The organism is Amycolatopsis sp. cmx-4-54 (assembly GCF_046548895.1).
Taxonomy (GTDB): Bacteria; Actinomycetota; Actinomycetes; order Mycobacteriales; family Pseudonocardiaceae; genus Amycolatopsis.
The window spans coordinates 506,531-562,651 of sequence record NZ_JAEBEJ010000001.1; the positions used below are offsets into that span (position 1 = coordinate 506,531).

The 56,121-nt window shown below is 66.3% G+C and carries 60 protein-coding genes and 1 pseudogene (2 of these 61 only partly in view); 37 read left to right on the forward strand and 24 right to left on the reverse strand.

The window, feature by feature from the left end:
- The 4 genes in view from ACLJQ7_RS02510 to ACLJQ7_RS02525 are tightly spaced (at most 57 nt apart) and all read left to right on the forward strand, a layout consistent with a single transcriptional unit that may run on beyond the window.
- On the forward strand, window positions 1-694 hold the 3' portion of the coding sequence (locus ACLJQ7_RS02510) for a hypothetical protein (protein WP_410646476.1). Its footprint begins 125 nt before the window's first position; only the last 694 of its 819 coding nucleotides appear in the window; its start codon lies beyond the left edge, outside the window; the stop codon is at window positions 692-694.
- Window positions 691-1,695, forward strand: coding sequence for a hypothetical protein (locus tag ACLJQ7_RS02515; RefSeq protein ID WP_410646477.1), 1,005 nt, complete (start codon window positions 691-693; stop codon window positions 1,693-1,695). Before ACLJQ7_RS02510 ends, ACLJQ7_RS02515 begins: the two co-directional genes overlap by 4 nt.
- Window positions 1,692-2,759, forward strand: coding sequence for a class I SAM-dependent methyltransferase (locus tag ACLJQ7_RS02520; RefSeq protein ID WP_410646478.1), 1,068 nt, complete (start codon window positions 1,692-1,694; stop codon window positions 2,757-2,759). Before ACLJQ7_RS02515 ends, ACLJQ7_RS02520 begins: the two co-directional genes overlap by 4 nt.
- Before the next feature lie 57 nt (window positions 2,760-2,816).
- On the forward strand, window positions 2,817-3,776 hold the full coding sequence (locus tag ACLJQ7_RS02525; protein WP_410646479.1) for a methyltransferase domain-containing protein: 960 nt from the start codon (window positions 2,817-2,819) through the stop codon (window positions 3,774-3,776).
- Window positions 3,777-4,038: 262 nt separating this feature from the next.
- On the opposite strand, the gene ACLJQ7_RS02530 is transcribed toward ACLJQ7_RS02525, so the two are convergent.
- On the reverse strand, window positions 4,039-5,136 hold the full coding sequence (locus ACLJQ7_RS02530) for a hypothetical protein (RefSeq protein WP_410646480.1): 1,098 nt from the start codon (window positions 5,134-5,136) through the stop codon (window positions 4,039-4,041).
- A 250-nt stretch (window positions 5,137-5,386) separates the two neighbouring features.
- Between ACLJQ7_RS02530 and ACLJQ7_RS02535 the strand changes: the two genes are divergently transcribed.
- The 7 genes from ACLJQ7_RS02535 (at window position 5,387) to ACLJQ7_RS02565 (ending at window position 9,929) form a co-directional block, all read left to right on the forward strand.
- Window positions 5,387-5,821, forward strand: coding sequence for a hypothetical protein (locus ACLJQ7_RS02535; protein WP_410646482.1), 435 nt, complete (start codon window positions 5,387-5,389; stop codon window positions 5,819-5,821).
- Window positions 5,822-5,924: 103 nt separating this feature from the next.
- Window positions 5,925-6,881, forward strand: coding sequence for a hypothetical protein (locus ACLJQ7_RS02540; protein ID WP_410646483.1), 957 nt, complete (start codon window positions 5,925-5,927; stop codon window positions 6,879-6,881).
- A gap of 120 nt (window positions 6,882-7,001) precedes the next feature.
- Complete coding sequence (locus tag ACLJQ7_RS02545; protein WP_410646484.1) at window positions 7,002-7,289, forward strand: hypothetical protein; 288 nt, start codon at window positions 7,002-7,004, stop codon at window positions 7,287-7,289.
- On the forward strand, window positions 7,286-7,699 hold the full coding sequence (locus ACLJQ7_RS02550; RefSeq protein ID WP_410646485.1) for a hypothetical protein: 414 nt from the start codon (window positions 7,286-7,288) through the stop codon (window positions 7,697-7,699). The genes ACLJQ7_RS02545 and ACLJQ7_RS02550 overlap by 4 nt, the downstream gene beginning before the upstream one ends.
- Window positions 7,700-7,849: 150 nt before the next feature.
- The gene (locus tag ACLJQ7_RS02555; RefSeq protein ID WP_410646486.1) at window positions 7,850-8,335 is read left to right on the forward strand and encodes a DUF6998 domain-containing protein; all 486 of its coding nucleotides are present in this window, start codon (window positions 7,850-7,852) and stop codon (window positions 8,333-8,335) included.
- Window positions 8,336-8,625: 290 nt separating this feature from the next.
- Window positions 8,626-9,411: a peptidase inhibitor family I36 protein gene (locus ACLJQ7_RS02560; RefSeq protein ID WP_410646487.1), complete on the forward strand. Its 786-nt coding sequence runs from the start codon at window positions 8,626-8,628 to the stop codon at window positions 9,409-9,411.
- 221 nt (window positions 9,412-9,632) lie between these two features.
- Window positions 9,633-9,929: a DUF6355 family natural product biosynthesis protein gene (locus ACLJQ7_RS02565; RefSeq protein WP_410646488.1), complete on the forward strand. Its 297-nt coding sequence runs from the start codon at window positions 9,633-9,635 to the stop codon at window positions 9,927-9,929.
- 83 nt (window positions 9,930-10,012) lie between these two features.
- On the opposite strand, the gene ACLJQ7_RS02570 is transcribed toward ACLJQ7_RS02565, so the two are convergent.
- The 3 genes from ACLJQ7_RS02570 to ACLJQ7_RS02580 form a co-directional block, all read right to left on the reverse strand.
- A complete protein-coding gene (locus ACLJQ7_RS02570; RefSeq protein ID WP_410646489.1) occupies window positions 10,013-10,486 on the reverse strand; it encodes a hypothetical protein in 474 nt (157 codons plus the stop codon).
- 258 nt (window positions 10,487-10,744) lie between these two features.
- Window positions 10,745-11,212, reverse strand: a complete 468-nt coding sequence (locus ACLJQ7_RS02575) for a hypothetical protein (RefSeq protein WP_410646490.1) — start codon at window positions 11,210-11,212, stop codon at window positions 10,745-10,747.
- A 1,368-nt stretch (window positions 11,213-12,580) separates the two neighbouring features.
- Window positions 12,581-12,931 carry a hypothetical protein gene (locus tag ACLJQ7_RS02580; RefSeq protein WP_410646491.1) on the reverse strand — a complete coding sequence of 117 codons (351 nt, stop codon included), beginning with the start codon at window positions 12,929-12,931 and terminating at the stop codon, window positions 12,581-12,583.
- 302 nt (window positions 12,932-13,233) lie between these two features.
- Here ACLJQ7_RS02580 and ACLJQ7_RS02585 point away from each other — a divergent pair, with 302 nt between their 5' ends.
- A complete protein-coding gene (locus tag ACLJQ7_RS02585; protein ID WP_410646492.1) occupies window positions 13,234-13,674 on the forward strand; it encodes a hypothetical protein in 441 nt (146 codons plus the stop codon).
- Window positions 13,675-13,702: 28 nt separating this feature from the next.
- Here ACLJQ7_RS02585 and ACLJQ7_RS02590 read toward each other — a convergent pair whose 3' ends face one another.
- A complete protein-coding gene (locus tag ACLJQ7_RS02590; protein WP_410646493.1) occupies window positions 13,703-14,281 on the reverse strand; it encodes a hypothetical protein in 579 nt (192 codons plus the stop codon).
- A gap of 56 nt (window positions 14,282-14,337) precedes the next feature.
- On the opposite strand from ACLJQ7_RS02590, the pseudogene ACLJQ7_RS02595 reads away from it, so the two are divergent.
- From ACLJQ7_RS02595 to ACLJQ7_RS02610, 4 genes and pseudogenes are all read left to right on the forward strand, one after another.
- Window positions 14,338-15,216: pseudogene (locus ACLJQ7_RS02595) on the forward strand (IS5 family transposase).
- 687 nt (window positions 15,217-15,903) lie between these two features.
- Window positions 15,904-16,389, forward strand: a complete 486-nt coding sequence (locus ACLJQ7_RS02600; RefSeq protein WP_410646494.1) for a hypothetical protein — start codon at window positions 15,904-15,906, stop codon at window positions 16,387-16,389.
- On the forward strand, window positions 16,386-18,485 hold the full coding sequence (locus tag ACLJQ7_RS02605; RefSeq protein ID WP_410646495.1) for a polymorphic toxin-type HINT domain-containing protein: 2,100 nt from the start codon (window positions 16,386-16,388) through the stop codon (window positions 18,483-18,485). Before ACLJQ7_RS02600 ends, ACLJQ7_RS02605 begins: the two co-directional genes overlap by 4 nt.
- Before the next feature lie 15 nt (window positions 18,486-18,500).
- Window positions 18,501-18,818 (forward strand): hypothetical protein, encoded by a 318-nt coding sequence (locus ACLJQ7_RS02610; protein WP_410646496.1) that lies wholly within the window; start codon window positions 18,501-18,503, stop codon window positions 18,816-18,818.
- A gap of 1,287 nt (window positions 18,819-20,105) precedes the next feature.
- Here ACLJQ7_RS02610 and ACLJQ7_RS02615 read toward each other — a convergent pair.
- Window positions 20,106-20,519: a hypothetical protein gene (locus ACLJQ7_RS02615; RefSeq protein WP_410646497.1), complete on the reverse strand. Its 414-nt coding sequence runs from the start codon at window positions 20,517-20,519 to the stop codon at window positions 20,106-20,108.
- A 427-nt stretch (window positions 20,520-20,946) separates the two neighbouring features.
- On the opposite strand from ACLJQ7_RS02615, the gene ACLJQ7_RS02620 reads away from it, so the two are divergent.
- A complete protein-coding gene (locus ACLJQ7_RS02620; RefSeq protein WP_410646498.1) occupies window positions 20,947-21,633 on the forward strand; it encodes a hypothetical protein in 687 nt (228 codons plus the stop codon).
- A 294-nt stretch (window positions 21,634-21,927) separates the two neighbouring features.
- A complete protein-coding gene (locus tag ACLJQ7_RS02625; RefSeq protein WP_410646499.1) occupies window positions 21,928-22,890 on the forward strand; it encodes an alpha/beta hydrolase family protein in 963 nt (320 codons plus the stop codon).
- A gap of 389 nt (window positions 22,891-23,279) precedes the next feature.
- Here ACLJQ7_RS02625 and ACLJQ7_RS02630 read toward each other — a convergent pair whose 3' ends face one another.
- The gene (locus ACLJQ7_RS02630) at window positions 23,280-23,852 is read right to left on the reverse strand and encodes a hypothetical protein (protein ID WP_410646500.1); all 573 of its coding nucleotides are present in this window, start codon (window positions 23,850-23,852) and stop codon (window positions 23,280-23,282) included.
- A 106-nt stretch (window positions 23,853-23,958) separates the two neighbouring features.
- Complete coding sequence (locus ACLJQ7_RS02635; protein WP_410646501.1) at window positions 23,959-24,321, reverse strand: hypothetical protein; 363 nt, start codon at window positions 24,319-24,321, stop codon at window positions 23,959-23,961.
- 551 nt (window positions 24,322-24,872) lie between these two features.
- Between ACLJQ7_RS02635 and ACLJQ7_RS02640 the strand changes: the two genes are divergently transcribed.
- Window positions 24,873-25,154: a hypothetical protein gene (locus ACLJQ7_RS02640; RefSeq protein WP_410646993.1), complete on the forward strand. Its 282-nt coding sequence runs from the start codon at window positions 24,873-24,875 to the stop codon at window positions 25,152-25,154.
- A 120-nt stretch (window positions 25,155-25,274) separates the two neighbouring features.
- The gene (locus ACLJQ7_RS02645) at window positions 25,275-26,330 is read left to right on the forward strand and encodes an IS630 family transposase (protein WP_410646502.1); all 1,056 of its coding nucleotides are present in this window, start codon (window positions 25,275-25,277) and stop codon (window positions 26,328-26,330) included.
- 188 nt (window positions 26,331-26,518) lie between these two features.
- Here the strand turns inward: ACLJQ7_RS02645 and ACLJQ7_RS02650 are convergent, their stop codons facing one another.
- Complete coding sequence (locus tag ACLJQ7_RS02650) at window positions 26,519-26,821, reverse strand: hypothetical protein (protein ID WP_410646503.1); 303 nt, start codon at window positions 26,819-26,821, stop codon at window positions 26,519-26,521.
- Window positions 26,822-26,921: 100 nt separating this feature from the next.
- On the opposite strand from ACLJQ7_RS02650, the gene ACLJQ7_RS02655 reads away from it, so the two are divergent.
- Window positions 26,922-27,653 (forward strand): helix-turn-helix domain-containing protein, encoded by a 732-nt coding sequence (locus tag ACLJQ7_RS02655; protein WP_410646504.1) that lies wholly within the window; start codon window positions 26,922-26,924, stop codon window positions 27,651-27,653.
- Window positions 27,654-27,696: 43 nt separating this feature from the next.
- On the forward strand, window positions 27,697-28,122 hold the full coding sequence (locus ACLJQ7_RS02660) for a hypothetical protein (RefSeq protein WP_410646505.1): 426 nt from the start codon (window positions 27,697-27,699) through the stop codon (window positions 28,120-28,122).
- 225 nt (window positions 28,123-28,347) lie between these two features.
- On the opposite strand, the gene ACLJQ7_RS02665 is transcribed toward ACLJQ7_RS02660, so the two are convergent.
- The gene (locus ACLJQ7_RS02665) at window positions 28,348-30,486 is read right to left on the reverse strand and encodes an NACHT domain-containing protein (RefSeq protein WP_410646506.1); all 2,139 of its coding nucleotides are present in this window, start codon (window positions 30,484-30,486) and stop codon (window positions 28,348-28,350) included.
- A gap of 341 nt (window positions 30,487-30,827) precedes the next feature.
- On the opposite strand from ACLJQ7_RS02665, the gene ACLJQ7_RS02670 reads away from it, so the two are divergent.
- The 11 genes from ACLJQ7_RS02670 to ACLJQ7_RS02720 all read left to right on the forward strand — a co-directional run bounded on the left by ACLJQ7_RS02670 (window position 30,828) and on the right by ACLJQ7_RS02720 (window position 38,199).
- Window positions 30,828-31,409, forward strand: a complete 582-nt coding sequence (locus tag ACLJQ7_RS02670; RefSeq protein WP_410646507.1) for a hypothetical protein — start codon at window positions 30,828-30,830, stop codon at window positions 31,407-31,409.
- A 414-nt stretch (window positions 31,410-31,823) separates the two neighbouring features.
- Complete coding sequence (locus ACLJQ7_RS02675) at window positions 31,824-32,024, forward strand: hypothetical protein (RefSeq protein WP_410646508.1); 201 nt, start codon at window positions 31,824-31,826, stop codon at window positions 32,022-32,024.
- A gap of 403 nt (window positions 32,025-32,427) precedes the next feature.
- Entirely contained in the window at window positions 32,428-33,546 is a 1,119-nt protein-coding gene (locus ACLJQ7_RS02680; RefSeq protein ID WP_410646509.1) for an NYN domain-containing protein, read from the forward strand.
- Complete coding sequence (locus ACLJQ7_RS02685; protein ID WP_410646510.1) at window positions 33,547-34,710, forward strand: methyltransferase domain-containing protein; 1,164 nt, start codon at window positions 33,547-33,549, stop codon at window positions 34,708-34,710.
- Window positions 34,707-34,967 (forward strand): hypothetical protein, encoded by a 261-nt coding sequence (locus tag ACLJQ7_RS02690; RefSeq protein WP_410646511.1) that lies wholly within the window; start codon window positions 34,707-34,709, stop codon window positions 34,965-34,967. Before ACLJQ7_RS02685 ends, ACLJQ7_RS02690 begins: the two co-directional genes overlap by 4 nt.
- A gap of 22 nt (window positions 34,968-34,989) precedes the next feature.
- Window positions 34,990-35,145 carry a hypothetical protein gene (locus tag ACLJQ7_RS02695; RefSeq protein WP_410646512.1) on the forward strand — a complete coding sequence of 52 codons (156 nt, stop codon included), beginning with the start codon at window positions 34,990-34,992 and terminating at the stop codon, window positions 35,143-35,145.
- A 43-nt stretch (window positions 35,146-35,188) separates the two neighbouring features.
- Window positions 35,189-35,602 (forward strand): hypothetical protein, encoded by a 414-nt coding sequence (locus ACLJQ7_RS02700; protein ID WP_410646513.1) that lies wholly within the window; start codon window positions 35,189-35,191, stop codon window positions 35,600-35,602.
- Window positions 35,599-35,871: a hypothetical protein gene (locus ACLJQ7_RS02705; RefSeq protein WP_410646514.1), complete on the forward strand. Its 273-nt coding sequence runs from the start codon at window positions 35,599-35,601 to the stop codon at window positions 35,869-35,871. The genes ACLJQ7_RS02700 and ACLJQ7_RS02705 overlap by 4 nt, the downstream gene beginning before the upstream one ends.
- Window positions 35,872-36,013: 142 nt before the next feature.
- Window positions 36,014-36,667: a hypothetical protein gene (locus ACLJQ7_RS02710; protein WP_410646515.1), complete on the forward strand. Its 654-nt coding sequence runs from the start codon at window positions 36,014-36,016 to the stop codon at window positions 36,665-36,667.
- 101 nt (window positions 36,668-36,768) lie between these two features.
- Window positions 36,769-37,227, forward strand: coding sequence for a hypothetical protein (locus ACLJQ7_RS02715; RefSeq protein ID WP_410646516.1), 459 nt, complete (start codon window positions 36,769-36,771; stop codon window positions 37,225-37,227).
- 246 nt (window positions 37,228-37,473) lie between these two features.
- Window positions 37,474-38,199: a hypothetical protein gene (locus tag ACLJQ7_RS02720; RefSeq protein ID WP_410646517.1), complete on the forward strand. Its 726-nt coding sequence runs from the start codon at window positions 37,474-37,476 to the stop codon at window positions 38,197-38,199.
- 343 nt (window positions 38,200-38,542) lie between these two features.
- Here the strand turns inward: ACLJQ7_RS02720 and ACLJQ7_RS02725 are convergent, their stop codons facing one another.
- The 9 genes from ACLJQ7_RS02725 to ACLJQ7_RS02765 form a co-directional block, all read right to left on the reverse strand.
- Window positions 38,543-39,031: a hypothetical protein gene (locus ACLJQ7_RS02725; protein ID WP_410646518.1), complete on the reverse strand. Its 489-nt coding sequence runs from the start codon at window positions 39,029-39,031 to the stop codon at window positions 38,543-38,545.
- Between the two features lie 222 nt (window positions 39,032-39,253).
- Complete coding sequence (locus tag ACLJQ7_RS02730) at window positions 39,254-40,003, reverse strand: hypothetical protein (RefSeq protein WP_410646520.1); 750 nt, start codon at window positions 40,001-40,003, stop codon at window positions 39,254-39,256.
- Window positions 40,004-40,038: 35 nt separating this feature from the next.
- On the reverse strand, window positions 40,039-40,725 hold the full coding sequence (locus ACLJQ7_RS02735) for a hypothetical protein (RefSeq protein ID WP_410646521.1): 687 nt from the start codon (window positions 40,723-40,725) through the stop codon (window positions 40,039-40,041).
- Window positions 40,726-40,764: 39 nt separating this feature from the next.
- On the reverse strand, window positions 40,765-41,169 hold the full coding sequence (locus ACLJQ7_RS02740) for a hypothetical protein (RefSeq protein ID WP_410646522.1): 405 nt from the start codon (window positions 41,167-41,169) through the stop codon (window positions 40,765-40,767).
- Window positions 41,166-41,534 (reverse strand): tyrosine-type recombinase/integrase, encoded by a 369-nt coding sequence (locus tag ACLJQ7_RS02745; protein ID WP_410646523.1) that lies wholly within the window; start codon window positions 41,532-41,534, stop codon window positions 41,166-41,168. Before ACLJQ7_RS02745 ends, ACLJQ7_RS02740 begins: the two co-directional genes overlap by 4 nt.
- Window positions 41,535-41,760: 226 nt before the next feature.
- A complete protein-coding gene (locus ACLJQ7_RS02750; RefSeq protein WP_410646524.1) occupies window positions 41,761-42,969 on the reverse strand; it encodes a PIN domain-containing protein in 1,209 nt (402 codons plus the stop codon).
- A 62-nt stretch (window positions 42,970-43,031) separates the two neighbouring features.
- Window positions 43,032-43,298 (reverse strand): hypothetical protein, encoded by a 267-nt coding sequence (locus tag ACLJQ7_RS02755; protein ID WP_410646526.1) that lies wholly within the window; start codon window positions 43,296-43,298, stop codon window positions 43,032-43,034.
- 181 nt (window positions 43,299-43,479) lie between these two features.
- Window positions 43,480-43,911, reverse strand: coding sequence for a hypothetical protein (locus ACLJQ7_RS02760; protein ID WP_410646527.1), 432 nt, complete (start codon window positions 43,909-43,911; stop codon window positions 43,480-43,482).
- A 107-nt stretch (window positions 43,912-44,018) separates the two neighbouring features.
- Window positions 44,019-44,225, reverse strand: a complete 207-nt coding sequence (locus tag ACLJQ7_RS02765) for a hypothetical protein (RefSeq protein ID WP_410646528.1) — start codon at window positions 44,223-44,225, stop codon at window positions 44,019-44,021.
- Window positions 44,226-46,832: 2,607 nt separating this feature from the next.
- On the opposite strand from ACLJQ7_RS02765, the gene ACLJQ7_RS02770 reads away from it, so the two are divergent.
- On the forward strand, window positions 46,833-48,038 hold the full coding sequence (locus tag ACLJQ7_RS02770) for an RES domain-containing protein (RefSeq protein ID WP_410646529.1): 1,206 nt from the start codon (window positions 46,833-46,835) through the stop codon (window positions 48,036-48,038).
- Window positions 48,039-48,340: 302 nt separating this feature from the next.
- Here the strand turns inward: ACLJQ7_RS02770 and ACLJQ7_RS02775 are convergent, their stop codons facing one another.
- The 5 genes from ACLJQ7_RS02775 to ACLJQ7_RS02795 all read right to left on the reverse strand — a co-directional run bounded on the left by ACLJQ7_RS02775 (window position 48,341) and on the right by ACLJQ7_RS02795 (window position 53,035).
- Entirely contained in the window at window positions 48,341-48,820 is a 480-nt protein-coding gene (locus tag ACLJQ7_RS02775; RefSeq protein ID WP_410646530.1) for a hypothetical protein, read from the reverse strand.
- Window positions 48,817-49,578 carry a hypothetical protein gene (locus tag ACLJQ7_RS02780; RefSeq protein WP_410646531.1) on the reverse strand — a complete coding sequence of 254 codons (762 nt, stop codon included), beginning with the start codon at window positions 49,576-49,578 and terminating at the stop codon, window positions 48,817-48,819. Before ACLJQ7_RS02780 ends, ACLJQ7_RS02775 begins: the two co-directional genes overlap by 4 nt.
- A gap of 213 nt (window positions 49,579-49,791) precedes the next feature.
- On the reverse strand, window positions 49,792-51,324 hold the full coding sequence (locus ACLJQ7_RS02785) for a hypothetical protein (RefSeq protein ID WP_410646532.1): 1,533 nt from the start codon (window positions 51,322-51,324) through the stop codon (window positions 49,792-49,794).
- A gap of 178 nt (window positions 51,325-51,502) precedes the next feature.
- Complete coding sequence (locus ACLJQ7_RS02790; protein WP_410646533.1) at window positions 51,503-52,552, reverse strand: cutinase family protein; 1,050 nt, start codon at window positions 52,550-52,552, stop codon at window positions 51,503-51,505.
- 78 nt (window positions 52,553-52,630) lie between these two features.
- A complete protein-coding gene (locus tag ACLJQ7_RS02795) occupies window positions 52,631-53,035 on the reverse strand; it encodes a hypothetical protein (RefSeq protein WP_410646534.1) in 405 nt (134 codons plus the stop codon).
- A gap of 164 nt (window positions 53,036-53,199) precedes the next feature.
- On the opposite strand from ACLJQ7_RS02795, the gene ACLJQ7_RS02800 reads away from it, so the two are divergent.
- The 3 genes from ACLJQ7_RS02800 to ACLJQ7_RS02810 form a co-directional block, all read left to right on the forward strand.
- On the forward strand, window positions 53,200-54,402 hold the full coding sequence (locus tag ACLJQ7_RS02800; RefSeq protein ID WP_410646535.1) for a helix-turn-helix domain-containing protein: 1,203 nt from the start codon (window positions 53,200-53,202) through the stop codon (window positions 54,400-54,402).
- A 108-nt stretch (window positions 54,403-54,510) separates the two neighbouring features.
- On the forward strand, window positions 54,511-54,957 hold the full coding sequence (locus ACLJQ7_RS02805; protein WP_410646536.1) for a GNAT family N-acetyltransferase: 447 nt from the start codon (window positions 54,511-54,513) through the stop codon (window positions 54,955-54,957).
- A gap of 280 nt (window positions 54,958-55,237) precedes the next feature.
- A protein-coding gene (locus tag ACLJQ7_RS02810; RefSeq protein WP_410646537.1) for a hypothetical protein crosses the window boundary here: on the forward strand, window positions 55,238-56,121 show its 5' portion. It continues 343 nt past the right edge of the window; only the first 884 of its 1,227 coding nucleotides appear in the window; it begins with the start codon at window positions 55,238-55,240; the stop codon falls past the right edge of the window.

The window sequence follows — 56,121 nt, forward strand, 5'->3', positions numbered from 1 at the left end:
CGAGAAACAGGCACGTCAGCTCGCTCAAGAGTTCTTTCCCGAACACGATGCCTCAAGCGAGGAACGTTTCCTGGGACTCCGGCACCTGCGGGAAGCGCAACGACGTATCCCCGAGGTAGACCAACTGATGACCGACTCGCGGCGTCTGGAGGCCCTGAGCGAACTGGCGGAAACCGAGCTGGCGCCCTACCCGGTCGCCAGGGCCTCCGCGCACATCAACTTCTATCGTCCCGGTGAAGTCCCGATCGAGTACCACACGGACGGCGCCGCCATGGTCGAGCTGATACCGCTGGCAGCCACAGGAACGACCAACGGCGGCGGCACCATGGTGTACCGCGGAGCACCCGAGGATGGCGAGTACCGGCTCGCCCGAGGGCAGGCTTTCCGCTGCGACGAACTCGAACGCATCCCGCAGGACACCACGCACAGTGTCCTGATGCAGGGACGCAGGCTCCTTCACCGCGCCGAGAGTTTCCCTGACGGGGAACGTCTCACCCTGGTCTTCGCGCTCGAAGCGGTGACCGAACCCTGGAAAGACGACAACACGCTGATGCGGCTTCTCCTCGACGACCCGCTCGAGACCGTTCTCGACGATTGGGTGTCCCAGGCTCGACGCCGCGCCGACCTATACATGCAGACCCGCCGACCCAACGCCATGGCGGGAACCGACGATGGGGGAGTGGCAACCCGATGACCACCACCGAGCACCGGAGAGTCAACGCGATCACGACCGGCTTCGACCGCGTCCGGCGATCGCTCGGACCACACCAGCGTATGGCATCGGACTACGACTGGAAGGAGCCGGCATGGAGTAGCTCCTACGTCGCGCCGATCCCCGAAGACCTGAACCGTTCCCTCATGGATGAGTTCGGCTATCGTCGTCACGAGCTGTCCCGGCTGGCTACCGGCTACGACGACATCGCTATGGCTGGACCGTTTCGACTTCTCACCGACAAAGGCACGGCGATCCTCGCTGACATCTGCACACGGCTCGACGACGCCGCGGTGAACAACGACTACGTGGTCACCCGCAGGTTGCGCAACGTCGAATCCATCTCCCCGTTCGTGCATGACATGCTCCGAGACCCCAGCTTTCTCCGCCTCACCGGCGTCATCGCCGGAGTGCCGCTTCTGCCCCATCCGATCCGCGACGCGGGTGTTCAGATCAACTACTACAACTCGACGTCCGCCGGACGCGAACCCGAAGTCGCCAAATGGCACGTGGACGGGATGAACTACGTCTTCACGATGACCCTGACCGACCACGACCAGCACGACGGCGGAGACTACGTCTACTTCCAAGGGCACCGCGCCGACTTCGAGCTAGCCAAGGACGAGATCACCACCCAAGGGCAACATCATCCGCTGGTGAAGACAGCGCCGTTCCGACATGCCGGGGACACCATGTTCACCCGCGGAAGCTTCGTCTACCACGCCGTCACGCCGGTCACTAAAGGACACCGCACCACCTTTGCCGTGTCCCTGTTCTGCCCCGAGCTCGGACACGACGATCAGAACCGGTTCTGGCACAGCGCTCCCGACGATGGACTACTGCGCACAGTCCGCAACTGGGTCGAGCTGTACCGGGCCGTCCGCGACCCCGGCCGCTACCGACGGCGCCACAGTTCCTCCCGAGGCTGGTCGGCAGAGGACAAGCGGGTGGGAAGTACCGGGCCGGGGCGGGGCAGCGCATGAACCAGATGGCCGCGCGTGCATCAGCCTCCTATTCCGATGCCCAGGCGCACTACACTTCGCCACGCCGACGCGACCCCGTGAAAGTCATGATGGAAGAAGTCGTCACCCATCGGGTTCTCCGGCACGCCCTTGCCCAGAGCGATCCGAGACCCGGTGAGCCGATCCGTGTACTGGATGTCGGGTGCGGCACCGGCGACGGACTGGCGCTGCTGACCGAGTCCCATGAGGGCCTGGCCCCCGTCGTGGCCGAGAACGAACTCGACTACTTTGGCATCGACGTCGATCCCGACATGATCGACACCGCCAGATCTCAGCACACGGACAGGCCGGCGGTATTCGAAGTCGCGGACATGCGTACCGGCCTCCCGGACGGAGACTTCGACGTCTACATGTCCTGTGGCGTTCCGTACTCCCATCTGCCCCACGACGAGGTGGTGGAAGTGCTCAGAACGATCATGGAAAAGATCGTCAGAACGCGCGACAACGCGGTCATCGTGGTCGACGTCCTGGGCCGGTATTCCCTCGAATGGACACCGCATTGGCCCCAGACTCGCTGGCCCTACAACATGAGCTTCTTCGAGGACGCCACCGAGACCATCCACGACCAGATGAGCTTCTTCGACCGTCGATCCCTCGACGCAGCGCTCATCTCGGCTGCGGCGAACGCGGGCGCCCGCCTCACGGACCTGACCTTCACCGACCGTTCCATCGTCGTCGGCAGGCACACCGCGACCCTCACGTTTAACGAGGCCATCCCGCCGTACCGAAGCCTGCTCAACGACCTCGCCCGCGGCCGCACCGACGTCAACCCGGGCGACTTGGTGCTCCGAAACCCCGCAGGTCGCGCCCCGGCACAGGTACAGGGCTTCTTCGCGCTCCTGACCGACCGTTGGAACACGATCGTCACGCAATCCACGCGGGCGACCAGCGGCCTGACATCGCCGCAGCACGCACGACTGCTGGCCGAATCTCTTCTCGTCTGCGAACAAGAGCTCCAGCAAGGACTCGGAGTCGGACATTCCCTCGTCGCGACCGCCGTCGTGGGACCGTCCACTGTCCACTGAACAGGAGGCTCTCGGCAGGCCATGCCGCCTGCCGAGAGCCTGAACCGGGGAGACGCCATGGAGGACACGCTCGTGCCGGCGCGAATCGGCCTGTTCTACGACCGGTTCACCGGAATCAGCCGGGACATCCTCGGTGACGACCTCCACCTCGGCTACTGGCCGACTCCGGATGCATGTGGTCCCCAGGACACCCTCCAGGCGGCCACCCGCCGGATGACCTCACTCGCCATCGGCATGCTCCACCCACGCAGAGGACAGACCGTGCTCGACGTCGGGAGCGGCTGCGGTAGCCCAGCCATCACGCTGGCGAAAGCCTCTGGGGCGAACGTCCGCGGAATCACTGTCAGCGCCGACCAGGTACGCATCGCCAACGCGCAGGCCACCGCAAGCGGCATGGGTGAACAGGTAGCGTTTCAGTACGGAGACGCGAGCAACCCAGCCTTCCCCTCAGACACATTCCACGCGGCTTGGGCCATCGAATCCCTTTGCCACCTTAGCGATCGAGCGCAAGCTCTAGCCGGCATCGCGCGGGTTCTGCGCCCAGGCGGGCGTGTGCTTATCACCGACCTCGTGATTACCGGACCGGTCGAACGTGGGAAGCGACGCCACCTGGCCGATTACGCGGAGAGATTCAAAATGGCGTTCCCAGCCACACCGGAAACCTATCGAGAGGAGCTGGCCAAGGCGGGATTCGATATCCACGCGCATCAGGACCTGACTCGGCATGTGGTCAACCGCAGCTTCAACGCGATCACCGCCCATATTCGAGATCGCCGTGAGGAACTCGAGCAGACCTATGATCCAGATTTGATAGCCAGTTTCGACCTGGCTCAACTCGCAGACCTTCCCGAACTCGGGTACCACGCCATCGTCGGCCAGCGCCGGTTCCGGCCACATCTTCGCACGTGTAGTTCTTCGGAGGAAGCTCGCGACGCACGCTGCGGTGTAGTCCGCGGTGTACGGACGGCCTGCATCCGCGGTCGGCACGTCCCACGGACTGGGTGCGACCCTCAGTGACCGGCAGCCTCTGCCAGGCAGCGTGGAGCAGTTGGTTGACGGGCTCGGCTACCTCCGATCCGAGCAGCATCCTTCACCGATGGGTGTGGGAAGCGCGCGAGGGGAAGCGTCTCGCCCCCCCCCGGACGGGGAGCAGCATCGACGACGCCGGTGGCCCGGATCGAGAGGCCGCGTCCTCGAAAGCCGACGTCGCCGACCATCCGGACCGCACCGACGCGCCGCGAGTGCGGCCGCCACGCGTAGCAGCGCAAGGTTCCTCGGCTCAGCCGCCTACGGTGATGCCGCGAGACTGCTTGATGCCGTCGAGCAGGTGGGCGTACTGCGGGGTCATCGTCGCCGCATCGGCGAAACACGGCCGGTTGAACTGATGGGTCCCGTACACCGTCAGCCCGTGGGGCGCGCCGTCGAGCGGTACCTGGGTTCCGTCGGCGCATATCCGGCGCGCAGGTTCGGAGGAGCGGGGATCGAGAATCGACTTGAGATACCCCTCGACGTCGGTGTCGTTCTCGCGGTGCCAGACGATGGTGCAGCCGTCGAGCGTGGTGACCTGCTCGCCGGTGCGTCGCGCTTCACGGCGCGCACGTTCGCGGCGTTCCGTGTCGTGGTCTTCCGCGCGGGCGCGCGCCGCGAACTCTGTGCCGGGCACGACCACGACCTCGTCGGCTTCTTCGCCGTCGTGAGGGAACAGCCAGACCTCGTCGGGCCATGCGCTGTGACGCCGGACGGCCGCAGGGGCAGCGGTGGGGTCCTCGTGCCAGAGCCACAGCTGGGAGTTCTCGCCGACAGCGTCCCGCCGGAAACGCGGCGCCCGCCGCGGGTCGCGGTCCAGCACGAGGACTTCCACCGGCAGGGCCGAGCGCCGACGCTGCCGGTCGCGGCGTAACGCGGCCAGGTGCGAGCGCATCTCCTGCTCGGCGACCGTGCGGTTGGCGAACCTGGACACGGACCGTGGCTGGCCGTACTGCAGTTCAGCGCGCACGTGGCCGCGTTCCCAGTCTTGGGAGAGCCAGATACCCCATACTGGCGGGCCTTCCAGCAGGGCTTCGGCGCACGCCGGGCACCACCCGTCCGGGTGTGCGTAGAACTGCTCCGGCGGGTCGAGCAGGACGCCGGGCCCGGTGAAGACCATCCCCATCGTGAGCCTGAACATTTCCGCCGCGACGTGGCCGTTGTACTCATCCCACACGAGCGTCACACCACCGTCTTCGTGGGGTGTCACCACAACTCGGTCCTGGTCGAGCAGGTGCGCGACCGGCTCGATACGGGTGAGGCGTGCGCGGCTGTAGGCGACGAGCATGCGGCAGGCGCCGTCGGGAATGGCGGCCAGGGTCTGTTGGTAGAGGTCGTCCAGTGTGGACACGTTCATCTCCGCTCTCGTGAGGCTGGGCACGACGTGGAGCGCACAGGTGTGCGCTCGGGTGTGTCGTTGCGATCCTCAGCCCGAGAAGAGCGGGGCTGCTGCGGTGTAGCTTCTGCCAGGGCAGTGTACTGGGACGCGGGGCCTGCATCGGGAGCACACCGAACTACGTGACCGCATCATCGCGGCGGAAGACGACTACCTCCGCCGGATCGCTCAGGCGCACCAGAGTGGGCAGCTGGACTGGAAGGGTTTGATCAGCGCCTACGAGCAGCTCCGGGCTTGGAGCAAGGACAACGGGCTAGGGACGTTCCGCGATCGCTGGGAAGCCCACATCCGGTACGACCGCAGCACGCCCACTCGCTTCGCCGGGTCGATGCCGAATGGGTCTGATGGAACCACTTGGACCGGGAACACCGGTTTCGAGGGTCTGGACACCAAGAGCTGCCCGCAGCGCGGCATGGATGTGGCGTTTGTGCTGTTCCGGGGTGGTGAGACGCCGGTCTTCATCGGTTTCACCAGCCAGTTCCGGCTTCGGCTCAAGAAACTCGACAACGACGGCTTGCGCTGGGATTCCTGGCTCGCCCGGCTCTGCGATGCCCGTCAGGACGCCGTCGAGGTCAGGCGAGAACTGGTGAAGCAGTACGGGGAACCGAACGTCGCCGCCCAGCAGGCGTCTGCCGGATAGCCCGGCCCGGAAAGACCTCACGCGTGTCACCGACCCCTCCCGGAGAGCGCGATGGCACCATCAGCGAACCTTGACCGCCTGCCTGGAAGACCGTGCCGTTCGAATGAGTCAGCCAGCCGCCGACCCAAGCCCGGTCCCGGGCATCATCGCCGCCGAGCTGCAGGCCGCCACACGCGACGCTGCCGGGGGCCGGTCGTGGGGCTGGGCGGGGCAGATCCGGTCCTGGCCGGGGAAGGTCATCCCGGGCACCGACCGGCAGATCACCGCCGCGGTCCTGACGCTGATCGGACACGCTCGCTGGCCCCGGGATCAGGCGGGGGAGCTGATCGCCCTGTTCACGCCGCTGTATCGGGCGGGCTGGTGCAACGACGCGATCACGCGGATGCTGGACTCCGGCCCGGACGGGACCCGGCAACTGCCGTGGTTCGTCGATCGTGACACCCCGACCGTCGGACCGCTGAAGGTCTATCTCGCCCGGCGGCTGCACGCCTGGATCCCTACTGATCCCGCCGGAGAGGGCGACACGCGCGACATCACCCGCCTTCCCACCACCGTGCCGGACCCTCCGCTCGCCGGAACGACCTTCCAGGCATGGGCCGAGCGCATGCGGCTCGTCCACGGTGATGCGGAGCGCCGCGCCCCGTCGCAGCCCTCGCCGGGCACCGCCGGGCCGGACCGGAGACCCGGCGCCCGTCAGAAAGCGAGCCCGCTGGAGCGACGGCGGGAGGCGGTGCGCCGGCGGCAACGCGCGCTCGGCGCCCTGTGGGAGCGGGGCGTGCGAGAGATCGATCCGGCGGTCACCGCGGACACCGCGCTCCTGCTGGACCCTGATGTCTTCGAGGCGGTGGCGATCGCAGCACGCACCGGGGACCCCGCGCAGATCCCGCGGCTTCGTCGCGCGGTCCGGCTCGCTCGTCTCGACGCGGCCGCCAACCCCGGGCCAGGACTCGGCGCGGGCAGAGCTGACGAGATCCAGCGGCTCGCGGCGTCGATCATCCGGCGGGACGGAACAGCGGTCCCGCTGGGGAGCCTGGCACGGCTCCTGGCCGACATGGCCTGACGCCACCACGAGCTCGTCGCTAGCACCACCAGCCATCACGATCACCGACCACACCACCGACCTCGAGCGAGATCGTCTAGCCAATGTCCATCGCACTCGATCCCCGCTATCATCGATGCTATGTCCTCGGCATTGGCGAACCGCTCCGACGCTGACCAGTACCTGGCTCAGCGGATCGCAGTGCGTGACGGCGTCGATGTCGAGACGCTGGCCGCGCTGCCCGCACACGAGCTCGACCGCTTGCTCCCCGGCGGCCGGGCGACATTCCAGCACCGCGCGGAGGTCGCGAGCGGGCTCCTGGCCCGCCGGGGCATCGACCCGACCTCACCCGCCTACCAGGCGGCCGATCAGGCTGCCCGCGACATCCTGGCGCGGGTGGACAGGCTCGGGTCGGATCACGCCGCGTGAGCGTGCCGCGTGCGCTGCTGCTGGACTCGACCTTCCTGACCGCCTACGAACGCGAGCTGAACCCACGACTGGCGCAGGCGATCGTCGTCCAGGCGATCACCAGCGGTCGACTGCTCGTCATCCCCGCCATGTCGCTGCTCGTCGCGGGCACCGAACTCGGCGGACACCACCCGGACCTGTCATGGCTGCTCAACGATCCCGCGGGCCCGGTCGAAGTCCTCGCCCTGTCGGCCACCAACGCACTGGAGATCGGTGCACAGGCCGCGCACACCGATACCCCGGACCTGGCAGGGCTCGAGGTGACACAGATCGCCGTCGAAGCCGCCGAAAGCCCGATCGCCGTCATGACGTACGAACCCAAGCGATATGCGGGCCTCGCGCTGAACGTCATGGACATGCAACCCCGCTAGGCAGGGAGTCCGGAATGGCTGCGCGCCACGACGGACGACACCGCAGCAGCGGGATGGCAGGGGAGAGCCTGGACTGCCGTGCCAACGGCGAACTTGCGTGGCACAACCCGACCACCGAGCCACAGTGTTCCGCTCCGAAAGGATCAGCGAGTGCCAGCAAGCGACGATCTCACCGATCTGTCCACTTCGGACTTGTTGGCTCGGTACGCCGCGATTCTGCAGGAGCTGCACGACCGGGGTGTCGTCCGGACCCGCAACGCCCCGTTGGGTGACTACGCCGAATACCTCGCCGCCCAGGTCTACGACGGGAAGCTGGCCGGGAACTCGGCCAAGTCCTACGATCTGCTCGCCGCCGACGGCCGCCGAGTCCAGGTGAAGGCCAGAGCTGTCGCCCCGGACACGCGGCCCGGCGCGTCCTTCTCGGCCTTCCGTTCCTTCGATTTCGACATCGCCGTGCTAATCACCCTCGACAGCGCCACCTACACGGTGCGGCAGGTCCGTGAAGTCCCGGTCGCCGACCTGGAAACTGCCGGACGGTACTCCGCCCACATCAACGGGCGCCTGCTGACGATCACCGCCGGCATCCAGCTCGGCCAGGACGTCACGGCACGATTCCGCGCGGCAGCGGCACGGTAGCCCGCCGGCCGTCGCGCGATCTCACCCGGCCCGCGCGGTCGTTCGCGACCCCCGACTGGCGAGGCCCCGCATCGGCCCTCTGCCGGGACCACCGCGCCAGGATCGTCCCAAGCTCCGGGCACCAGGCCCACGTCGGCTCTGGCGGCGGAGTCCTGAATTGCGGAATCCGGAACGCGGGGGCCGGAAGCATCGACACCGTTGGTGTCGGTGATGGCACCGATCGGGGGACAAGTTTATCGAGATTTCGCTGGCATACTGCCCGTTTGTCGGACCGTGACGTGGGGAGCGCCATGGGTAACGAGACAGCAGGAAGCAGACGCCGGGGCCGGGTAGCCAAGGCGCCCGAGGGTACTGATTCGACGGCGGTATTCGCCCGGCAGTTGTGGGAACTCAAGCAGCGCGCGGGAGACCCCTCCTACGCCGCGATGCGTCAGGAGCACGGCGCGCTGGTGTCGGCGGCGGCGTTGTCCGCGGCGGCGCGGGGTACGCAGTTGCCTTCCTGGGAGACGACGTGGGAATTCGTCCGCTCCCTGGCGGTCGGCGTGCTCGGTCAGGATGAACAGCGGGTTCGCTCGCAGTGGCGAGGACAATGGGAGCTGGCGGCCGCCGCCGCGGCAGCCCCGGCAGAGGCCTCGCCCCCGGCCGTGGATTCGGTCCAGGCCGCGCCCCTGGCGAGCCCGCCGGTGACACCGCGGTTCAGGCGGCGTCGATGGTGGATCCTGGGTGCCGTCGCGGTTGTCGGCGTGCCGCTGGCCGTCGTGCTGTGGCCGCAGCCGGAACGACTGGGGCCTGCCACGGTCGCGGAACCGTGCGAGGCGGCGTGGCTATGCCTGTACCGGAACATCGGATTCGAGGACATGAATTTCCGCACCCAGCGGCAGAACGCGTGCTGGCGCCTTGTTGACTATCACCTGCAGGACGCGGTCTTTTCCTACGACAACAACCTTCCCGTGGTCGCTCGTTTTTACGACTCGACGAAGAACAATACCGCAATCATTCGCGCCGGTGACAGCAGTCAGGACAGTTCAACTCTGCCTGGCGCATACTGGTTCTGCACCGGATCGGCCAGACCGTGACCTGACTGGATGGAATTCAAAGCCAAAGCTCTGACCTGCACGAATGCTCGGATTTGACTATAGCTAAATCTATTCGCCGAAGCAGTCTTCCCCGTGTTCCGGAACTGCGCATACAGTTGCCCGCCAGAACAGATAAGCGTGACCCTGGGCTGTCTTCGACTTTTAACCAGGCAAGAGCGGGCAACGGCCGCAATTCTGGAAAACCAACACGGGAGGAACCCATGAAGAACAAGAGTGCAACTCGACTGGCAGCTGCGACGGCGGCTGTGACATTCGGCCTCCTCGGCTCCGCAACGGTCGCGAACGCTGCAGTGGCAGCCGACAAGCCCTGCGGCTACTCGGAATCCGACGGCTCAGCCTGGTACAACCACTGCACCTCGGACGGCAGCAAGATCTGGATCAAGATCGACGTTCCCGCCGGACTGGACACCGAAAGGTGCGTCAGCCCCGGTACCACAAAGCTCGGTCCGGCGTGGTCATACCGCGGCGCCTGGTACGACCGCCTCTGCAACCGTTAATCGCCAGCAGGTGAATGAGGGGCGCCGGGCCGAGGTACCCGGCGCCCCTCGGCGATGGACGTCCGGGAGGTCCATCGTGAGCGTCAGGGCCGGGTCTGACCCGTGGGGCGGGGGATACCTGGACGGCTATGTCGCTGACGGGAGGTCGGGGGTTCGGCGTAGTCGAGCTGCTCCAACAGGGTCGACAGCTCGGTGAGGGAGTCGCGGGTGCTGGTTGCCCAGTACGCCTCTGTCGCGATCACGCGACGTGCCGCAGGCACGGTGTCGAGCAGGGCATCGACGTCCGCGGCGCGCAAGGTCCTGATGTCGTGCTGGTCTTCGTCGGGCAACACGTAGAGGACGGCCTTCTGCACCGCGGCGCCGGCCGCGCGGCACGCGCCCGACCATTCCTCGCGGTGGTCTCGGATCCAGGTCAGCTGCCGGACCTGATCTTCGAGCGAGCCCAGGGTCTTGCTCAGCGTGCGATCCGCCAGGCCGACGGCACGTCCGAGCGAGCGCAGGCCCCAGCCATCGACGAGCGCGGCGGCAGCGTCGGCTTGCTGGCGTTCGGTCAGCATCGTGGGCACGGCGTGCCGGATGGCCTAGGCGGCGAGCTGGCGGGCACGGGGGTCGTCGGCGTGTCCGCTGCGCCCGAGCAGCTGCCGCTGCAGTTCCCGGTAAAGGGCGGCGATGGCGACTCGGGCCGCCGGGGTGTCGAGGTTGAGCCGGGGTGGCCGAGCAGGCCCGCGCTGGAGTGCCGCCTCCGGCGGTGTTCCGGGCGTTCGCCGCGGCCACGAGTCTCATCCTGTCGTGGTGACGTGACTGTCGAGTTGCCATCACCGTGGTGGCTGGTACTTCCGGGTGAACCGGGCGCCGTTGAAGGTGTGGGTGCAGCACGGGCAGGCAGGTTCCAGGTCGTCGGCGCCCAGTTCGGGATTGACGGCCTGCAACCGGTTGCCGTCGTCCACGTAGAGGCCGCTGTAGTAACTGGCCTCGCCGATTCGCACGTATTCGCGTCGTTCGTGCGGCTGCCGGGCGACCAGCCAATAGATCGGGTCGGCGGAATCGAGCCGGGCGGCGGCATCGTCGCGCGCCTCGTTCCAGTCCGCACCGATCTTGCCGAGCAGGAACCGGAACAACGGCGTGTAGTCCAGGCCCCGGCGTACCCGCCGTCCCATGGGCCCGCGCGTCAGATCGGAGCCGCGTTCGGCTTTCGTGTTGCGTTGGTGCCGGTAATCCCCGCCGTGGTCGTGGCGGACGAACCTGGTCCGGGTGTTCACGCGACGGTAGAGCGGCTTCTTCACCAGAACAGCTTTCCACACAGGATTCGGTGGACGTGGCGCCTGTGTCGGAATCCAGGTCGGTGCCCCCGGTTTCCGCGCTGAAGAGCAGGTTCACAGGGAGTTCGGAGGTTTGTGACTCACCGGGGCGGTGTCGATGGGGGCCTTGCTCGGCCGTCGCGGGACACTCGCGAGATGATGATCCTGCTTGTCGGATTCGTTGTGCTGGGGGGCGGTGGTCGCGCTCGGGGCCATGTCTTTCTGGGACAGTCACTCACTGGGGCTGCTCGTCGTCGGCTTGGCCCTGATCATGGCCGGTGGGACCGTGGTGTCTGATGAGGCGGCGGTGTGGGTTGCAGCGCCAGGGATGGCGCTTATGGCCGGGGTGTGCGCCGGCTACGGCGTGCACTGGGTGTGGAGAAGGCTCAGCCGGACTACGCGCGGTTTAGGACGAGTGCCGTGCGGCGCGGCGCAAGTGGTTACTCGACCACGGTCGGAAGAGCCCTGCCGGGCCGTCGTGACGGTGCGAGGGCATCGCTGTGCCGAGCGCGCTCACCGGTGACCAGCTGGTCCTTACAGTCCTACGTATCCACGGGCCGTGTCCCGTCCCACGCATGAAGTCGCCGACGACCGGGTCCGCCGCTGCAGAGTCGACACTGGAACAGCTCGAAGGTGAGTGGGCTGTGGGCGCGACACGACAGCTCGCAACCGGCTCGTGAGGTCCACGCTGGCGCGCGACCAGCTCCAACCATCCTGTGGTAGCCGCGCGGCCGCTGCGGTTCTGAACTGACAGATCACGCGTGATTCAGGCTTGGATCGGGATCTCTCGTCATGGCCCGGCTACTCGGCCCGGTGCCATTCCGGCCGGGGCGACGGCTTGCCAAGCCATCCCTTCCGCCAGTTGAACGGGAGCTAGCCGTAAATTCGACAGGCGGTGTACTCACGCCTGTGTGAACCTGCCCGGTGTGCCGGTAGACGGCGGCATCACACCGGGCATGTCCCTCGAGACCCTGCCGGGGTTAAACGATTCGAGTCTGTCACCGCAAGTAGCACTTGTCCGCTACTTGAGTCCAAAGGATCGACGGCTTTCGGGTCGTACTGGGTCCTCACAGTGCGATAACACCAGTCTGTGAGATCACTGAAGTGATTGTGGCGTGTCAGTCAGGAAGATGGCCTGTGCCCCGTGACGTGCGGGTGAGATCGGCGTGCATGTGTCAATGCATCGCCGATCCCACCCACGCTGACACGAGATCATAAGGGGCCTAGTCGGAACGCGAAGGCCAAGTGGCAGGATTATTTTCGCGTTTCGGCAGGTGCTTGTCGGCAGCGGCCCTTGCTGCTGACCTCGTACCGGCGGGTCGCGGTAATCGCGATCCAGTCAGAATACGGAAGTCAGTTGTCCTGGATCGAGCCGCCGCTGACGATGCCGCCGGCCGCGCAGTTCTGGGGCGATTGGCCGCTCGCCTGGTGCTGGCCGGGGGACAGGATCGGGATTCCGATACCGTTGAGCGAGTTGTTGACGGGCACCTGGACACCGAGCACGTTGACGGCGTTGTCGCAGAGGCCCAGGGTCGCGTTGACGTTGTGCAAGACGTCAAGGTTGTTCAGATTGAGCAGTCCGACCTGGCCGCTGTGGTCCGACCCGTGGTTGTGCCCGGCCGGGGTGTCGGCGGAAGCGACGCCGCCGCCCAGTAGGGCACCGGCTGCGATGGTGGCCGCGACGATGCCGATCTTCTTGAGCATAATTTCTCCTTGATTGGCGAAGGCGTCGGGTATACGGGACAGTGCTGAACGTGCCTTGGTCCCGCGAGAAGCAAATCTACTGACGCGGGCATTAGTATTGTCGGCATTCGCCCCTATCGAGTGGATGCCGCGAGCCTCTGACCGGCGCGCGTATGACCCTTATGGGGGTGGTCGTCGTATATTGCTCGCCGGTATCGGGCTGCTATCGCGTGACACGAACCTCGATCTGCTGTGGAAAGATAACAAGGGCGGCGACGCCGAGGCGGCGACGACCGCGGCGGACCGGGCTGCCGGTCGGCCGTGTGCCGTTTCGAATCGATCAGTCCGGGTCAGGATGCCCGACCGATAGTTCTACCATCAACACGGGCTGCTCGACGAACCCCGCCGACGCTGAGCAGTTCACCGCCGGACTCGTCGACGTCGAACGGCGCCTCACCGACCGGATCGCCGACTTGATCGCTCGGCGCGACACACTGCGACAGCTCGCCGACGGCGACCGGCTGCTGCTACCCGACCGCGCCCTTGCGATCCTGGAGCGGCTCACCGATCTCGGCTTTGATCCCGACTACGTGGCCAGCCAACGAGAAGCCCTGGTGCTGGCCAGGGCACTGGCGCCGGAGCTCTTCGACATCTTCCTGACTCAGCTCGAACAGCGGCTCGACGATCGCGAGTTCGTCGACCTGACTGTGACGGACCACGCTATCTGTCACCTGACCACGCTATCTGTCACTGCGACGGCTTGAAGGTTCCGCCGTCGTGTAACTGAGCGCTTCAGTTGGCCAGTTGAACACGGTAGTTGGCCAGTTCGGTGCCCATCTGGCCATCGATGCAGTCAGCCAAGTGTTTTGCGTGTTTGTTAAGTACGTGCTTGAGGTCGACGTAGTGCCGGTGTGGCTGGTTTCGTTGGAAGCGGCTCCAGATCGTGTTCCGGCTGAGGTTCCAGGCCTCTTGGATTTCCGGCGGTTGAGCGTCCTCGATCAGTCTCGGGGCGAAGTGGTGCTCGCCTGAGGTGATCTGGACCCAGACGTAGATGGATGCGAGCTGGCGTTTGCGGTCTCCGAGTTCGGGCTGTTGCGGCCCTGGGATGGGTGGAAGTCGGGAGACGAGGTCATCCCAGGTGGCTGCGTCGATAGCCCAGGTCTGCAGCGCTCGGCGTCGACGTTGGTAGTCGAGGAGATCTGGTGCGGCGTCGAGCTCGTCGGCGAGGGCATGCAACGCAGCGTCGAACTGGTGAGGATCGGGTTGGTCGCGTGCCCAGCGATGGACGTATTGGGCGCTAACGTATTGCTTGCCGGTGGGGTTGATGCCGAGGAATCGCGCGGCCTCTCCGAGAGAGCCTCCGGCGATCATCTGGACTAGGGCGTGTCCTGCGGATCTTTTCCATGATCGTGTGCAGATGATGGTGTGTGGTGGGTCGTGGTGAGCTGACGGACAAGGCGTGGGCGGTGATCGCGCCGTTGTTGCCCGCGGAGTCGGGGCGGCGGGGTGGCCGGTGGCGGAGCCACCGGCAGGTGATCAACGCGATCTTGTGGCATGAGCGCACGGGTGCGCCGTGGCGTGATCTGCCGGAACGGTATGGGCCGTGGAAGACCGCTCATGAGCGGTTGCGGAAGTGGACCGCGGACGGGACGTGGGACCGGATCCTGGAACACGTGATCGTCAAAGACGACTCACTCGGGACACTGGAGGACAACATCGAGTTCGTGATCAGTGTCGATTCCACGAGTGTCCGGGCCCACCAGCACGCCGCGGGTGCCCGGAAAAAAGGGGCTGCGCGGACTGGATCGAAGACCTCGCCATCGACGGGGAATGCCTCGGACGCTCCCGCGGAGGGCTGACCACCAAGCTCCACCTGGCCGTCGACGCCGCTGGTCTGCCGTTGGCGGTGATCCTCACCCCAGGCCAGGCCGGGGACAACCCGCAACTGCTGCCGCTGCTGGACGAGATCCGGGACATCGACGTGGATGGCCGGCGGGTACGGGTGGGCAGGGTGCTGGCCGACAAGGCCTACACCCACCCCAGCACCCGGAGAGCGTTACGGGAGCGCGGGATCAAGGCCACCATCCCCGAACGCGCCGACCAGATCACCCGCCGCAAAGCCAAGGGCAAGGCCGGTGGCAGACCACCGGCCTTCGACCCCGAACTCTACAAGCTCCGCAACGTCGTCGAGCGCTGCTTCAACCGACTCAAACAATTCCGCGGCCTGGCAACCCGTTTCGCCAAACGAGCCGCCTACCACCGCGCCGAAATCATCCTCGCCCTGCATCGTCCTCCACCTCAGATGAAGATCCCCAGGACACGCCCTAGTCGGACGGCTGCGGTTCGGCGCAGCAGCGCGGGGTTGACGCCGGCGGTGTGTCCGAAGTGCCGCTCTTGCCAGTCCGCGGGCAGTAACGCTGGGATGTGCTCGGGCCCGAATCGAGCGCGGCGGACAGGAGCGCGCCGCGTGTGGCTTCCCGAGGTGCGGATGAACGTGCGTACGAGTGGTTCGCAAGCCTGCCGTAGCAATGGAGAGTAGGCACTGTCTGGGCTGAACATGCTGCGGCTCCAGGAAGCGCGGCTGTTTCGGCGAGTGTTGTCCGGAACCAAGGCGCGGACTCGATCGCGAACGTCTTCCGGGCTTGCCAGGGTCAGGATCTGATCGCCGATGGCCAGCAGCGCCGCGCAGGCTGGGGACTGTCCCAGTAACGGTGTTTCCGGCCCGACACGCCGGCGATGACCTCGTCGATCGAGTTCGCTGATCGCCGCGGTTCGGCTTGGTGCTCGCGCGCGGACAACGAAGCGCCGGTCGCGGTCGAGCGAGGTACTCCGCCACCTCGACAGCACTAGGAATGAACCGCGACTGAACCACCTACCGGAATGATCCTCGCCGATCGGGTCGTGAACAGCATGGCCGCCGATTCGAAGGGCGGAAGCGAATGAATATCAAACGAGCCTCGGTATACGGCGCCGCCTGCCTGGTCACAGCGGGCGTGGGCGTCACCGCCGTCGCGATCTTCACCGATTCGGGGCCGCGACGTGACACCACGCACCCGCGGGTGCGCAAGCCCGTCGCGACGGCTGCGGCGACTGAGTCGCTCGACATGCGCTCGCTGGCGACCACCCCGGTCGCGGTTCCGCCGATCCGCATCGTCGCGCAGCCTCAGGAGACCGCGCTTGAGACATGGCTCGTGCAGGCGCAGCCCAAGGCCGACCTCCTCAAGCACCAGGCCGTGGACGCGCACCTGCACGCGCAACTTTTCAAGTTCAAGCACGGGAAGCTGCTGATCAGACCCAGGCAGGTGCCGAACAAGCCACCACCGACCTTCAAGCCGAAGCCGATCCACCACCACAACGGCAAGGTTTCGGTCTCGCTCGACTTCTCGCAAGTAAAGCCCGGCCAGAGCCGCACGATCACCAGAACCAGCCCTGACAGGTCCGTGTTGTCGTCCGTGACGGAAAGTAAGGCGCACCGATGAAAAACACCAAGGTTGATCTTCGACGAGCAGTTCTGTACTCGGTCACCGGCGGACTGCTGACGGCGGCGTTCGGCGTGCTAAGCACCGGTTCGGCGGACGCGGCGGGCTCGCCCGCGGCGCGGCCGCCGGCCCCGGCGAAGGACATCAAGGCGGTGAACGCCTCACCCGCAAAAGTGGGAAAAGTAGTGGTAAAGAAGCAAATAAAGGCGCCCGTAAAACAGGAAAAGAAGTCGACTGCTCCAGTAGAACACACGTCTTCCGCGCCGGGCGGAAACGACGACAAACGTCCCATCAACAAGGCGGACAACAACAGCAACCCGGTGCAGAAGGAGAAGCGCCCGGCCCAGACGACAGGGACCGACAAGAAGATCATGCAACAGGCCGAGGCGAAGAAGCAACCCCGCCAACATCTGACCGGCGGCAAAGACGACTGGCTTAAAGATCGCAACACCTCATCGCAAAGGTCGACGAAACAGGAAAAGCAAACACCAAGCGACCTCACCGGCACAGATAAGAAGATCCTTCAACAACCAGAGCCCAAGAAACATTGGCGCCAGCAGCAAAAGGACAGCTGGGCAACACGGGCCGCGGAAAGTGCCGAACTGATTGCGGCCGACGCACGTTTCAAGGCCCAGGAACTGGCCGATCATCGCGACCACGGGCCGGTAGGCTCAGTGCGAGCATGGGAGACAACCAGAGATCTCGCCGACGATGCCCAAAAGACGGCCACACTGCTCGAGCAGGCACGGGAGACCAACAGAACATACAGGCCACCCGCTGCCCGGAAAGTCAAGCGCGTGGAACGTCTTGGCCCAAACCAGCTGAAGAACACCAATCCACAGACCGGCGAAGTCGATATCAACGGTGTTCACTTAGACGAAGATTCACCGCCGATCGAACTCCTCGCTCCCGCCATTAACGATGAGCTCAAGCAGATCAAAACAGGTAGCAAGTGTACACCCGTAAACGGCTGCGTTACCCCCGAACAGGTGGCAGAAGATACCGCGGGAGCAATTGAGCGCGCTTGCCAAGGCGGAATCTTCTCCGCGCCTGCGGTCCAGTGCAGCGATAGTTTCAAAGACAGAGCGCTGGCGATTCGGCTGAATAAGGGCAAAGACGTTACATCCGACGAAGCGTGGCCTACAGTCCAGCGAATTGTCGACTCACACGGAGGCTTCGACACTCCCGGAACAGGCTCTTTTGGCCGAAAACCTGCAGGCTTGCGGCCAGTCAAACCCAATCCCCAGATACAAAAGCCCGGCACCGCCCAGCCGGAACGCTCGCCAGGTCAGCAGCAAGTACTCCGTCCCGACACCAGCGCGGCACCGATCCCACCGACCACCGCACCACCGTCTAACCCTGCTCCGAACCCAACGCCTGCCGACAGGTGCCCTACGGACAACAGTTTTCTGCCGGACACGCTCGTGCTGATGGGCGACGGAACCTACAAACGCATCGACCAGATCAAGATCGGCGATCAAGTCGCGGCCAAAGATCCCGAAACAGGCCGGTCGGCCGTCAAGCCGGTGACAGCTACCATCGTCGGATCCGGGCGGAAGAACCTTGTCGCCGTCACCGTAGACAACGACGGCGACGCCGGCGACGAGACCGGAACCGTCGTCGCCACCGACGGGCACCCGTTCTGGAGCGACGACCGAAAACGGTGGATCAATGCCGACAGCCTGGTCGGTGGCCAACGTCTGCAAGTCGCGGGTGGGCCCCCGGTCGTCATCACCGCCGCTCGTCATCACGTCGCGCAGAAGACGGTCCACAACCTCGCGATAGACGACATTCACACGTACTATGTACTGGCCGGCACTTCGCCGGTTCTTGTGCACAATGCGGGTTGTGATGAGTTTGCCGAGAAAACACATAAAAGAATTGGCGGCGAGATCAAGACATTTACCGGTCCTGCCGGAAGTGCCAGGCCAATTGGAAGTCGCTACAAGTTGGATCCAGATGAGGAGGTCTGGTTTCATCACACGGTCGTCGTGAAGGATGGTCGAGTCTACGACCAGTACACGGGGGACAACGGGATGTCGATTGACGAGTGGAAAGAGCAGTGGGAACCCAATGATCTTGACTTCGGATTCTAGGAACTAGGTGACGCGGTGGATTCTCTTCGCGAGTTCATTCCAGAGCTGCGAAAGCATCTCGGCGTGTACGTGATGTATCGAAGCTACCTGGAGCTTTGCAGCTTTATTTCGGGGTACGAGGCGTGCGCTGGCAGCACGCTCATGAAGTCTTTTCATGAATGGCTTGTCGATCGAAAAAAGGGCAGGCCTGAACTATACTGGCCCTTTCTCGTACTATGCGAGATATATCCTGATGGCGCATTGCCGAAGCTGCGAGAACTGACAGATCAGCAAAGCGCCGCCGCTGTCGACAAACTATTTGATCTATTGGATGAGTTCTTCAACGATGAATGAGCTGGTCGCTCGGCACGCGGAGGCGGCAGAGGTCGGCTATGCGACGCTCTACGGCGGGTAGGCCACCTTCTCAATGAGGACTGAGCGGAGGCGGTAGTCCACGCTGCGGACCGTGTCGCCTCCTGAGCCAAACCTCCATCGAGAACGGAACCGGTGCCGAGTGGGGCGCCGCGATCCGGTGGAGCGGTGAGACACTGGCGGTGAACGGGGTGGTCGACGAGGGCGCCGAGAAGCGCCTGGCGGGCGCCTGGGCGTGCTTTCACAGCGAGCCCGTGTCCCGTTGCCTTGCAGGTGGTGAGCGGCCAGAAGGTTCGTGTCAGGTCAGTTCGGCAGGCCCTGCTCGACGGTCCTGTGGAACAGGGCCCCGCCCGCAGGCCACCGGCCGCGGAACGAAACACCGGACGAATGGACGTGCCCGGTGCCAACTCGGAGACCAGGCTGGAACCAGCCCACAAACGCGCAAGCGGGTAACAAAGACTCCACCCGTGATCACCATGGCTGACACCGACACCGAACGCCGGGACGTGCTCGACCTCTGCCTGCGCAGCTTCACCGACATCGCTCCCGACGCTGTACCGATGACTGATAAGGATGCCCTGCAAGGATCCCCGATCGCTCAATATCGCGACGAGGAAACCGGAGAACTGCTCGGCGCCGCACTTGCTGCCGCGCCCAACCCGCCGTCGGCTCGACGGTACTGCCTCCGTCGCAGTACTTCGGATCGTGGATCGCGTGCCCTCGTGCACGTCTTAGCACGAAATCCACGGCAAGGCGCGCTGTCGTCATTCGGCAGGGGTGCCACTGCGGTCATTGGTGTGGGATGGGTATGCCCGCGGCGCGCAGTTTGGCTTCGACGAGCGTATCTAGTCGTGCCCAGGTCGCTTGGTCTTCGAGGTGGTTGATCAGCTCGCAGCGGGTGGCGTCATCGGGCCGGGCCGGTAGTCCGTTGGCAGGGCCAGGTGCTCGAGGTTGGTGAGCAGGTTGTCCGCCAGCGCGGGACGCCAGCTCGCCGAGCCGCGGGTCGTCCGGATCCCAGAACCGCGCGTCCCATCCGCGCTTGGTCAGTGTGACGAACCACGATATCTGTCACCTGCTGTGGGTCTGATCCTGTGGATTCGGCCGAATCGGCTCACGCTTGTTGTCACCGACTGACCACGCTGGTTGTCACCGGGGGTCGCGGTTGAGACTGAGCGCCGTCCAGTTTGGCTAGCGTGAAGGTCCGTCGCTGCCGGCGATGTCTCGCGGAGAGAACGGCCGAAACGCACTCAACGCGGCAGAAGCGGATACTCAAGCGAGGTCTTCGAAGGAGTCCTCTCCTGGGCGCCAGCACATCCATTGGCCGTCGGTGAAGCCGGTCAGGTTTGCGATCTCGGGTCCGGTGAGTTCGGTCGGCGTCGGGTGCAGGGCGAGACTGCCTGTGTCGAGCTCGAGGCTCAGTCCTGTACCGGTCGCTTCCTTGGTGGAGACGACCGTTGCGGTGTTCAGGGATCGCAGTGCGTCGGCGTAGCCGGGGCTGCCGTCGGTGTACGTGCCGTTGGCGACGGTGACCGTCGGCATGGCGTCGCAGGTGAGGATGGGCTGATCGCCGCAGGGGCGATCGAATTGCAGTTGGACGTAGTCGTGCACGAAGTTCACTGAGTACAGCCGAGACCCGACCAGTCTGCCCAACAACTCGTTCGGCATGTACCTGTGCGCTGGCATGCCACTATCCTGCCGGAGCGCCCTCGCGTCATCGGCATGAGGGATGGCCGCACCGCCCTCCGGGAGGGATACGTGTGATGGTCGGCAGCGAAGTCCGAGTGCCGCTGGGCGAAGCCGTCTTTCGTCGAGCTGGACCGAGATGATGTGGCTGTGGCAGGCGCGCGGCTCAGCGCAGGTCGATCGCGATGCGGTGCTTCGTGAGCATGTCCAGGAGGTCTTCGAGGGTGATCGCCGGGCCTGGCCGACGAGCCCAACTCGAACACGCCATCGACGTGTGACTGAGCGGCCGAGTTGGCCAGTTGAGTGTGAAGTTGGCCAACAGCAACGCGCCATGAGCGTCGTCGCTGTATGACAGCGACGAGCACGTCGAAGCGGGGCTTGCCTGAACGCGGGACCGGTCCCTGCCAACCCCCGACATAGTTGCCGGGTGCGCCCCAGTCGCCTGCTTCTGGTCGTTTGCGCCGTGCTGATCCTGGCCGCCTGCAGCTCACCGGAGAAGCTGCCGTCCGAGCCCGCCATGATGGGTGAGTACCTCCGCTCGACGTCGGTGAAGAACGACCGGTTCACCGGAGCTATGTCGAGCGAGGAGCGGCTGACGTTTCTTCGGGCGAACTATCACCTCGAACGGTTCGACAGCGTCCTGCTGGGCGCGTTCCGATGCGGCGACGGCAAATCCCGTGGCCCGCTGCCGTCCGACAAGTGCGACCTGAACGACGACGTCCGCCGGGCGCTTGGTACCGACGGCGACATGCCGTACGCGCGGTCACTGCTTGTCAAACACGAACACGGCACCCTCGAACTCCTCACGCTCTACCTCGCGCCCGGTTCCGGAAAAGCCGTGGACCGGACCGGCCGCAGCTTCGCCAGCCTGGAGGACTTCCGCGCCCACAACGATCTGCTCAAACCCGAGGATGTGGTACTGACCTCGGCTGATCTCACTGGTGTGCCCGGCGGGCCCTCGGTCGTCGTCACCGGGCGCACCCCGTACACCTGGCCGTGGTGGCTACTCGGCTCACTCGCAGCATCGGCTGTCGTGTTCACCGTCGTGGCCGTTCTGGTCCGGCAGCGGATAAAAGGACGTTACGACCGCATCTTCGGATCCGGTGCCGTCTGACCAGTCGCTCCTGGTCAGACGGCACCGTCGCCGGGTACATGATTGCGACGGGTGAAATTACCTCTTCGGGAGGTGCACACCGTCGGTTGGTTCGGCCGAACCAACCTGTATGTCATATCGGCTGTTCTCTCCGCCAGATAGCTGTGACTGAGCGGCTGAGTTGGCCAGTTGAGCGTGGTAGTTGACCAGCGTGACGCTCCACTGATGTCGGCGCTGTCTCGCGTGGAGGACGGCCGAGAACGTGCTCATCGCGGCATGAGTGCGCCTCATGCCTGGTATCCGGATACTGGGTTGATGGTGGCCGATGAGCTCGTACGCGAGGTAACTTTCTCAAGCGCTGGGGTGGTGTTGGCGGGATCGCTGGCTGTTCCCGATCGTGGTGTTCCGGCTCCGGGCGTGGTCATGGTAAGTGGGTCCGGGCCATCGGACCGAAACAACGACACTCACTTTCCCCCGATCCGCCGACAACTCGTGGAAGCTGGGATCGCTGTGCTGTCCTACGACAAGCGCGGTGTCGACGCATCCTCCGGTGACTGGCGCGCAGCGACCATCGACGACTTGGCGGTCGACGCCGTCGCCGCCCTGGACTTTCTCCGTGCACAACCCGGAGTGCAAGGCGAAGCCACAGGACTGTTCGGGCACAGCGAAGGCGGCTGGGTCGTCCTGTGCGCCGCGGCGGCCCGAGAGGATGTGCCCTGGGTGGTCACCAACGGTTGCCCCGGCATGACACCCGCCGCTCAGGACCGGTACGCGCTGGCCAACGCACTGCGGCAGAGGGCCGGCGTCACGTCCGACGACGTCGACGCAGCCCTGGCCGCGTACGACCGCCTCGTCGACGCCGGTCGGCGCGACGCCGACCTCGCCGAAGCGACACGACTGGTCCGGTCCGCCCCGATCTCTCCTGCTGTCAACGATCTGTTCAGCGAGTACTGGGCCGAGATGGACGAGAGCCTCTGGGAGTTCACCAAGCGCAAGCAAGACCACGATCCGATCCCGAACACGCTGCGCCTGCGCTGTCCGCACCTGGCGATCTTCGGTGGCGCCGATGAACTGGTTCCGGTGGCCGACAGCATCCACCTGTTCGCCGCGGCCGCCTGTCATCCCGATCGCCATCCTCGGGCCACACTGACCGTTGAGGTGTTTCCCCACGCCAACCACCGCGTTCAGGTGAACGGTGACGCCGGTCTGGCCTCCGGCTACCTCGAAACCCTCGCTCGGTGGATCACAGAGCGGCACGACATCGATCGGTCCCGGTGAACGCACGGGTCCGTCGGGCGGGGAGTGGTGCCGGGGTGAACCACCGGCCGAGCGACATCAGCATGGCTTCGGTGTTCGGATACGTGAAATGGTCCTGCGGGGGCAGAAGGTCGCTGACGCGATGTAGCCAGGTCAGCAGTTCCTGTTGGGGGTCCGCGATAGGCACACCGCCATCTTCTTGCATGGCCACAACGACCCCGCGGATGCTTCTGTGCCTGACGGTTCACCACCGTAGCTGGAGGTCTCAGAGGTTGAGGGGTCCCGAGGGTGCCGGTGACCGGTGCTCCTCGTACCGGTCTGGCATGCGCCGCTTCCAGGTTGGGACGCGGGTTCTCATGCGGTGGAGTCGATCAGGACGATGCCGCCGGACACTGGGCTGATCGCGAGGCCTACGGTGTCGACGACGTATTCGGCTTCGTCTCGGTCGGTGTTGCAGGCCTGCAGACGTTCGGGTTCGACGAGGGCTGTCCAGATCGCGCCCGGCAGGCGGTTGCCGAAGCCGCCGGCGGCGAAGGTGCGGGCAACGTGGCGGGATTCGGTCCAGGACCAGTCGTCGCGGCGGTCGGCGACGCGCCTCGGTAGAGCCGAAGCGGCTGGGTGGGGCGCGGGACGCGGCGCCCGTCTTCGGTGTAGCCGGCGGCGGTGAACAGCGTCCGCCAGCGGTCACGGCTGAGTGCGAGGTCGGGTCGTTCGGCGTGTGACCAGGCGAGCCCGACGTAGCCGCTCAGCGTGTGGTCGGTGATGAGGCGGTGCCGGTGCAGGGTGTCGAGCAGGACGGGCATGTCATCGCCGGGCACCCGGTAGGCGGCGACGGCGAGCTGATTCGTGGTCAGCGCGACGCCACGCTTGATCAGGTGGGTGGCCAAGGCGACGACGTCGAGAATGACCGGGATGCCGAGGTCGTCGGACGGTTCGTTCGACGGCTCTGCGGAGTCGTGGACCTGAAGCTCGTCGTCAGGCATGTGCGCTCTCCCAGGGCAGGTGGGCTGGAACAAGGGGCGCGGGCGGCCCATCGTCATGGCGAACCGGGCGTTCGGGGCCGGTACCGGCTCGTTGTGGCCAGTGCGGCTAGAGATTGGTCAGGTAGATCGCGTAGTTCATGACGGCGTCGCCGACGAGTTCGCCGTGGCCGATGACGCCTTCGATGTCGCTCTGGTGGACTGCGCGGTCGAGAGCGTCCTGACATCGCTGCACGACGTTGCGCAGTGTCTCGGATGTGGTGTTGCCGGGGTGCACCTGGGCCAGGGTGGCGAGGTGGTCGACCGTGATGATCGCGGTGCTCGCGGTGGCGGTTATCTCGGCGTTGTGGCCGAGGTTGATTGCCTGCCGCAGGCTGTGCACGGCTTGCTCGGTCGCGAAGTATTCGGTGCGGACCGCGATTTCGCGCGAAAGTTCGTAAGCGGAGTGTCCCGGCTCGTTTACTGCCACCATGCGGGAAGGGTACTGCCGCGAGCGGTGGCGTCCGGTGACGGCTTGAGGCGCCGGTGCGCGGGCATCGAGTGTGCCAGGTAGGCGGCCCAGGTAGGCGGCGGACAGGTGGCCGAGGCGCGTTAGCCTCTTCTGCCACGATCAGAGTTACCTGTGTCCCAACAATTCGTAGCCGCAGGCGATGATTGTGTCGCGGGTGTCGGTGATCAGCGCGCCGACATAACGGTGCGGTTGCTCCGTGCCGGTGAAGGAGCGGCCGCGGTGGAGATCGCGGCGGACGCCGAGATACCTGGGTTCGGGGACGGTGGGAATCTGCGGGCTGCGCTCGATCTGACCGGCGGCCGGATCGAGCTTCCTGATCTGCCGGGCATGACGGGCTGAGGGTTCGGCGTGCTGGCGGGTGATCGTCTGGTCGGCGTCCTGTATGCGTGCACGCCGGTGGATTTCGTCCTGCGCATCCTGGTGAGCAGAGCGGCTGACTTGCGAGATCTCTTGTCGAGATCGAGATTCTGGCGGTCGAGACGGGTTTCCGTGGACACGGCGCGGGAACCGCGCTGCTGGGCTATGCCGAGCGGTTCCCTGCCGAGCAGGGTGTGTGGCTGTTCGTCGCGAAGGTCGACGCGGGGGATATGCCGGTCATGCGGTGGTATCGCCATCGTGGCTATCGCGTCGCCGACAGCGGTGCAAGTTGCCTCCTCGACACTCCGGCTGGCGAGACGTCGATCGGCGCCGGGTCCGCGCACGGGCGCCGGTGGCGTCTCGCGGTCAAGGCGCCTGGACACGAGGTGGTCCGCGGGATGCGCGGCCTCCGGCTGACCTCGACACTGACGACCTAGTGCCTCATCAAGAAACGTTGATGTTGTCATCGTGTCGCGTGGACATCCGGGCTGGTGATCGCGAGGGTGGCCGTGGAGGTGAGGCTGGTGGCGCGTCAGCCGGAGGTGTTCACGCGGTCGTTGGAGCCGGAGGAGGCTCAGCGGCTGGTCAAGATCACGAGGTCGGCGAAGGACCGGGTGCGGCTGCGGCGATCCGGGATCGTGCTGGCCTCGGTGCAGGGCCGGTCCGCGCGGGAGATCGCGGCGATGTTCGCCGCGACCGAAGGCTATGTGCGGGAGGTGATCCACGCGTTCAACGACTCCGGGTTCGCGGCGGTGTCCCCAAAATGGAGGGGCGGCCGACCAGCTAAGTTCGGACCGGCCGCCCGTGACCAGATCTGCCGCATCGCCGCCTGCAAGCCCGCCGAACTGGGGTTGCCGTTCACGAACTGGAGCCTGACCAAGCTGGTCGACTACCTCGCCGAACACGCATGGATCAGGGCAAGCACCGAGACCGTCCGGCAGATCTTGCGCAAGGAAGGGGTGTCGTGGCAAGCGACAAAGACCTGGAAAGCCAGCAAAGATCCGGACTTCGTGGCCAAGAAGAACCGCATCCTCGACCTCTACGATCACCCGCCCGCCGACGGGCGAGTGATCTGTGTCGACGAGTTCGGTCCACTGAACCTGCAACCCCGACCGGGTCACGGCTGGTTCCCCCGCGGCCGCCCGGCCCGGCAGCGCGCCACCTACACGCGCACCAAAGGCATCCGACACATGTTCACGGCGCTCGACCTCGCCACTGGGCAGATGTTCTACCGGTTCCGTGACCGCAAACGCTGGCCGCAGTTCCTCGACTTCTGCAAGCAGCTCCGCCGTCGCTTCCCTGCTGGGAAGCTCTACCTGATCTGCGACAATTACGGCCCGCACGGCAAAGCCGAGGTCAGGGCCTGGTGCGCGGCCAACGACATCGAGCTGGTCTTCACACCCACCAACGCGTCCTGGCTGAACTGGATCGAGTGCGAATTCACCGCAGTCCGCTACTTCACCCTCGACGGCAGCGACTACCCCAGCCACGCTGCCCAGGAAGCCGCCATCGCCGGCTACCTTCGCTGGCGCAACCGCCACTGCCACCCCAAACGCCACTTCGCCGTCAACTCCACAATCCGCCGCCCGGATTACCTACCCAACGTGGCTTGATACGGCACAGTAGTGCGAGCAACGGCTGTCCCTGCCGGCGCGCCCCGGAAGAACACGTGTTTGCGGACCAGCTACGCCCGGAGGGGGCGAGCGGGGCCGACGGGACTCGCTTCAGGGTGGCCACGGCCGGAACAACGGCCGTGGCCACCCTGAAGTTCTCGCCGATCGGCGGCTACCGCATCGAGGAGCTAATTGAGCGTGACGGCAAGGTAGTCGGTGAGCCAGCCGGTGAAGGTCTTGCTGCCGTCGAGTTTCCGGGTGGCGTAGCTGGTGTGGGCGGCCTGGCCGAGTAGCGCGGCGGTGAGTGGTGCGGCGTAGGGCGGTGCGGCGTTGCAGACCGGGTCGAAGTCGGTGCACAGTCCGATCACGGCGTTCGTGGCGTCGCCGAAGCCGGTGCGGGCGCCGGCGGCGCCGATACTGGGGAAGGAGGTGCCGAGGGTGTTGTCGCCGAGGTTGCGGGCCGGGTCCGCGAGCAGCGCGACCGCGGTCAACCGCCGTGCGGGGATCGGGCTGGACTCCTTCTCGATGGTGGCGGCCAGGTCGCCGTGGTCAGAGAAGTTAAATAAACCACTAAAACCCTGTGGAGTGATGGTGGCCCGTCAAGCTGGACGTCCGCGTCGAGAACTCGGGAACACCCCGACCGACCTGTTCGCCGGCCGGCTGCGGGAGCTCACCGAGGCGGCCGGAATGCGCGGACAGGTCGACATCGCGCGACGGGCCAACATCAGTGGCTCCACCGCGGCAGCGGCCATCCGGGGCGAGCGCCTTCCCACGTGGGACACCACCAAGGCAATCGTCTGGGCCTGCGACGAGTCGGTGCCGGACTGGCGGAACGACTGGATCACCACGCGAGAGAAGGCCGAACTGGCTGGCCAGTCGCCTCCCAAATGCCCGCCGGGGCTGCTCGATGAGACTGCCGACCCGCGACCAGCCCCGATCGCCGCCCCTGCGCCGCCCTGCGCGCCCACCGTCGAGGCGCCCGTTCCGGCGGACGAACCCCATTTCCCTGACGAGCACGACGGAGCATCCGGGACACGACTGCGGTCGAGGTTGAGACCCTCGCGCTGGCGCCGCGGCCTGCTCGCGGCCGCGATCGGGGCCGTGGTGGTTGCCGGTGTAGGAATCCGCGTGGTGGCTGGGCAGGAACCCAAGCCGCCGACGCCGGACTGCGACGCCATCGGCGTGGCCTACACCGGCGTCGCGGCTCATCGGGTCCACCCCGGCAAGCCTGGCTCGACGCTTACGCCGCGCACGGTGGCCGTGCCGCACTGGGGTGCCCGGACCCACGGCCCGAGCAGGGCCTGGTGCACGACTGGGGCCTAGGACTGAGCCAGGACCTGGAAACAACGGCACTCCGGCCCGGCTGATGTCCATCGACCCGGACACCGTGATCGTGGTGTCCGGCGACTTCTACCGCGGCTACACCGAGCCGCACTGGAATCTCGCCGCCAAGAGGCTCGGCTACCCGCAAGCGGCTCCCTTCCCGTGCGGGGACGCCCGCGTGGTGCTGCTGACCCGTGGCGAGTACGAACCCGGCGCGCTGGTCACCACCCCGAACGGCCGCTACGTGTGGTTCCCCCGCGCCGTCTGGCGCGTCTACCTCCAGCACGGGGGACCGGCAGGGCCGCTGGGCAGGCCCCTCAACGACCTCGGCGCCGACGTCGACGGCGAGATCGGGTTCGAGCACGGTGGCGCGATCGTGGCGGAGGCCGGTACAGCACGATTCGTGCCCATCACCGGCGTCTCATCCGTTCCCGCGCAGCAGACCGACACCGATCTTCGATGCCCCTAGGGCTGGCCGCTGGCGGATGCTTCGGCGCCACAGCATCGTTACTCAAGGACCGAGGGATGCGTCCCCTCCACGGTCGTGACCGAGCCCCTCACCACACTGGGGACCGCTGGTACGGCAGCGATCTCACCTACGCCCGCTCGCCGAAACCGCTCGCGGTCATCACATGGGCGGCTTGGCCGCCAACAACCCGGCCGGCTCCGTCATTGCTACCAGTGGCTGTTTGGCTCACGTCATGTCAGTGGCGATGGGATTGTCTGTCGTGAGCCGCGCCTGGACTTCACGGTGACGGAACTGCGTTGCGGTTCCTGCAAGGCGCAGGAGGCCAGCGCCATAGGCCCAATCGAGGAAGAACTCAGATTTCCGAGGGAGCAGGTGCTTGTGCACCATTTCGCGGCGGGCGAGGTTGCGACGAAGGTGAGGAACGGGGCCGCCGCCGAAATATGCTCCGAGACCGGCCGCGAGGCCCATGGTCACACTGTCGATGGCTGCCGTGAAGATACTGCCGAGTCCCAGAAAAGTCAGCCCTGCGACAAGGCTGCTAAAAATTTCGTAGCCGCGTATCTTTCGCTCCGTATCGCTCGGCCTGTTCGCTGCTTGAAGATGCGATGTCGTGCTGACCACTCCCACCATAATGCCCAGCACAAAGCCACCTGCCCCGCCGATCAGCAGGCTAGCTAGGACTATGCCGGGACGGGTGCCGATCCCTTCGAGAAGGTTGGCGCCTATGCCCAGGATAATTCCGACCACACTGCCAAACGGAATCCAGTTGAGGGCGGTGCGCAGGATCTTCCGGAGTCCCGTGCTGGACAGGAGAAGTCGAGGTTCGGCCTGCATCACTGTGCGGTTCCAGCTGTGTGCGGTGAAACGGAAAGCGGCAAGGCCGAGGGCAAGGAGCACGGCGCCGACAAGAAACCATCGCTCAGGATGCCTGTGAAAACTAGTTGTCTCGCCGAAGAGCCAAACGCGTAGATACATCCACAATACGATCAATACGGCGAGTCCGGAGTAGAGTGCAGCCGCCTGCAGGCGGATACGCCGACCTTGGCTACCTGGTGTCCCTGTCGTGCGCCAGAGTTCGTACAGATGGATGTCGACACCGGAGTGCCCGTAGGCACGCATCCAGGCAAGATGATTCGCGAAGGTGCTGAGCCAGCGGCTGACCTCGTCGGCTTGGTAATGCTGCCGGTCCGGGCTGGGGTGGTGTTCGGTGGCGGCGGGGATAAGCCTGCCGTACAGGAATTCTTTCAGTTGCGGCTCTTGGAGTGCGCAGAGCACCTTTGGTTCCGATGTGCCGCGGGGGTCTTGGAAGACGCTCACCGCCAAATAGAGGTGCAGCGGTGACGACAGGAATTTGGCGAGCCTGCCCGCGGGGTTCGTCCTGATGCGCGTGAGGACTGGTCGCCAGCGGGCTTGGACACGATCCGGTCGGTTCGGGTCGGGGAAGCGATGTGAGAGCCAGCCGAGGATCTGCTCGACCTCGAGTGCCCCCATCGTCACCGAGGAAGCATCCTGCAGCCGGGTGCTCGCAGGTAGATTCCGATAGTTCTCTTCCCGGCAGGCGAGCACTACCTGCCATCCCCGCGGTCCTCCTGCGGTGTTGAGGGCCGCGATGACTTCAACGGCTCGGCGCGGGTCGGCTGTGTCGCCGTCCATCTCGTCCAAGCCGTCGAGGATCGGAAGGATCCATCCACCGCGGACCAGGGCCTCGGCGACGGAACGCGGCACACCGTAGATGCTGGTGAGCTGGTCAGCGATCCAGGCGTCCAGTCGTTCGCGGACGTCGCGTGTCTGCTGAGGGGGATACGAGAACGACGGCAGGCTCAGCCGGACGGGAACCTTGAACTTCTCGCCGTGCACCTTATTGGCGAGGTCCAGCAGCAGACGGATCATGAGGACGGTCTTGCCCGAGCCTGGTTCGCCGAGCACGACCAGCCTGCCCAGCTCAAGGCTCTCGTAGAACTCCGCGACGGTGTTCAGGGATCCGCTGTCGGGACCACCGTAGGAACGCCATATCCCAGCGGCAAGGTCGGGCGGAGTGCGAGTGAAACTGATGTCGGCGGGTTTCGGGCGGCCAGTGTCTCCGAGCAATTGCTGCAACGCCCTGGTCTCGGCCACGATGATCTGGTCAAGCAGCGCCGAGGCGCGGGCTCGTAACCTGACCGGATCATCGGCCTCAGGGCCTGCTTTGAGACCGTAGAACGCGGCCACGCTGCCGAGAACCGCGACCGGCAATGCCAGCACGTTAGCGATCCCCGCGCCGTCGTTGCCCTTTCCGAGCAGCCAGGACGTGAGCCAGAACAACCCAGCCGCCCCGGACGCGACGGCGACGACGAACCAGAGCCTGCGAGGGAACCGCGAACGCATTCGACCATCTTGCCCACATCGAACTCGTTCTGGTGGAGGCGCGCGGCCTAGCAGGCGTTGGCACATCCCTTCAACTGGTTCACTTGTGTACTGGTTCATCAGTGAACCACCTCAGGGTGATTGGTGTAACTCCCTCACGGCGTGGCGCCAAGGGCCGTCGAAGATCCGGTGACTGCGACTGACCTGCGGCTTTAGTTGAGTCGGGCGAGCAAAGTGGTAACGGCAGGCCAGACGCTCACGACATTCTCTTAGGCCAGGGCGAAGGGAACGGGAGGAACGACCGGGTTGTCCGAAAGGAACGTCGGCGACGACTGTACCTCGCCGCTGTTCCATGTGCGGCGGTGCTGTTCGCCGTGATGTGGAGCGTGCTGGCGATGACGCGCGAATTCACCTGGTCCAGGTTGCTGCTCGTGCTGCTACTTCCGCCAGCCGCCGTGGTCGTGGTGTCGACGCTGGTGATGAGGCTGCGCACCGAGCGGCGCCTTACCGTCGGCCGGATCGCCCAGTATCAGGCGCTGCGGGACCTGTTCGCCGCGACCGCCGGGCGTGAGGTCATCGCGTGGGAGTACAACGTGGCGTTCCTGCCGCTCGCGGGCGGGCGCGGAGTGGTGCGGGTCGACCGCGACGAGCTGGCCGACGCGACCTGGGACCGCCGCGCGGACGCCACCGTGGTCGGCGAGCGGTTCTGGCTGGACACGACCAGCCCGCAGGTCGCCCGCGTCTTCACCACCCTCACTCCGCTGGCCAACGCCACCACCAACGTGGCCCCACTCGCCCGTCCCGCGTCCTCGAGTTTCTGGTCGCCGCGCGCGTGGTGGCGCGACCTGCGGACCGACTGGGCGGAGAACCGCTCCGGTGTCAGCGTCCCGACCGACGCCGCCGTCGACACCTTGATCACGCAGCTGCGCACCGCGACAACCTAGCGGCTTAGAGCCCTGCCGGATGGCGCTGGGTGATCAGCAGGGACGATCGAGGGCCCGGCGGATCAGGGTGTTCAGCGTGTCCTTCGTGGCGTGCCGGGCTTCCGTTGCGCAGCAACGGTTCTGCCATACGCGGGCGGCGCTGGCCCGGCCGGTGTAAATCTCGGCGGTGCCGTTCACGAGTCATGAGGGCACTCAGTGCCTTGTGTGCGAACTGCCCAGGTCGGTCCAGAATCCCGCCGCTACGGCTTTCGGGTGGTCTGGCGGTAGGACGCGGTGCCGATCCGCCGGGGTTGTCCGGTCGTGGGGGATCATGCGATCTCGCCGTCGTGGTCTGGAGGGGGAACGATGCCGAAGCCGATGGGATGGTCACCGAATGGCGTGCCGTGCTATACCAGCGGTGCAGCGCCGGCGTTCTTGTGGACGGAGAAACAACTGCGCGACCACGGGCTCCGGCCCTCTGCCGGGGTGGCGGACGCGTTCGTCTGGTCGCAGTACGGCCCGGCTGCGCTGTACCTGATCACCACGTGCGAGCTGGACGGCACAGAGGCGTGGCCACCACCCCGCCCCGCCGGTGACGAGCCCGCGGCGGGCACGCCTCCGTGGTGGCCTCGATGAGGGTGATGACATGGAACATCCTGGAGGCGGGGATGCGGCCGGAGATGTCGGCCCGGGTGACCGCCGCAGCGGCGGCGATCGCGGGAGCTGGCTCCGGCCGCGGCCAACGCCCTGGCCACCGAGGGACATCCGCTCGACCCCGACGACCTGGCCACCATCACCCCGTACATCACCCACCGCATCCGCCGTTTCGGCGACTGGGTCCTGGACCTGTCCCCGCCACAGCAGCAACCGGTCACCCGCCTGGACCTCGTGCCAGGCGCGCTGTTCCCCGGCTGAGGCATCCCCGCGGCCGCACCGACCCCCACCACGCCACGGCGGACGCCGCGCGGCCGCGCAACCTCGACGAAGGGTTCCTGATGGCCACTGCCTACGATCCGCCGCGCTCTTCGGGACAGGCGTCGTGACCGACGAGCTGCCGGTGGAGAACGAGGCGGTGCGGATGATCCGCGCCGCCGAGGCCCACCGCCCGCTCGGGATCCCCGAGGTGCGCTCCAGAGGCGAGCAGGTCGCGTTGCTGGTGGATTTCGAAAACCTGGTTCTGGGCGCGATCGCGAGCCTGCCCGGCCGTGAGGAGCCCGTTCCGGCAAAGGCGGTGACCTGGCTGTGCCGCGCGTACGGGTCGACGACGATCCGCCGCGCCTACGCCGACTGGGCCAACCCGCGCTTCGGCCGCTACCAGCACACGCTGGAGCGCAACGGGATCGACCTAGTGCAGATCGGGCACGGCCCGGCGCGCAAGAACGGCGCCGACATCCGGATGGCCGTCGACGCGATGGAAACCCTGCTCATCCAACCTGGTGTGGACGCGTTCGTGCTGGTCACCGGCGACTCCGACTTCTCCCCACTGGTGGCGAAACTCCGCGAGCACGGCAAGTACGTGATCGGTGTCGGCGCCGAGACCACCGTCAGCGCCCGGCTGGTGTCGGTGTGCACGGAATACAAACTGTTCGGCTCGATCGTCTCCCGCCTCGACCCGCCCGCCGACGACAACACCGCGGACACCGCGAAGACCGGGGCCGGGAACGCGCGGTTGTCCCGGCCCGCCGCCCTGCCCGGGTTCCGCCTGGCCGATGCCGAGCGGCTGCTGGTCACCGCGATGGAACAGGCCAGCGTCGCCACCCCCACCGCGGGCGGGATCAAGAACAAGATGATCGCGCTCGACCCCGCCTTCGACGAGGCCAACTACGGCTGCCGCAGCTTCCGCGAGTTCCTCACCAAACTCGGCCACCGGGTCCGCGTCGTCGGCCGCTCCGGCAACGACATCACCGTCACCCTGATCAACCCGCCCACCGGTGGGGTTCCCTCGGTCGGATCTTGCGCCGCCCAGCCCGCCGCGCCCAGGGTGGAAGAGATCGACGCGGCATCGGGTCGGCACGGGGAGGAGCAGGTCGGCATGGCCAAGCACGAGGACAAGACCGAAGGCGACGGGCAGGGCACCTACGACCCGGCAAAGACGAAAGACGTGGGCGACGCCGGCGGCGGCCGCCACGACTCCGAGGACAAGGGCGAGGACAAGTAGATGACCGCCGACACCGCCCCGGCCTGGAAGACCCTGTTCGAGCAGGTCCCCCGCACCGGGTTCATCCCGGACACCATCTGGGTCGACGACCCCGACGGACCCGGGTTCACCGCGGTGTCCCGCCACACCAACCCAACCGCCTGGGAGGCGGCGGTCGCCGCGAACGCGCCGGTAATCACCCAGATCAACCTCGGCGAAACCCACCGCGACAGCGGCAATTTCCCGTCCAGCTCCTCATCGCAGCCGAGCATCGTCGCCGACATGCTCGACGCCCTCGACCCGCGGCCCGGGATGCGGGTGCTGGAGATCGGCACCGGCACCGGCTGGAACGCCGCCCTGCTCGCCCACCGCGTCGGCCCGACCGGACAGGTCACCACAATCGAGGTCGACCCGCAGCTGGCCAGCGCCGCCCGTCGCGCGCTCACCATTGCGGGCAGCACGGCGGAGGTGATCACCGGTGACGGCGCCGCGGGCTGGCCACGCAACGCACCGTATGACCGGATTGTCGCGACCGCGTCGGTGCGGGAGACCGTTCCTTCGGAGTGGCTGGCCCAGCTACGGCAGGGCGGGCGGCTGGTGACCCCCTGGGGCACCGACTACGGCAACGGCGCCCTGCTCACCCTCGACCTCGACGGGCACGGTGCCGCGTCCGGCCGGTTCTCCGGGAATCTGGCGTTCATGCGGCTGCGCTCGCACCAGCGCAGCCTCTTCGGCTGGGAACCCGACGACGACACCCTCGCCACCGCCGACGTCACCACGACCGACGTGCGCGGCAAAGACCTCGACATGATGCTCAACCCCGCGAAGGGCCGCTTCGCCATCGGCGCCCGGCTCCCGGACGTCGCGCTGGTCGTCGCCTGGGACGCGAACGGCCCCGGCCGGCACGTCCTCGAGCTCGACGATCTGACCACCCGCTCCTACGCTCGCCTCGATGCCGACGTCACCGATCCCGCGCCGTTCACCGTCCGCCAGCTCGGACCACGGCGGCTGTGGAACGAAGCCCTCGACGCCTACGACTGGTGGTACGACAAGGAAAAACCCGGCCCGGCCCGGCTCGGCCTCACCATCACCGGCGACACCCAAACCCTGTGGCTCGACACTCCCGACACGATCGTGCGCACCTGGCCCCGCACCACCACCGACCGGAAGGCGCTACCCGCGTGATCGACATCAGCTACACCCTGCACGCCGAGGACGGCGAAACGCTGTCCGAGGAGATCCAGTCGCCGCTCGTGCCGCGCATCGGAGAGCTGGTCACCATCAGCCAGACCCGGTCCTTCCAGGTGGTCGACGTCCTGTGGCATCACTACCAAAAGGACGGCAGCACCGGCGCGACCGTGACCGCATGCGAAGTGAACTGGCACAAGCACATCGGCGACGTCGTCGACCAGTGGCGCCGCGACCGTCACAGCTCACGGTGAAAGGAACGGCATGTCCCGCGACATGGCTGAAGTGGCCTTCAATGCGGCCGAGCAGGCGTACCGGCGCGTGCACGACACCGGCCGCGAGGTCGATCCACAGCTGATCCTGGCCCTGGCCTACGCCGCGCACGCACTCGCGCTGTACGACACGACCCCCGGACCAGCCACCCGTTCCTGACCGCCCTCTCCAGAGCAAGCGACCCGGTGCCGATAGGGCGTAGGTGAGCATTTCTCGTCAGCAACGCCGCGCCCAGGAGCGCCAGGCCGCCAAGAAAGCCGCCCGCCCCGGACCCCGCCCCGCCCCGGCGGTTTCGGCCGCTGGATCGGCGAAAACGGGCGTCCTTCAGACACGAGTGGTGGACATCGAGCTCTATCGGACCGTGTTCGACGACCCGGGCGAGACCTCCGTGTCCTGGGGCGCGGAATGGGGGCTGCGGGACGACAGCGTCGGCGTCGAGGACAGCAACGAGAACCTCGCCGACCTCGTCACCGACATCCTCGAGAACCTGCGCTCCTGGACCGACCGCTACAGCCTGCGCCTGGAATGGGACCTGAGCGGTGATCCGCCGGACAACGGCACTGTCGCCGACGCCGTCGCGGAATGGAACGTCACCCTTCCGGCCGTTTTGCCGTGACGCAGCTGCAGTTCTCCTCACGCCCGCGGTCGACCTGGCTGTGGGCACCGGATGAAGCCACTGCCCGCCGGGTCCGCGGCTACGGCCGCCCCGCCTACCGTCATAACGAAGAGCTGCCGCTGGTGACCGACATCGACATCGGCGTCACCGCCTGGGACGCCTGCCGCTACCTGGCCGAGGACGGTTTCACCTTCACCTGGCACGAATCCGAACACCCGTCCAACCGCAGCGGGTGGCCCGCCGATCTGCCCGGAATGCCGCACCGCTGACCCGATCCCCTACTTCGGGTGTCAGGTATTCGGGGTCGCCGACAATTGCCGAAAATCGGGCGGATATGGCTGACCTGCGGTTTTGTAACGGTGGCCCTGGTGTTCGCGACTTCTGGTGAAGTACGGCGATGGGGTGATCGGGATGAACGACAGGGCTGTCCGGAAAGGACGCCGGTGGCGGTTGTATCGCGCGGCCGTTCCCAGCGCGGCAGTGATCTTCGTGCTGGCATACGTTGTGGTGACGACGATGCGCGAGTTCCACTGGACTGTGTTGATCCTGGTGGCGTTGATTCCACCTACTGCCGTGATGGCGGTGTCGGTTCTGGGGATACAGCTGCGCAATGAGCGGCGCCTGACTGTCGGCGGGATCGCCCAGTACCAGGCTCTGCAGGGCATTCTCGCCGCGAACACGGACCGCGGGATGTTGATCGCGCGGGAGGACAACGTGGTGATCCTGCCGCTCGCCAGCGGGAACGGTGTCGTGCGTTTCGACCGCGATGAGCTGGCGGACGCGACGCGGGAGGGCCGGGCGGACGCCACTGTGGTGGGCGACCGGTTCCGGCTGGAGTGGCGTTGCCCGCAGGTCACTCACGACTTCACCACCTACGCGCCGCTGGCCGAGGACACCACCGACCTGCCCCCGCTCGCCCGCCAGGCGGAGACGAGCTTCTGGTCACCGCGTGGTTGGTGGCGTGACCTCCGTGCCGACTGGGCGGAAAGTCGTTCCGGCTTCACCGTTCCCAGTGACCGCGATCTCGACGTCCTGATCGGGCAGTTGCGGGCCGCGACGACCTAGCGGATCCGGCCTGCCGTTGCGGGCGGTGTCTCGAGTGGTTGTTCGTCCGACTGAGTACCGTCGTGACGGGGGAAGATCGCCGATGTCACTAGGGGTTCGTCGTGCAGCTGGATCGAGGGCAGCTACTGCTTGCCGCGCGGCAAGCGGTGTTAGCGGGACGGCAGGCGACCGGTGAAGACCGCAGGCTCGCAGCACTGACCACTGTTCGTGATCTCGTTCCGCGGCACCAGATGGAACAGTTCTGGGTCGCGCTGATCGAGTACAGCCTCGATACCGTCCGTCCGTTCCTCGCCGTCTACGGCGACGAGCTCATCACCGAGACCCGGTCGGGCGATCCGTCTGGGCAGCAGGTGGCCGACCTGCCGATCCGCCTGGTCAATGACGCGCTCAGGCATGCCAGCGCCGGAGACTACGACGCGGTGGCCGACGACGTACGGCTGATGACCGCCCTCGACGACCAGCAGCGCGCCGTCGCGCTGGGAAACATCGTGCACCTGGCCCTGGTGATCGGCGACATCGTCAACTCGCGCCCCGCCACCACCGACGATCCCGGCGACTGACCAGCGACCCGCCTCCCGAACGATGACGCGAGGGTCGGTACAGCCGGGATCGTCGCTGAGGTGTGCCTCGCCCGTTGCCGGAGCGGCCGCTAGGATCGCTGTCGGGCAGTTGCGAGCCTCAACCGTGTCGGATCGACGCCCACGCCGTCCCGACGTATCGGCCAAGGTCCTGAGCGGATCCCGCAGATCACCGTCGTCTTCTTCTTCCGGGCGCGAGCGTGGGACCGCGCGCCGAGGAGTTCACTCATGACTTGCTTCGCCAACCGCAAGAACCAGATTCGTGCCCTGCAGGCCGCCCACCCCGGGATGGCCTACGGCGAGGCCGCGCGCCAGGTCGACACCACCAACAACACTGCGGACCTGCTGGCCGGCCTGCGGCAGACCCCGATGGTCGCCTTGGCCGCCGCGCTCAACACCGCGGGCGAATTCGACTACGCGGCCAGGCTGGCCCGGTCTCTCGCCCGCGAGCAGGCACCCGATCCGGAAGCCGAACGCCTGGCGCGCGCCACGGAGGACGCGTATCGAGCGATGATCGGTGCCCCGGCCGGACTGTCCGCCGCCGGTCATGAAGCCTTGAACAAGGCGTACAACGACGCGGACAACGCCCAGTACCACCACTCGCCGGACGACTACCCGTACGAGGATGAGCAAGCCGTGGTCCAGGCGGCGTTCACCGCGCTGAGCCTCGCCGCGGACCTCACCGACGGTGCGCCCGCGCTGGCCCGCGCCGCCGCCGATGTGCTCGCCACCCTGCGGTTCGACTTCACCGCCGACGCCATCCGCGGGTATCGCGAGGACTTCGGCGCCGTTCCCGTGTCGGCGGACAACCCGGCGGCGCGCCACGCGCGCGCCGCCGTCGAGGCTCTCGCCGACGCCACCGAGATCCAGTACGGCGGCGACGAGGAATGGCAGGGGTGCATCGACCTGCTCGACCAAGCCCTGCGCCACGCCACCACCGCGGCGGCGGGGTGATCCCCGGAGGCATAGTTCTCCGGCTCGGCCGACGGGCGAGCTACCCGCGACGTCGTGGGCTGGAGAGGGTTTCGGTGGCCTGATGGACAGCGGCGAGGCCGGGCTTGACGTACCGCTGGACGCTGCGCAGGGATGTGTGGCCGGTCTGGCCATGATGACGTTAGCGGAGGTGTTGGCGTCGCCGAGGTGGGTGGCCGAGGAGTGCCGGAGCTGGTGCAGCCGCATCAAGGACAAAGCCGACTGGCCGGTCAGGTGAGCAATCCGGCGATGAGCTTGCGTGCCGAGGCTTTGGTCAGCCGCTTGGCCGCCGTCATCGTCTTCTCTCGCGGACCACGCGGTTCTATCATGTGCCCTTGATCGCCGCGGCGAACTCGTCGTTGAACCGCTCCTTGCTCGCCTTCGTGATCAGCTTCGTCAGGTACCGCAGCTGCGCCTCGGTCACCGGCTCGGCCTTCGCCGCCGCGGCGCGTTCCCGCCGCTGCCCGTGAACCTGGTCGTTCACGGCCTTGCGTTCCGCCTCGGCCTTCTCACTGCGGTCGATCACCCGCACCGGCTCGAACCAGTCCTGGGCGCCCTTCTCCCCGGTCACGGCCTTCCACAGAGCGTTCGTCGTCAGCCGGGTCTCGTCGACATCCTCGGTCAGGTCCGGCCCGACCAGCGCGACGAACCCGCTTCCCTGGCGCACCACCGTGAACCCGGCCGACTCGGCGTGATCGGTGATCCAGTTGTTTTTGCACCCGCATCGCGCGTGATACCGGCCCCACTTCGTCAGCAGCGCCTCATACACCAGCCGATCGCCGTAATACTTCGGATCCCGCGTAAACCCGGACATCTCGCGATACTCGCACCACCGACCAGGCGCCGACCAACACCACGCGAGCCCCGTTCGGAGGATGCCCCCGGGGCACCGGTAGATCCCCGGTCCATGCCTAACCAACGACGGACCGCGCCGAAACCACCCACTCCCTGCACGAGACCAAAGCTGCTGGTCAAGCCATATCCGCCCGATTTTCGGCAGTCGGCGACCCCTATCGGCGTTCGATCCCGGTCGCGGTCACACCGCGATGAACAGCTGTGGCAAGGTGCTGAGGCTCTCGCAGGCGGCGGTGTGCCGTTCGCGGCGCTGATGCTCGATGTCCACGGCCGCGGCGTAGCGCGCGTACAGCTCGTCGGTGTCCGCCCCGTAGGCGCGGACTTCGCCGGAGAGGGCGGCGATGGCCGTAGCGTGTTCCTGCTCCGCCTCGGCGATTTCCCTGGCGTACCACTCGCTGATCTTGCTGCTCTCGCCGTATCTCTCCCGTCGGGACGCGAGAGCCTGGGAGCTTTCGATGGCGGAGTATCCCGTTCGTGAAAGGCACGTGACGGTGGTGAAATCGTGGTCGGTGGGAAGTTTGACGCTCCCGGCCTCGCTCCACTTGGACAGCGGAGGTGCACCCCGGAAATACCTCGTCGTGCCGGTGCTGAGCACGTCGTGGACGCACGAGGCGATGAACTGCTCTGCTTCCACCGGCCGGAACACACCGAAATCCGGGGTCACCACCACCAGACTGCGGCGCAGTTCGGTGTCTTCCTGCCACACCACGTGCCAGTGCGCGGTGCTGCTGTTCGCGCATTTGTCCGGGTGGTAGTTGACGACACCCCACGGTTGCCCGGCCAGGGTTCCGTCCGCGAGGATCAGCGGTTTCTCGATCAGCTGCCGGAACACCGCGAGGGTGACCTGTTTCCCGGACACCGTCAGGGTTTTGATCTCCACGCTGGCGGTGGTGATCGCGGCGTTCTGCACGGTCAGCGGCGGCTTCGCCATCTCACTCCTTCACCCCGCGGTGCGCGGGCGGTTGATCATGGATTGGGTTCCGCGCCGGGATAGGTCCAGGCGAACCGGGCGGCGGGCGGGTTCGCCCGGTAGGTGGTGAGCTGGGATTCACGCTGATCGGCGCCGAAGCCACCTCCTTCGCCGCCGTTGCAGCCAGGGCAGAGCACGCCGCGAACCAGCCGCTCGGGGACGATGCCGCAGCCGGCGCACCGTCCGTCCTGGACGTGGGCCAGCAACCGGACCAGCACCCAGCGGGCCCGGTCCGCGGCCATGGTCCGCACTGTGTCGCCGAAGTCGTGGGTGTCCCAGGAATCGGGGCCCAGCGCGACCGCCTCGTCGACGTCGTTCTTCCAGCGGCGCAGCTGTCCCAGCCGCGCGCGGGCGTGCCGCGCCCGTGTGCGGGAGTCACGGTCGGCGACGGTGATCGTGTGCTGTACCGGCACCGCGTGGATCGCGGTCCGGGGTTTCTCACCGCTGGTGCGCACGATCCGCCAGATCCGCTCGTGGTCACGGGAGATCGTGGCCCACCGGCGATCCTCCCAGCGCCCGTCGGGGCGGGTGTGGATCGTGCCGTCCGGGGTCAGCACGTAGGGACGGCACCGTCCGGACCGATCGGGCGCGAGTGTGGAGCGTAGCCAGGCGAGCCGCTCGTGCAGCCACCGGTCCGGATCAGACCTGCGGTCGGCTGCCGGGGCTTTCCGCTCGCTCGGCACGTCAGGTCATTCGCGGGCTCGTGGAGTAGGGCGGTGGGGTCACGGCAGCGTCTGCGGCAGTGTCACGCCCCACTCGGCGACGGCGTCCTCCAGCGTCGTCCCCTTCGGCGGGTCGCCGCCGAGTTCCCATTCCAGGCGCAGCGTGCGGCGCTCGGCCAAGGGCCGCAGGTCCTCGAGGACGGCGGCGACCAGCTCGGCGAGGTCCTCGCTGCTGTCTTCGGTGCCGATGCCGTCGTCGCGCAAGCCCCATTCGGCGCTCCAGGACACCTCGACCTCGGCCGGGCTGTACGCGATCACCAGCCGGTACAACTCGATGTCGACGACCTGTTCCCGTCGCATCTCGACGTTGTCCGGGGGTGCCGGGGTGATGCTGGGGCCGAGGCGGGTGGCTTCCTTGGCCTCGCGGCGCTCGCGGGCACGGCGCTGCTGACGGGATTCGCTCACCGTGGTCTTATCGGCAGCCGGGAGCGGGGGCGTGAGGGGGACTCAGACCTCGATGGCGATGCTTTCAGGGCGTCGACGGCCTCGTCTCCGCTGACCAGGGTGTAGCGGCCGGTCGTCTCGACCGAGGCGTGACCGAGGATCTCGGCGATGACGGCCAGGTCGTAGCCCTGCTCGGGCAGCAGGGTGCCGAGGGTGTGGCGCAGGTCGTGCGGCCTGGCCGCGATCCCGGCGTCGACGGCGGTCAGCGGCGGGGAGGTGAGGGGGACGCCGGCGTGGCCGCGGTCGTCGCGTTTCCACTTCTTGCCGGGTTCGACACCGCGGATGCGGGTGACGACGCCGTCGACGACGTAGACGATCGCTTTCACCGGGATTCGCGATTGGCGGCGATGGGCCACCATTTCCGGTCGGCATCGAGCTGGACCTCTTCGCTGGCACCGTTTTCGCCGAACCGGCGGTTGTCGTAGGCGTCGACCTTGCGGGTGCGGGTGTTGCGGTAGACGAGAAGGACGCAGTCGCGGCCGGTGTGCTGGGCGGCGAGTTGCTAGGCGGAACGTTTTCTGGGCCACCATCGGCAGCCCCCGCCGCGCGGATTCATCCCTCGTGGACGGTCTGCGAGTCCTCTCCCGTGCCGTTCGGGTTGTCTGTCGGCTCGGGCAGGAGCTCCTCGGCATGCAGAAGTTCAGCTTCGTCAAAGGCTGAGCTGTCCGGAGTGAGGTAGATGGTGAACGACAATCGCCCAGCGTGGTACGTGCCGACCCACATGTAGTGGTTGTTCCAGTCGCCGTCGTAAACCTCGATGGAAAGATCGTCTTCCCCGTAGTAGTCGGCCTTGAAGGCCATACCTTCTAGGAGAAGCTGCGCGGTGACCGATACGTCGACCACTGGGCGGCCGTCGCTGTCTCGACCGTTCGTCGCCCATTCGAGCGTGGAGAAGTCTGGCTGGACGTCTTGGAGAGTTGCCTCGTCCTCGATGATCGTGCTGAAGCCACTAAAGTCGGGATCGGGCCTCCAGTGATCGACGGGCTCAGCAGTCCGCGTCTCTTGGCCCGAGAGAGTGGAGCATGCCGCGGTTACTGCCTCGATGATCAGCTCACGTGGCGGGTCTGCGACTGGCAGCCCGTCGGGCGCCAGTTCGGCGTCGAGCTGCTCGGTCTCCTTCAGGTAGTCCACCGCTTCCGCGAGACCCCGCACGGTCACGACGGTGAACGAGCCGACATCGGCGATCTCAGCCTGCAGCTCAGGCAGTAGTTCGCCGGACTTCTTGACACAGAAGTCGCTGGTGTTTTCGGTGATGAACACGACCTTTGCGGCGCCGCTGGTTCCACGGCACACGTCAAGGACGGTGTGCCAGATCAAGGCGTCGCGGTAACCGTTCTTGCCCTCACCATCAAACGGTTTCCGGTTCTCCAATGCACGGGTGAGCAGCGTTTGCTGGTCAACCTGAGGCACCGGCACAATCGTGACCTGACGCTCGCCGAGACGGGCTCGCAACACTCGCTCGTACGCGTCGATGCGCGGTTCAACGCTGGCCTTGAATTCTTTGATGGTCGACGGCACGTTCAGGTCCAGCAGCTTGTTGAGCTTCCACAGCTTGAGGGTGTTCAACCCGACGACCAGGTCGTTCGTCTCGCGTTTGTAGCCACGAGCAACTTCCTGGACCACCACTTCGGGAACGCATACGCGAAGCAGGCCATGCTCAACGAAGAGCTGCAGGGTGCCCCAAGCCGAACGATCAAGGGCCCAGTCGTTCCAGATCGCGTTCGAGTCGATCACCACGGTTATGAGTTGGCGCTGCAGCACGAGGGCAAGCATAAGCCGCAGGACTGGATATCCAGAAGATGGCTAACGGTCGCCACCAGCACTCAACCTCGTCGGCGAGCGACCGCGCGGGAGAATCCCGGCTGGCCGTGCTCGCGAGCGACCGGGCCCGCGCGGTGGGCGCGGCCCATCACCCCGTCGCGGATCGCCTCGGCCATCGCCGTGCTCAGCTCGATGCCGGTGGTCGGATCGTGGTCGACGCCGGTACCGCCCGCTTCGTTCCCGCCGCGGGCACGGCTCCCGCTCTCGCCCAGCAAGTCGTCGTAGACCTTCGGCGCCCGTAGTCCCAAGCTGATGCCGGAGCCGTCCACGGCCTTCGTTACGGAACGCTGCTCGGCTTCCTTGCGGTGCGGCCCCGGTTCCGCGCCGAGATCGACGAGTACACGCAGAACCGGCGGCAGCTGTTCATGACAGGTGGCGTTGCGAAACGAAAGGAGGCGTCCGCCGACTGGGTGTCGACGGACGCCTCCTTCTCGTAGTGCGGTCGATCTCCTACGCGGGCACGACGGCCAGGTGCGAACGGTGCTCCGGGGACACCACGGTCTCCGGCATCGTCGCCGTGGTGCACGTCGGGCACGTCGGCGCGACGTAGTCCGCGCCCGGACGGACCGCTGCCTCCGGGCCGCCCTTCAGCCTGACCCAGCGCGGCTTCCAGTGGCCCTCGACTTCCTGATGGCCGATCCCGCAGGCACGCAGGAACACCGCGACGGTCTGCCACTTCGGCACGGCCGTGCCGGTGAACAACCGGCTCAGGGTCGCGACCGAGGGAACGGGCAGATCGAGAAGAGCCTTGTCCTGCAAGGCCTTCGCGGACCGCACGATCTCGCCCAGCGACGGGTCACCGGCGTGCAGCTTGATCTCGTCGAGGTCGTCGAGAAACGCCACCACCTCGACGGTGTCGGGCGTGTGAGTACGTACTGACATGAGACGAACTCCCTGATGGAGGGGCAGATATGGAGGGTTGCGGCGGGTGGTGGCGGGTGCCCCCTTCTTGGGGAAGCACCCACCACCACGGTGTGCCGCGCCGGCGCCTACGCCCGGCTGATCTTCGGGAGGAACCCGTTCCCGTCGTTGTCGTCCTCGCCCAGCATCTGCTGGACGACCGCCGCGGCGACGAAGGCCACCGCGCCGGAGGAACTCGCAACGATGGCCAGGTCGTAGCCGAAACCCATCGCCAGCGCGATGAAGATCAGCATCGTCCCGAGCACCAAGGTGGCGCCCATCAGTCGTCTATCCATGTGTTTACCTCTTTCCGTCTATCCCGGATCCGTGGGTGCGGATTTCACCGGCGAGTCCATGCGGTCGACCACCACAGCGACCCAACCCGCCGCTCTCAGTAATACCCGAACAATTGTGAGCCGTGCAATCCGCACGGCTCGAACTCTTAGGCAGGTGTCAGAATGCAACGAATTGCAACAATCTGAGAGGTTCGGAGAAAGGTGAACGTTTTTCATCGGCGAACATGCCGGAAGGGACGGGAAAAACAATCCGCCAAAAAGGGTGGATAGTTACGCTCATGCCGCCCGCGACGGGAAGAACTTGAAACGGACGATAGCCTTCCTTATTCTAACTTCCTCGAATAAAGGTAGGCTTACGTTGGTCCGTCGCGTCCAAGTGGACGTCTCTCCCGCGCAGTTCGACCGTAGCAGGATGGCGTCGCGGTTTGGTGAAAAAGACGAAGCAATTGCCTGCTGTTGCAACAGTGGCCGATGCCATGCTCGCCGTGACGGGAAACCGTTTACCGGGAAAAGGGGAAAGCCTCCTGCGCTGGTGTACGCGGAGGCTTTCCTGAACCCCGTTCAAATCTACCGCACCCACGGATGGGACTTGGACGGGAGCTTATGAAGTTCCGCCCGGCTGCCAGACACACCTGATGTGCCCTGAGCTGGGCTCCTGGTCACCGTACGTCGGTGTCTTCAGGGTCGCAACGGGCTTTGGAGGGGACTTCCGCACCTGGCTGCGGCACGCGTACTCACGGGCGACGGGCCTGGTCAGGCGGTCGCGGCATCGTGAGACAGGACAGAGCTTGGCGGGCGGCTTCCGACGTGGCCGTCGGCGGCCGGGCGGTGCGCGCGTGCTGTGACGCCTGTTCGCGTCTGGGGTGGCGTCCGCCGGTCTCTCCAGCAGCCATCCCTCACCAGACGACCAGGTCGGGTCGTTCTGTGGCGGCGCCGCCCGCCGGGTCGATGGCGACGAACGCGGCCCAATATCCGGCGAGGCGATACCTGATGGTGGAACGGCTTGTTTCTCGGTGCTACCTCGCGCCGCTGCTGCGAGAACAGGCTTGGAATGCCTGCCGCGGGCATCGCGCCGGCCAGGAGCGAGAACGGCAGGCGACGACGTCTTCTCGTCGAGTGTCAGGCGCGTCGGCGACGGCGATTCGTCGCTGGCCGCGCTCAGGGCTACGCGGTGGGAGGTCACGAGCCGCAGCGCGCCGTCCATCGTTTCAGGGGTGTGCTCCCGCTGCTCCGCCAGCAGCGTGTGCAGTATTCGGCTCGGACGGTCGCGAATGACATGTGCGGCAGTGGGCTTGACGACATTCCAGCTGGTCCCAGACTCTGTCGCCTTCGGGCACTTCGGTCGAGCAGCTCGAGTTACGGGGATGTCCGCGCGGAATGCGGGTGCCGCATGCCGTGGCGAGGCACGGTTCCGCAGAAAATGAAGCGCGAACACTGCTGCGAGTGTGCTCTTCCCGGCTTCGTTCGGTACAGGGGATATCGCACGATCTTGTCGCCGATCCGAGGGGACAGCCCGAAGCCACGCTTGCATGGCTCGCGTACGGACCCGCGCCTGGTTTTGTCGGTCCCGTGCGGACGAAGATTCCAGCGGCCGGGAAGAAACCCCATCCGGCCACCAACCGCGCGGGACGCATGGTTCGTCCAGGATTGGTTGTCCTGTCGCCTGGAGTGAGCGCGAGAGTGTGACGGCGTGAACCACGTCAAGGTCCATCCGAGGACGCGCCGGCGCTCGGTCGAGGTCGGCGTGGAGTCGTTCCGCACTGCCCGCTGGGACAGGAACGAGACGTGGGCTCGCCTCATCGACCAGCGAAAACAGGTACGCTATGACCCGGCTGGTGGTGACGTGCGCCGCCAGCCGCTCGGTTTCGAAGCGTGTGGCTCGGATCGCGTCGAGCAGGTGCCCGGTGACGAAGTTGAAATTCTTCACGGTTACCGCCTCCATCCGACCCGACGTTTGCGAGGTCGATACTCCGGGAATTGCGACAGCGCACGCAACCTGTACCAGCAGGTATTCGGATTTGCAACGAACTGCAACGGCCTGCAACGGCTTGCTCTGTCCCTGGAGGCATATGTGACATGGGCGAGACTCCGAGCGAGCTTGCGGTGTCGCCCTTCGATCAGTTCCGATGTCGGTCACGGCATGTTCGGACCCCGGCACCAGGCCGCGTTGTGCCAGCTGCTTCTACCCCTCGCAGGACCATCGGCGCTGGCAGGGAACCTGCAGTTGGGAGAGTTCCAGCCTGCTGGCACCCACACGGGGCATCAAAGCCCCTCTGCTGTCGTCTCGCCGCGAGCGTGGTGATCCAGCCTGCATCAAGGCGCCTGTGACGCCGCTGCTCGTATCCGCCATCTCGCCGAGCTACGGGGCGGGCAGCCGCCTGAGTGCCCGTCCAGACAGTACCGTCTGGACGGCTGTCTCCGGATCGGCAGGACCCGCTCCGCCCTCATGCCGGCCAACAGAGGGTCGCGGCGACGGCGACCCTCGTACCCGTGAACGTCTGAATCCTCGGTGCCCTTGACCGAGCGGCTCCGTTCCTGGAGTCGGGCGACCGAGCACTGATCGGACAGCCCGCGGCCTCGACGACGATCGGCATAGGCTTCCCGCTTATGGGAACCGACTATCACAGCGCGCTGGAAGAGTTTGAGGCCATGCAAGACAGTTTGAAGCGCCCGGATACGGCTGTCTGTGTGTTGTGTATCCTGGACACCGCTCTGTGGAGGCGCGTGGGAAGCGACGCGGTTCACGGGACGTGTTCGTTCTGCAACCAGGAGAACACCTGCACGACCTTCGACGAGCTGGCCGACGTCGTCGACAGCGTCGTAAACGAGTGGTATACCACCGTGTCAGAGTCCGGTGCATACCACGATGACGGCGAGCTGAACGTAACAACGCACGACATTAACGACGTCGCGTACGACATCCTGAATGAGGCTATCCAGCCGGACGCGCATGCCGTTCTCTCTGACTATGTCGCCAGTCGCGACTCGACGGACTACGGCTGGGTCCAAAACGCGGACATTTGGGCAACAATTTATGACTTCACAAAGGGCGCATGGAAGAATCTATCACGGGACTTGAAGGATGGCGACGAATCGAAAGATCTCCGAACGGTTGCAACCCTCTCGTCCGAGACGACCGGGCTCCTGGCGGAAATTCGCGATGTGGCGTTACTTCAGGGCCTCTTCAAGGTTTCATCGCCAGCCCTGTGGCGCTGTCGAAGCCGGGAAGGACTTACCTTTCCATTGATTGCCAAGCAACTCGGAAGTCCTCCTTCGGGAGCAGCGAACAGAATGACCACCGAGGGCCAATCTGTTTTTTACGGCAGCGTCGGCCTTGAGTGTGCGGTTAAAGAAATATCACAGGGCCGAGACATCTCGTTCGCTGCTGGCAAGTTCGTGCCATCGCGCGAACTCTATTACTTTGACGTCTACGCAACCCCCGAAAGGCCGAGCGTCTTCGAAATCGACAGCCACGACCGAATTCAGGCTCTCGATTTTCTCGACAGCTTCTCGAAGACTCTCAGTGAGCCCAGAACCGACGACAGTCCACGCCATTACATTCCATCCCAGGTCTTCATCAAGTTTCTTCGCGAGAATTCCGAAACGCCACAACCCGAAGCTATCCGCTTCAAAAGCAGCCTAGATCCTGACGGAAATGATGAAAATTGGGTGGTATTCGTCGACAGAGAACACTGCGTGGATCATCCCGCCGAGGACTCTGACCTCCATCTGATTCTCGATAGCGCTTCCACTCAAGAGCACCCGTCGTCGCGGACTTTTCTTTCCCAGGCGCCCTCCACGCCGAGCACGTGATCGCATGGCCGGGGGCGGACAGCCGACAGCCCGCTCGAACTGATAGGGGGACCCCGGCTCTGCGTGCCGAGGCGCTACGCATCCATCGTGAGTAAAGCCCGGGTCGAGGACTCCCGGCCGTCACTCCGGGCTTGATCTTTCCCGCGCGGACAACCACTACCGGCGACCGGGCCAGTTCGCTGTCGAGGTTCGCACACCACGGCAGGTCCACGGCAGTTGGCTCGTCGACACCTGCGGTGCCTGGCGCTACGACCTCGCGGTGATTCAGACGCTGGCCTCGAAGCATTCAGCTGACCGCGGTGTCATGACGGCGGCACATTCTGGGTTTCGCTGTCCGTGGCTGCTTTTCGCCGGATCTCGTTGACGATGTGGTCGTCGAACCCGTGGTGTGTGGCGATGGTCTTCCAGGCGGTGGCGAGGTCGTTGTTGCCCAGGTGCTGGTGGAGGGCGGCGAGGTAGGCGATGGCGTCGCCCATGTCGTGGGCGGCCGCGATCTGCAGGCGGTGTTCGGCCAGGGGCCAGTCGCCTCGGCGGAACGCGGCCCGCCCGTCGTGCAGGGCCTGGTCTGCGTCAGTGAACACCGTCATCTCAGCGTCCATGCGTGCCAGTTCCTCCGGGGTCCGCCGGGCGTGGCGGTCGAGCAGCCGCGCGAGGTCCCGGTCGGCCCGGCGGTGCGCGAGCTCGTCCTCGACGGCGGGGGCGCTGGTGTCCCGGTCCGCCGCGCGGTACCTGTTCACCAGCGCGTCGAGGTCGGCCACCGGGTCGGTGTCGCCGGTGTTCACGCGGGCTCCCCGCTCGTGTCCGCCGGTTCGGTCGCGGGCAGGGTGGCGCGCAGCTCGGAGATCTTCTTCTCCATCCGGGTCACGTCCTCGGCGACGTCGTGGCCGGCGGCGGCGAGCTGGCGCAGCAGCTGCAGTTCGCGTTCGGCCAGCGGCAGGACCTTGTCGGCGGGCGGTACCAGATAGTCGTGCAGCAGCGCGGATCGCTGATTGCCGACCGCGATCCACTCGGCCAGCGGACCCAGCCGGGTCAGCCCGCCCGACACCGCGGCGGTGGGCGGGACGCCCTCGGTCGGTTCCCGGTGGTGTTCCATCCACGCGTCCAGACGAGGCGCCCAGCGATCCGGCTCGATCGCCGCGTAGTGGTTCGCCTGGAACCAGCGGCCCGCGTCATCGTCACGGTCCGGATCGTCCAGCCCGGCCCGGAATGCCTTGACGACACCTCGGTACTTTCCGTTCGCGTTCTGCCGCGCCATCCCCAAGCCTTCGCCGAGGACCTCCCAGGTCGCTCCGGACACCGCCGCGTACCCGAGGAGCGTCTCCAGCACCAGCTCGGCCTGATCCACCAGCCGCGCCGCCACCTCGATCTCGTTCGCCAGCAGCTGGGGCCGGTGACGGGCCTGATCCAGGCTGCCGGGGGAGATCGGCACGAAGCCACGGGCCGAGTCCGACAACTCCCGCGCCGCGGCCGACACCGCCAGCCGCGCACGGGCCTCGTCGGCATAGGGAGCGTGCTCGTCCGGAACCGGATCACTCATCATGAAGGCATGCTATCCATGACAGATGCCCTTGTGTCTTATTTTTATGACACAAGGCGTTGGGTGCCCTGGTTCAGAGCTGGTAGGCCTCGACGCGGGGAAGCGGCACGTACAGCACGTCTCGTCTGGTGCTGACGCCCCGCTCGGCCAGCCGCGCGACGACGGCGTCGAGCAGCGCGGTGCCGGCGACACCACGACGATCTCCCCGCTAGGTGCTCACGCGAGGTCGTCATCCTCCGGGGCCTCATGTGCGGCGTGGTGGGCCTGGCGGAGCAGGGACGTGGCGAGCATGAGGCTGACGAGCGCGTTGGCGGGGGTGTACTGCTCGGTGCCGACCGCGTGGGCGGACGCGTGCCGGTTGAACGTGGCGGGGACCTGCATGTGGCCGTGGAAGGTTTCAAGGGCGTTCGCGACCGGCAGGCAGGCGATCACCTGTGGCAGGAGGGACGGCTGCTCTGTGATCGCGGCGCGCACCTTGCCGTACTGGAAGTTCTTGGAGGTGGGCTTGTAGAAGGTGGTGCGCAGGAGAGTGTCGATGAGACTGGCCGCGAGGGCTTGAGCGGCGGCCGTGTGGCCTGCCTGGTAGGTGAGGATGGCTTCCTCGGTGTAGGTGGCGAGGGTCGCGAACGTTCCGGACCGGGTCTGGCTGACGGCGGCCTCGCAGTCGTCGACGATGGCGGCGGCGTGGGTGTCGAGCACAGTGAGCTGGTCCGCCGCGTCGGCGGTGAGCAGTTCGCGCAGGATCGAGGTGCGCGGGATCCAGGTGACGGGCATGCCGGCGGTCGCGGTGATACGCACGGCCCTGAGCTCCTCGTCGGTGAGGTCCTTCCAGTGGGGCGGCCCGGTCGCCCGCATCAACTTTGGGGGCAGGTCGAGCAAAGCCGGAGCTATGACATTGAGGATCTGGTGCGACCAGGCGTCTCTGATTAGCGCCGCGGTCGAGTAGAACTCGGCCAGGGCCGTGGTGATCGACTGCAGTCCTGCCGCCGTTCCGCGCACTGTGTCCGCGGTGTGCAGCAGCTGGGGCACGATCACATCGTGGAAATTCTGCATGAACCGCTGGATCTGTTCCTCGCTCATGCGGTCGAGGACGCGCTCCTCGGCCGACTGGGCGCTGGAGGAGTGAGGCTGGCCGAGGTTGTACTTGGAAGCCCCGGATCTGGCGTCGTGCCCGCCGGTCTCCGCATCCGGTTCGGCTTCCGGGCGAGCAGCCGGGTTGGGAGACTGGTCGTCTGACGCTTCGGAGGATGCCGTGAACCAGCCCGTGGGCCGCAATGCCTCGATCGCCTGATGAGTCTGCTCGTCCAGCTCGTCATCATCGGGCAGCCCCAGCGCGCGAGCATGTTCGTCGAGTCGGGCCATCACAGCGTCAAGTCGGCCGCCTGTTCGCGCAAGCTGGGTGAGAGCGTCCTCGCGGTGCTCTTCAGAGGGGACGACGAGGAAGTACTCCCGCAGGAAGTGGTGAGCAAGGAAGTTGCGGGCCTCGATTGCCTGATCGAGCTCGGCGACCAGGCCCGCCGGCCAGTGGTCCTGGGTGCGGAGTCCCCGCCATAGCTTGCCGAAGGTGGTGGCGTCCCATCGTTCGACCTTGGCCACGCCCTGGTCAAAGGTGATGCCACTCTTGAGATTGCGCGCGAGGAATCCCCACAGGGTCAGCTCGAGGAGCTGGAACTGGTGCATGATCTCGCCGTACGCGCCGTAGACGATGAACTGGTCAACCGTCTGGGAATCGGGCTCGGCGTCGCTCATGAGGCAAGGCTAGTAGTGCGAGTGATGGCAGTCCTCACCTGCGAGCCCCTAGAGGAACCCGTGTCTGCGGGCCAACTGCGCCGGAGCGGACCCGAGTCGGGGCCGACGGGAGTCGCTTCCGGGTGGCCACGGCCGGATCACGACCGTGGCCACCCTCATGGCCTCACTATTCGGCGGCCTAGTTGAGCGTGACGGCGAGGTAGTCGGCGAGCCAGCCGGTGAAGGTCTTGCTGCCGTCGAGCTTCCGGGTGGCGTAGCTGGTGTGGGCGGCCTGGCCGAGCAGCGCGGCGGTGAGTGGTGCGGCGTAGGGCGGTGCTGCGTTGCAGACCGGGTCGAAGTCGGTGCAGAGCCCGATCACGGCTTTGGTGGCGTCGCCGAAGCCGTTGCGGGCGCCGGCGGCGCCGATGCTGGGGAAGGAGGTGCCGAGGGTGTTGTCGCCGGGGTTGCGGGCCGGGTCGGCGAGCAGAACGACCGCGGTCAGCCGCTGAGCGAGGACGGGGCTGGACTCCTTGCCGATGGTGGCGGCCAGGTCACCGGCGATGTGCGCGCCTTGCGAGTACCCGAGCAGCGCGAACGTGCTCGCCGGGCAGGCGGCGGCGTAGGTGTTGAGCGCGGACCACGCGGCGCGGTATCCGGCGTCCTTGCTGGCGAAGTAGCCGCCGTCGAGCTTGGCGGGGTAGTTGACGTAGTGCACGCGCAGCTTCCCGCCGAGCCGGTCGGCGAGCGGGCGGGTCACATGGGCGAGCAGGCCGCGGTGCTGGTCGCTGCGGGCGCTGGTGCTGGTTTCGATGCTGCCGGGGACCGCCAGCAGGATGGTGGGGGCGCACGCCGCGCCGAACGGCCGCGGCTGGGGTGCCTGCGGTTGCGGGTTCTGCGGCCTGGCGGGCGGGGTGTCGCAGCGAGGGAGGGCCGGGACGAATCCGTCCACGCCGGTGTAGGTGAAGTAGTCGGGCAGGTAGGTGCCGTCGGCGAGCCGGTTGTAGATCGCGTTGCCGTGCATGGGCTCGCCAGTGGTCTGACAGGCGATGGAGAGCGTGGTGCCGTCGGCGAGCGCGGTGCCGGTGCGGGCGGCGGGGTTCATGGTGGGTGCGGTGCGCGGGTAAATCCCGATGCCGGTGTTGAACACGTGGTAGCCGGTGGTGGCGTTCGCGGTGGAGCCCGGGATCACGGCCAGTGCCGTGACCGCGGCGGCGGCGAGTGCGGTGACGAGCAAGGTCGCCCTGGTCATGGTTCTCCTTCAAGAATTCGTCGTGTGGGTGGTGCCTGGCCGCCGAAACGACGGCCAGGCACCCAATGGACTCCCGGATCAGGTGCAGTACCAGGAGTAGGGGTTGTAGAAGTTGGTGTAGTCGGCTGTGCTCCCCGACCCGTAGGTGCGGCGGCAGGCTGCGTACATGTCGACTGCCTGCCAGGCAGCGGTGTCTTGGCCCCACTGGCAGACCCAGCTGTTGGCGTTGTTGCCGCGAAGCTCGGCGTGCCACGGATTGCCGTATCGCGCGACGCACCAGCCGTTGATGTCGACGCCTCCGCCGGACACCGTGATCGGACCGGCTGCCTGCGCCGCGCCGGCGGCACCGCTGTCGGTGGCCGACGCGGGTGCGGCCGTGGCGACGGTGGTACCGAGCATCAGCCCGAGTGCGCTGACCGCGAGCGCCGTGGCGTGGCGCCGCGCTCTGCTGGGGCCGGTGTTCTGGCCAAGAGTGGTAACCATGGATGATTCTCCGTTGTCGAAGTGCTGTCCGCGACGCCCTCGGACACGCCGGAGAGGGTCGGGGACACGCTGCCGAATGGCGGCGCACTTTCGTTGTAACGAGAAAGATCCACACTAAAAAGCCTGGTCAGGAAGTTAAACAAACCACTAAACCCTGTGGAGTGATGGTGGCCCGTCGACCTGGTCGTCCGCGTCGAGAACTTGGGGACACCCCGACCGACCTGTTCGCCCACCGGTTGCGCGAGCTCACGGAGGCCGCCGGGATGCGCGGGCAAGCCGACATCGCGCGGCGGGCCAAGATCAGTGGCTCCATAGCGGCGACCGCGATACGCGGGGAACGCCTTCCGACGTGGGACACCACCAAGGCGATCATCGATGCCTGCGGCGTCCCGGTGCCGGATTGGGAGCACGATTGGATCACCACCCGGGCTGCCGCCGAGCGAGCGGGCCAGTCGGTCCCCAGCCACCCCCCGGAACTGCCCGTCGACGTATCGGATCCGAGCCCGGCATCGAACACGGCACCGGCGCTCGACCGCGCGGCAGCCATCGAGGCACCTGCCCCGGAGAACGGGCCGCCAGCCCCTGACGAGAACGACGAGGCACCCAGGCCACGACAGCGGTCCCGGCTGAGACCTTCGCGGAGGCGCATTGCCAAGATCGCGGTCGCGATCGTGGCCGTGGTAGCCGCCGGTGCAGTGCTCCATGAGCTGACAGGGCAGATGATCCCGCCGTCGGCGCCGGACTGCGACGACATCGGCGTGGCCTACACCGGTGTCGCGTCTCATCGAGTCCACCGGCAGGCCTGGCTCGACGCCTACGCCGCGCAGGGTGGCCGCGCCAAGCTGGGGTGCCCGGATCCGCGACCCGAACAAGGCCTGGTGCACGACTGGGGCCCAGGCCTAAGCCAGGATCTGCTACTCAACGGCGCCCCGGCACGGCTGATGTCCATCGACCCGGACACCGTGATCGTGGTGTCCGGCGACTTCTACCGCGGGCACACCGAGCCACACTGGAATCTCGCCGCCAAGAGGCTCGGCTACCCCCAATCCGCCCCGTTCCCCTGCGGAGACGCCCACGTCGTGCTGCTGACCCGGGGCGAGTACGAGCCCGGTGCTCTGGTCACCACCCCGAACGGCCGCTACGTGTGGTTCCCGCGAGCCGCCTGGAGCACGTACGTGCAGCACGGAGGACCTGCCGGGCCTCTGGGCCGGCCGCTCAACGACCTCGGCGTCGACATCGACGGTGAGATCGGGTTCGAGCACGGCGGCATGATCGTGGTCGAGGCCGGTACCGCGCGGTTCGTTCCCACCGTCGGCACGGCTCCCGCTCTCACCCAGCAAGTCGTCGTAGACCTTCGATGCCCGTAGACCCCAGCGGCGCCGGGCCCTCGTTGCGGAAGGATGGGTCCCATGCCTTGTCAGCCCACGGAGTACCGACCCGCGAGCCGGGGCGAGGAGGATCCCGCTGTCACCGCGTTGCTCGAGCGCCTGCAGGAGTACCGCCCTCTTGCTGAGGTGGACTATCGAAAGCACGCGAGGCCGTGGACGATCACAGGGTTGGTGTGCTTCGTCGCGTGGTGCGAGGGTGAACCCGTCGGGTTTCTCTCCGGTCAGTGGAAGAAGCAGAGCCGGTTCGGCCTGGAGGGACCGACGGGATTCATCCAGATCGTCGGAATGCTCCCAGATCATCGCTGCGACCCCGGAGAACAATCTTCCGGGGCGCGATTGGTACAGGCGTTCGACGGTTACATGGCCAGCGCCGGCTGCTCGCATCTGGTCCTGCGCATCGGCGCGACACCCGGGGAAGAGACCAAGACCCGTGCGTTCTTCGCTCGCCAGCGGTTCGTCCCGCTGCCGTCCGAACCGGATTTCCAGTACCGTCCGGTCGCCCCCGTGCGGCGCGTCAGCCAGGACAGCGGCTAGACCACGATCGACTGCCGGAAGTGCTCGGCTTCCTGGCGGTGCGACCCGGCCCCTGGGCCGCGTGATTGCGTAATGAGGTCCCGGGCCAAAGACGATGTTGGCCTATCGGACCGCATGGTCTCGGCCGCCGCACCGGCACCCTCAGTCCTCAGAACGGCTATGTTCGAGGTGGTCCTCGATCGGTTCTGTCGGTTCGGGTTCGGGCCCTGGCCGGGCGGGCTTGGCGGGATCGGAGAGCGGCGTGGATGAGTGGGCTCAAGACAGGCATCGAAGGGGACGAATGCAGTTCTACCGCGAGGAAAAGAAACAGTTATTCGGCAAGCATGACCTTCAACAGCGCCTGGACGAGGACATCAAAGAGACCCCGCAAGCCGCTGACAAGATGCCAAGCGAGAAGCTTGCGGCACACAGCAACGAAATGCTTGCGCAGGAGATCGTCGCTGAGCATGTGCTCTCACCGTTGAACCTCGACACTGGCGGGCTATACGCACGACAACGCGAGATTCAAATCGCCGAGTGTCAGGGCGGCGGAACCGTTGTCGTGCTCGACGTACACATCCCGTTTCAAGGGCACACTGCGTTGCTGCACAGCGCACCTCGCAATCGACCCCGCGCGGCCGTCTATGGCGAGACGACAGAGTCGGAGGTTGTGCTGACCTTCTTGACAGGCCAGTCGCCGGAGAGGCTCAAGCAAGACATCGACGGGCAGGTTACTCTCGTTCGGGAGTGGGTTGCCGCGATCAATAGCGACATTGCGGTAGCCACACGCCAGATCAAGGAGGTGGTACTCAGCAGACTGGCCCGGCGGCGGAGACGCCTTAGCCAAAGTGGCGCTCTCCTTGCCGCGCTCGACATTCCAATCAAGAAGGTTCCGCCGACTGAAGCACTGGAGATTCCGATTATTCGGAGGCCAGTAGCGCCGCAAAAGGTCGCGCACGGGTCGGCTGGGCAGGATGAATGGCGACTTTCGAGAACGGTTTATGAGCAGATCGTGGACACGATCATCCGATTCGCCCACGCACTCGAACGGCGACCATTAAGCGCCCAGGGACTTATACCTGACGAACCCACCCTGCGGGACTGGATGAACTTCATGCTCAACGCCAACTATGAACATGAAAGCGGGGAAGAGATTTTTGTCGCTGGAGAAGCCATCAACGGGAA

Coding starts and splice junctions, on each gene's coding strand:
- ACLJQ7_RS02765 (WP_410646528.1), bottom strand. CDS start 44,225: ATGGATAGACGACTGATGGGCGCCACCTTGGTGCTCGGGACGATGCTG.
- ACLJQ7_RS02540 (WP_410646483.1), top strand. CDS start 5,925: ATGAGTCAGCCAGCCGCCGACCCAAGCCCGGTCCCGGGCATCATCGCC.
- ACLJQ7_RS02580 (WP_410646491.1), bottom strand. CDS start 12,931: ATGCTCAAGAAGATCGGCATCGTCGCGGCCACCATCGCAGCCGGTGCC.
- ACLJQ7_RS02725 (WP_410646518.1), bottom strand. CDS start 39,031: ATGTCCGGGTTTACGCGGGATCCGAAGTATTACGGCGATCGGCTGGTG.
- ACLJQ7_RS02630 (WP_410646500.1), bottom strand. CDS start 23,852: ATGCCTGACGACGAGCTTCAGGTCCACGACTCCGCAGAGCCGTCGAAC.
- ACLJQ7_RS02625 (WP_410646499.1), top strand. CDS start 21,928: ATGGTGGCCGATGAGCTCGTACGCGAGGTAACTTTCTCAAGCGCTGGG.
- ACLJQ7_RS02615 (WP_410646497.1), bottom strand. CDS start 20,519: ATGCCAGCGCACAGGTACATGCCGAACGAGTTGTTGGGCAGACTGGTC.
- ACLJQ7_RS02780 (WP_410646531.1), bottom strand. CDS start 49,578: ATGATGAGTGATCCGGTTCCGGACGAGCACGCTCCCTATGCCGACGAG.
- ACLJQ7_RS02520 (WP_410646478.1), top strand. CDS start 1,692: ATGAACCAGATGGCCGCGCGTGCATCAGCCTCCTATTCCGATGCCCAG.
- ACLJQ7_RS02635 (WP_410646501.1), bottom strand. CDS start 24,321: ATGGTGGCAGTAAACGAGCCGGGACACTCCGCTTACGAACTTTCGCGC.
- ACLJQ7_RS02710 (WP_410646515.1), top strand. CDS start 36,014: ATGAACGACAGGGCTGTCCGGAAAGGACGCCGGTGGCGGTTGTATCGC.
- ACLJQ7_RS02720 (WP_410646517.1), top strand. CDS start 37,474: ATGACTTGCTTCGCCAACCGCAAGAACCAGATTCGTGCCCTGCAGGCC.
- ACLJQ7_RS02545 (WP_410646484.1), top strand. CDS start 7,002: ATGTCCTCGGCATTGGCGAACCGCTCCGACGCTGACCAGTACCTGGCT.
- ACLJQ7_RS02695 (WP_410646512.1), top strand. CDS start 34,990: ATGGCTGAAGTGGCCTTCAATGCGGCCGAGCAGGCGTACCGGCGCGTG.
- ACLJQ7_RS02660 (WP_410646505.1), top strand. CDS start 27,697: ATGTCCATCGACCCGGACACCGTGATCGTGGTGTCCGGCGACTTCTAC.
- ACLJQ7_RS02795 (WP_410646534.1), bottom strand. CDS start 53,035: ATGGTTACCACTCTTGGCCAGAACACCGGCCCCAGCAGAGCGCGGCGC.
- ACLJQ7_RS02605 (WP_410646495.1), top strand. CDS start 16,386: ATGAAAAACACCAAGGTTGATCTTCGACGAGCAGTTCTGTACTCGGTC.
- ACLJQ7_RS02565 (WP_410646488.1), top strand. CDS start 9,633: ATGAAGAACAAGAGTGCAACTCGACTGGCAGCTGCGACGGCGGCTGTG.
- ACLJQ7_RS02560 (WP_410646487.1), top strand. CDS start 8,626: ATGGGTAACGAGACAGCAGGAAGCAGACGCCGGGGCCGGGTAGCCAAG.
- ACLJQ7_RS02785 (WP_410646532.1), bottom strand. CDS start 51,324: ATGAGCGACGCCGAGCCCGATTCCCAGACGGTTGACCAGTTCATCGTC.
- ACLJQ7_RS02730 (WP_410646520.1), bottom strand. CDS start 40,003: ATGGCGAAGCCGCCGCTGACCGTGCAGAACGCCGCGATCACCACCGCC.
- ACLJQ7_RS02590 (WP_410646493.1), bottom strand. CDS start 14,281: ATGATCGCCGGAGGCTCTCTCGGAGAGGCCGCGCGATTCCTCGGCATC.
- ACLJQ7_RS02800 (WP_410646535.1), top strand. CDS start 53,200: ATGGTGGCCCGTCGACCTGGTCGTCCGCGTCGAGAACTTGGGGACACC.
- ACLJQ7_RS02665 (WP_410646506.1), bottom strand. CDS start 30,486: ATGCGTTCGCGGTTCCCTCGCAGGCTCTGGTTCGTCGTCGCCGTCGCG.
- ACLJQ7_RS02515 (WP_410646477.1), top strand. CDS start 691: ATGACCACCACCGAGCACCGGAGAGTCAACGCGATCACGACCGGCTTC.
- ACLJQ7_RS02685 (WP_410646510.1), top strand. CDS start 33,547: ATGACCGCCGACACCGCCCCGGCCTGGAAGACCCTGTTCGAGCAGGTC.
- ACLJQ7_RS02770 (WP_410646529.1), top strand. CDS start 46,833: ATGGGAACCGACTATCACAGCGCGCTGGAAGAGTTTGAGGCCATGCAA.
- ACLJQ7_RS02760 (WP_410646527.1), bottom strand. CDS start 43,911: ATGTCAGTACGTACTCACACGCCCGACACCGTCGAGGTGGTGGCGTTT.
- ACLJQ7_RS02570 (WP_410646489.1), bottom strand. CDS start 10,486: ATGCTGACCGAACGCCAGCAAGCCGACGCTGCCGCCGCGCTCGTCGAT.
- ACLJQ7_RS02525 (WP_410646479.1), top strand. CDS start 2,817: ATGGAGGACACGCTCGTGCCGGCGCGAATCGGCCTGTTCTACGACCGG.
- ACLJQ7_RS02790 (WP_410646533.1), bottom strand. CDS start 52,552: ATGACCAGGGCGACCTTGCTCGTCACCGCACTCGCCGCCGCCGCGGTC.